This is a genomic window from Hungatella effluvii (genome assembly GCF_003201875.1).
Lineage (GTDB): Bacteria > Bacillota > Clostridia > Lachnospirales > Lachnospiraceae > Hungatella > Hungatella effluvii.
Window position 1 is genome coordinate 173,015 of the sequence record NZ_QJKD01000004.1, and the last position, 57,671, is coordinate 230,685.

The 57,671-nt window shown below is 48.3% G+C and carries 47 protein-coding genes, 1 tRNA gene and 1 pseudogene (2 of these 49 running past the window's edge); 27 read left to right on the forward strand and 22 right to left on the reverse strand.

The genetic code is table 11. The annotated features are described in order from the left end of the window. Both DFR60_RS09420 and DFR60_RS09425 read left to right on the forward strand, forming a co-directional pair. A protein-coding gene (locus tag DFR60_RS09420) for a CheR family methyltransferase (protein WP_110322676.1) crosses the window boundary here: on the forward strand, positions 1-326 show its end. 4,489 nt of this gene lie to the left of the window's left edge; only the last 326 of its 4,815 coding nucleotides appear in the window; its start codon lies beyond the left edge, outside the window; it ends in the stop codon at positions 324-326. Between the two features lie 30 nt (positions 327-356). Continuing rightward, positions 357-1,739: a diguanylate cyclase domain-containing protein gene (locus DFR60_RS09425; protein ID WP_110322677.1), complete on the forward strand. Its 1,383-nt coding sequence runs from the start codon at positions 357-359 to the stop codon at positions 1,737-1,739. An 81-nt stretch (positions 1,740-1,820) separates the two neighbouring features. On the opposite strand, the gene DFR60_RS09430 is transcribed toward DFR60_RS09425, so the two are convergent. Both DFR60_RS09430 and DFR60_RS09435 read right to left on the reverse strand, forming a co-directional pair. After that, on the reverse strand, positions 1,821-3,131 hold the full coding sequence (locus DFR60_RS09430; RefSeq protein ID WP_110322678.1) for an ABC transporter substrate-binding protein: 1,311 nt from the start codon (positions 3,129-3,131) through the stop codon (positions 1,821-1,823). Continuing rightward, a complete protein-coding gene (locus DFR60_RS09435; protein ID WP_110322679.1) occupies positions 3,128-6,034 on the reverse strand; it encodes a hybrid sensor histidine kinase/response regulator in 2,907 nt (968 codons plus the stop codon). The genes DFR60_RS09430 and DFR60_RS09435 overlap by 4 nt, the downstream gene beginning before the upstream one ends. A 624-nt stretch (positions 6,035-6,658) precedes the next feature. Here DFR60_RS09435 and DFR60_RS09445 point away from each other — a divergent pair. From DFR60_RS09445 to DFR60_RS09480, 8 genes and pseudogenes are all read left to right on the forward strand, one after another. After that, complete coding sequence (locus DFR60_RS09445; protein WP_110322681.1) at positions 6,659-7,360, forward strand: response regulator transcription factor; 702 nt, start codon at positions 6,659-6,661, stop codon at positions 7,358-7,360. Beyond that, positions 7,357-8,760: a sensor histidine kinase gene (locus tag DFR60_RS09450; RefSeq protein WP_110322682.1), complete on the forward strand. Its 1,404-nt coding sequence runs from the start codon at positions 7,357-7,359 to the stop codon at positions 8,758-8,760. Before DFR60_RS09445 ends, DFR60_RS09450 begins: the two co-directional genes overlap by 4 nt. Positions 8,761-9,170: 410 nt before the next feature. After that, positions 9,171-10,580, forward strand: coding sequence for a VanW family protein (locus DFR60_RS09455; RefSeq protein ID WP_167437565.1), 1,410 nt, complete (start codon positions 9,171-9,173; stop codon positions 10,578-10,580). A 27-nt stretch (positions 10,581-10,607) separates the two neighbouring features. Further along, positions 10,608-12,185, forward strand: a complete 1,578-nt coding sequence (locus DFR60_RS09460; RefSeq protein WP_110322684.1) for a C40 family peptidase — start codon at positions 10,608-10,610, stop codon at positions 12,183-12,185. A 116-nt stretch (positions 12,186-12,301) separates the two neighbouring features. Then, a complete protein-coding gene (locus tag DFR60_RS09465) occupies positions 12,302-15,199 on the forward strand; it encodes an EAL domain-containing protein (RefSeq protein ID WP_110322685.1) in 2,898 nt (965 codons plus the stop codon). Positions 15,200-15,311: 112 nt separating this feature from the next. Beyond that, positions 15,312-15,506: pseudogene (locus tag DFR60_RS31425) on the forward strand (hypothetical protein); the annotation flags it as partial. A gap of 242 nt (positions 15,507-15,748) precedes the next feature. Beyond that, on the forward strand, positions 15,749-16,702 hold the full coding sequence (locus tag DFR60_RS09475; RefSeq protein WP_110322686.1) for an N-acetylmuramoyl-L-alanine amidase family protein: 954 nt from the start codon (positions 15,749-15,751) through the stop codon (positions 16,700-16,702). A 52-nt stretch (positions 16,703-16,754) separates the two neighbouring features. Beyond that, positions 16,755-19,700, forward strand: coding sequence for an EAL domain-containing protein (locus tag DFR60_RS09480; protein ID WP_110322687.1), 2,946 nt, complete (start codon positions 16,755-16,757; stop codon positions 19,698-19,700). Positions 19,701-19,840: 140 nt separating this feature from the next. On the opposite strand, the gene DFR60_RS09485 is transcribed toward DFR60_RS09480, so the two are convergent. Next, entirely contained in the window at positions 19,841-20,269 is a 429-nt protein-coding gene (locus tag DFR60_RS09485; protein ID WP_110322688.1) for an Hsp20/alpha crystallin family protein, read from the reverse strand. Positions 20,270-20,584: 315 nt separating this feature from the next. Here DFR60_RS09485 and DFR60_RS09490 point away from each other — a divergent pair, with 315 nt between their 5' ends. Beyond that, a complete protein-coding gene (locus DFR60_RS09490; RefSeq protein WP_110322689.1) occupies positions 20,585-21,577 on the forward strand; it encodes a 3'-5' exonuclease in 993 nt (330 codons plus the stop codon). Here DFR60_RS09490 and DFR60_RS09495 read toward each other — a convergent pair. The 5 genes from DFR60_RS09495 to DFR60_RS09515 form a co-directional block, all read right to left on the reverse strand. After that, the gene (locus DFR60_RS09495) at positions 21,574-22,284 is read right to left on the reverse strand and encodes a response regulator (protein ID WP_110322690.1); all 711 of its coding nucleotides are present in this window, start codon (positions 22,282-22,284) and stop codon (positions 21,574-21,576) included. The two genes, DFR60_RS09490 and DFR60_RS09495, sit on opposite strands and share 4 nt — an antisense overlap. Further along, positions 22,277-23,311 (reverse strand): sensor histidine kinase, encoded by a 1,035-nt coding sequence (locus DFR60_RS09500; protein ID WP_243005025.1) that lies wholly within the window; start codon positions 23,309-23,311, stop codon positions 22,277-22,279. Before DFR60_RS09500 ends, DFR60_RS09495 begins: the two co-directional genes overlap by 8 nt. A 66-nt stretch (positions 23,312-23,377) precedes the next feature. Then, on the reverse strand, positions 23,378-25,051 hold the full coding sequence (locus DFR60_RS09505) for a serine hydrolase (protein WP_243005026.1): 1,674 nt from the start codon (positions 25,049-25,051) through the stop codon (positions 23,378-23,380). 85 nt (positions 25,052-25,136) lie between these two features. Continuing rightward, entirely contained in the window at positions 25,137-25,832 is a 696-nt protein-coding gene (locus tag DFR60_RS09510) for a TIGR01906 family membrane protein (protein ID WP_110322693.1), read from the reverse strand. A 29-nt stretch (positions 25,833-25,861) separates the two neighbouring features. Continuing rightward, complete coding sequence (locus tag DFR60_RS09515; protein WP_110322694.1) at positions 25,862-26,512, reverse strand: trimeric intracellular cation channel family protein; 651 nt, start codon at positions 26,510-26,512, stop codon at positions 25,862-25,864. A gap of 364 nt (positions 26,513-26,876) precedes the next feature. Between DFR60_RS09515 and DFR60_RS09520 the strand changes: the two genes are divergently transcribed. From DFR60_RS09520 to DFR60_RS09530, 3 genes are all read left to right on the forward strand, one after another. After that, on the forward strand, positions 26,877-28,235 hold the full coding sequence (locus DFR60_RS09520; RefSeq protein WP_110322695.1) for a citrate/2-methylcitrate synthase: 1,359 nt from the start codon (positions 26,877-26,879) through the stop codon (positions 28,233-28,235). Between the two features lie 278 nt (positions 28,236-28,513). Next, positions 28,514-28,903, forward strand: coding sequence for an Hpt domain-containing protein (locus tag DFR60_RS09525; RefSeq protein ID WP_243005027.1), 390 nt, complete (start codon positions 28,514-28,516; stop codon positions 28,901-28,903). Then, positions 28,900-32,676, forward strand: a complete 3,777-nt coding sequence (locus DFR60_RS09530) for a diguanylate cyclase domain-containing protein (RefSeq protein WP_110322696.1) — start codon at positions 28,900-28,902, stop codon at positions 32,674-32,676. Before DFR60_RS09525 ends, DFR60_RS09530 begins: the two co-directional genes overlap by 4 nt. Positions 32,677-32,745: 69 nt before the next feature. On the opposite strand, the gene DFR60_RS09535 is transcribed toward DFR60_RS09530, so the two are convergent. The 10 genes from DFR60_RS09535 to DFR60_RS09580 all read right to left on the reverse strand — a co-directional run bounded on the left by DFR60_RS09535 (position 32,746) and on the right by DFR60_RS09580 (position 42,567). Beyond that, positions 32,746-33,366, reverse strand: a complete 621-nt coding sequence (locus DFR60_RS09535) for a V-type ATP synthase subunit D (RefSeq protein WP_006773297.1) — start codon at positions 33,364-33,366, stop codon at positions 32,746-32,748. Positions 33,367-33,377: 11 nt separating this feature from the next. Beyond that, positions 33,378-34,781, reverse strand: coding sequence for a V-type ATP synthase subunit B (locus DFR60_RS09540; protein ID WP_110322697.1), 1,404 nt, complete (start codon positions 34,779-34,781; stop codon positions 33,378-33,380). Between the two features lie 14 nt (positions 34,782-34,795). Beyond that, complete coding sequence (locus tag DFR60_RS09545; protein WP_110322698.1) at positions 34,796-36,562, reverse strand: V-type ATP synthase subunit A; 1,767 nt, start codon at positions 36,560-36,562, stop codon at positions 34,796-34,798. Further along, complete coding sequence (locus DFR60_RS09550; RefSeq protein WP_110322699.1) at positions 36,555-37,157, reverse strand: V-type ATP synthase subunit E; 603 nt, start codon at positions 37,155-37,157, stop codon at positions 36,555-36,557. Before DFR60_RS09550 ends, DFR60_RS09545 begins: the two co-directional genes overlap by 8 nt. Before the next feature lie 16 nt (positions 37,158-37,173). Then, a complete protein-coding gene (locus DFR60_RS09555; protein ID WP_110322700.1) occupies positions 37,174-37,482 on the reverse strand; it encodes a V-type ATP synthase subunit F in 309 nt (102 codons plus the stop codon). Between the two features lie 3 nt (positions 37,483-37,485). After that, entirely contained in the window at positions 37,486-37,914 is a 429-nt protein-coding gene (locus DFR60_RS09560; protein ID WP_110322701.1) for an ATP synthase subunit C, read from the reverse strand. Between the two features lie 27 nt (positions 37,915-37,941). Beyond that, entirely contained in the window at positions 37,942-39,870 is a 1,929-nt protein-coding gene (locus tag DFR60_RS09565) for a V-type ATP synthase subunit I (protein WP_110322702.1), read from the reverse strand. Positions 39,871-39,885: 15 nt separating this feature from the next. Beyond that, a complete protein-coding gene (locus DFR60_RS09570; protein ID WP_110322703.1) occupies positions 39,886-40,935 on the reverse strand; it encodes a V0D/AC39 family V-type ATPase subunit in 1,050 nt (349 codons plus the stop codon). A 4-nt stretch (positions 40,936-40,939) separates the two neighbouring features. Continuing rightward, a complete protein-coding gene (locus DFR60_RS09575) occupies positions 40,940-41,251 on the reverse strand; it encodes an ATPase (protein ID WP_110322704.1) in 312 nt (103 codons plus the stop codon). Positions 41,252-41,586: 335 nt separating this feature from the next. Next, positions 41,587-42,567 carry an SH3 domain-containing protein gene (locus DFR60_RS09580; protein ID WP_110322705.1) on the reverse strand — a complete coding sequence of 327 codons (981 nt, stop codon included), beginning with the start codon at positions 42,565-42,567 and terminating at the stop codon, positions 41,587-41,589. Positions 42,568-42,795: 228 nt separating this feature from the next. Between DFR60_RS09580 and trmB the strand changes: the two genes are divergently transcribed. The 3 genes from trmB to DFR60_RS09590 all read left to right on the forward strand — a co-directional run bounded on the left by trmB (position 42,796) and on the right by DFR60_RS09590 (position 43,850). After that, positions 42,796-43,440 carry a tRNA (guanosine(46)-N7)-methyltransferase TrmB gene (trmB, locus tag DFR60_RS09585; RefSeq protein ID WP_110322706.1) on the forward strand — a complete coding sequence of 215 codons (645 nt, stop codon included), beginning with the start codon at positions 42,796-42,798 and terminating at the stop codon, positions 43,438-43,440. Positions 43,441-43,517: 77 nt separating this feature from the next. Beyond that, on the forward strand, positions 43,518-43,670 hold the full coding sequence (locus DFR60_RS30340) for a hypothetical protein (protein WP_002605347.1): 153 nt from the start codon (positions 43,518-43,520) through the stop codon (positions 43,668-43,670). Between the two features lie 107 nt (positions 43,671-43,777). Continuing rightward, positions 43,778-43,850, forward strand: a tRNA-Lys gene (locus DFR60_RS09590). 182 nt (positions 43,851-44,032) lie between these two features. Here the strand turns inward: DFR60_RS09590 and DFR60_RS09595 are convergent. Next, the gene (locus DFR60_RS09595; RefSeq protein ID WP_110322707.1) at positions 44,033-45,028 is read right to left on the reverse strand and encodes a LacI family DNA-binding transcriptional regulator; all 996 of its coding nucleotides are present in this window, start codon (positions 45,026-45,028) and stop codon (positions 44,033-44,035) included. Between the two features lie 515 nt (positions 45,029-45,543). Between DFR60_RS09595 and DFR60_RS09600 the strand changes: the two genes are divergently transcribed. Next, a complete protein-coding gene (locus DFR60_RS09600) occupies positions 45,544-46,515 on the forward strand; it encodes a dihydrodipicolinate synthase family protein (protein WP_110322708.1) in 972 nt (323 codons plus the stop codon). 127 nt (positions 46,516-46,642) lie between these two features. After that, positions 46,643-47,890, forward strand: coding sequence for an Nramp family divalent metal transporter (locus DFR60_RS09605; RefSeq protein WP_110322709.1), 1,248 nt, complete (start codon positions 46,643-46,645; stop codon positions 47,888-47,890). A 103-nt stretch (positions 47,891-47,993) separates the two neighbouring features. Here the strand turns inward: DFR60_RS09605 and DFR60_RS09610 are convergent, their stop codons facing one another. Then, positions 47,994-49,304, reverse strand: a complete 1,311-nt coding sequence (locus DFR60_RS09610) for a sensor histidine kinase (RefSeq protein ID WP_110322710.1) — start codon at positions 49,302-49,304, stop codon at positions 47,994-47,996. After that, positions 49,301-50,014 (reverse strand): LytR/AlgR family response regulator transcription factor, encoded by a 714-nt coding sequence (locus DFR60_RS09615; RefSeq protein WP_110322711.1) that lies wholly within the window; start codon positions 50,012-50,014, stop codon positions 49,301-49,303. The genes DFR60_RS09610 and DFR60_RS09615 overlap by 4 nt, the downstream gene beginning before the upstream one ends. 179 nt (positions 50,015-50,193) lie before the next feature. Here DFR60_RS09615 and DFR60_RS09620 point away from each other — a divergent pair, with 179 nt between their 5' ends. Both DFR60_RS09620 and DFR60_RS09625 read left to right on the forward strand, forming a co-directional pair. Continuing rightward, a complete protein-coding gene (locus DFR60_RS09620) occupies positions 50,194-51,618 on the forward strand; it encodes an APC family permease (protein WP_055660067.1) in 1,425 nt (474 codons plus the stop codon). A 29-nt stretch (positions 51,619-51,647) separates the two neighbouring features. Continuing rightward, complete coding sequence (locus DFR60_RS09625) at positions 51,648-52,904, forward strand: metal-dependent hydrolase family protein (protein WP_055660065.1); 1,257 nt, start codon at positions 51,648-51,650, stop codon at positions 52,902-52,904. 93 nt (positions 52,905-52,997) lie between these two features. On the opposite strand, the gene DFR60_RS09630 is transcribed toward DFR60_RS09625, so the two are convergent. Next, positions 52,998-53,801 carry an alpha/beta hydrolase gene (locus DFR60_RS09630; protein WP_110322712.1) on the reverse strand — a complete coding sequence of 268 codons (804 nt, stop codon included), beginning with the start codon at positions 53,799-53,801 and terminating at the stop codon, positions 52,998-53,000. A gap of 740 nt (positions 53,802-54,541) precedes the next feature. Here DFR60_RS09630 and DFR60_RS30345 point away from each other — a divergent pair. From DFR60_RS30345 to atpF, 6 genes are all read left to right on the forward strand, one after another. Further along, a complete protein-coding gene (locus tag DFR60_RS30345; protein WP_167437566.1) occupies positions 54,542-54,709 on the forward strand; it encodes a hypothetical protein in 168 nt (55 codons plus the stop codon). Positions 54,710-54,719: 10 nt separating this feature from the next. Next, positions 54,720-54,881, forward strand: coding sequence for a hypothetical protein (locus tag DFR60_RS31430; protein WP_432764107.1), 162 nt, complete (start codon positions 54,720-54,722; stop codon positions 54,879-54,881). Next, positions 54,806-55,822: an RtcB family protein gene (locus tag DFR60_RS09635; protein WP_432764108.1), complete on the forward strand. Its 1,017-nt coding sequence runs from the start codon at positions 54,806-54,808 to the stop codon at positions 55,820-55,822. The genes DFR60_RS31430 and DFR60_RS09635 overlap by 76 nt, the downstream gene beginning before the upstream one ends. A 512-nt stretch (positions 55,823-56,334) precedes the next feature. Next, complete coding sequence (locus tag DFR60_RS09640; protein ID WP_207659516.1) at positions 56,335-56,997, forward strand: F0F1 ATP synthase subunit A; 663 nt, start codon at positions 56,335-56,337, stop codon at positions 56,995-56,997. Positions 56,998-57,050: 53 nt separating this feature from the next. Next, positions 57,051-57,269, forward strand: a complete 219-nt coding sequence (gene atpE, locus DFR60_RS09645; protein ID WP_002605335.1) for an ATP synthase F0 subunit C — start codon at positions 57,051-57,053, stop codon at positions 57,267-57,269. Positions 57,270-57,320: 51 nt separating this feature from the next. Then, positions 57,321-57,671 carry the 5' portion of a F0F1 ATP synthase subunit B gene (gene atpF / locus DFR60_RS09650; protein ID WP_110322714.1) on the forward strand. It continues 150 nt past the right edge of the window, so only the first 351 of its 501 coding nucleotides appear in the window; it begins with the start codon at positions 57,321-57,323; its stop codon lies beyond the right edge, outside the window.

Here is a 57,671-nt window from a genome sequence, read left to right on the forward strand (position 1 = left end):
AAACCTTTCTGAACTCCTTTGGCTTTGATGTAGATTTGGTGCAGAACGGTCAGGAGGCGTTTGAAACGTTTGTTGAATCACCGGCGGGTACCTACAGTATTATATTAATGGATATTCAAATGCCTGTCATGAACGGATATGATGCTGCCCGCCAGATTCGGGCCTGCAAAAAAGAGGATGCAAAAACGATTCCTATTTTGGCCATGAGTGCAAATGCATTTCAGGAAGACGTGGCGCGTTCCCTGGACGCCGGTATGAATGAACATCTGTCTAAACCAATTGATATGGAGACGTTATTCCGCGTCATTGAAAAATATATGAAGTAAAACGGAATACTCCAATATGGGGGAAAACGAATGACTGAGGAAGAAAGAATTAAAGAGGTTCTTTATAGATTTGAAGACGGCGGCCTTATCTCAAAGGATCCGGATATCATTATGTCCTGTATTTCAGATACTATAGTGGGAATTGGGATTGGAGAACAGGGATTTGTAGCGTCTAAAGAGGACATTTTAAGAGTATTTAAGGCTGGACTTAAACAGGACCAGGATGTCTCCCATTTCCTTAATTATGGACGCATCGAAATACGGTTTTTGAGAGACGATATAGCTGTCCTTTGTGCTGATGTTATTGTCACAGCCAAGTGCCATGAGAATATTACGAAGAGCAGATTTTCCCAGTCGCTTACTCTTGCAAAGGAGGCGGATGAATGGAAGATCAGCTGTCTTCATGCCTCAGCGCCAGTCGTCACAGAAGAAAATATAGAAGCGTATCCCCTGAAGTTTGCTGAAAAAACATTAAAAAGCCTTAAGGAAAAATTTGGTGGGGAAGTGTATGCGATTGAAGAGCAATACCGTATGGCTGTACTCTCAGATACCATAGCGTTCTATATCATTAATTTTTCGAAAGACATTTATGAAAAATGCCAGCTGAACAGTGAACTGTGCGCCTATGTAGAAGAAGGAACCCGCTATGAGCAGTTTGCCAGGGAACACGTTGATGAATATGTCATGAAGGAGGACAGGGAATTATATCTGGAATGTTTTTCACTCAAAAATATTAATCAGGCTTTTCTGGATCATAAGCAGGAGGTTAAATGCGAATACCGGATGCTTGATGGTCAGCAAGGTGCATCTATCTGGGTGGTGACGATTATTCGCCTGATTACCGATATCGTTACCGGTGAAAAAAAGGGAATCATGTACGTTAAGAATATAGACGGCTCTATGCGGCAGCAACTTGCCATGCGGGAGCAGGCGGAATATGATTCTATGCTGAAAATTTATAATAAAAGTACGTTTATATCACATGTGGACAGTTATTTAAGGCAGGGAAACGGTACTTTTATAATGCTGGATATTGACAATTTTAAAGAAATAAATGATACTGGCGGTCATCCGTTTGGTGATAAAATTCTGATCAGCGTAGCAGAGCTGTTAAAAGGTACTTTTGCCCAAAATGCATTTATCGGCAGGCTTGGAGGCGATGAGTTTGGCATTTTTCTTAAAGAGGACTGTGACAGGAATCAGATTAAGAAGTATATGAACGCCTTATACGGTTATAAATCTGGTTCCATAATTGGAGAAAAAGAGAGGGAAAAGATCTCCTTCAGTATCGGTATCGCATTATCAGACGGAAAGAACAGCTTTCAAGATTTTTACCAGGAGGCAGATATAGCACTCTATCTTTCTAAACATGACGGGAAAAATAAATACTCCTTTTTTGAGGAGGATGTTTAAAAAACTGCAAAACTCTGCACAGTATAAAAACAGATGGGTCCATTTTCCGGCAGGAAAACAGATCCATCTGTTTTTGGTCATCTAACTGGGCTCCTTTACTCCGTACTTTGAAATTTCCTCCATTTGTATGGAGTCGTATTCTGCTGATACCTCCGCGGCGCTTCGTCCCCTACAGAGCTGCTGACTCAAGTCCCTCACATTTTCCCATACATTAAAATTCAGGCTGAAATCCTGATTAGGAATCTGTCTGCCTTCTGCTATACAGGCAATAAACGAATCTGTCTGGGGGATGTCAGGAGCAGTAGCATTTTTAGAAGAGGATATTCTTCCCTGGTTTTTGGCAAAGGTATCAAGTGTTTCAGTCTGTCCCAGCGCTTCCACGATGGCGATAGCCGAGTCTAAATGCTTTGAGCCCGGATTAACTGCCATTCTCTGATCTGCACCCACAACACAGATGGAACCATGTTCAAGTACCGGCAAAGGTGTCATTGCGATTTCAAACGGGTACCCTTCTAAAGCTTTGCCGCTATAGATGGCGCAAATAAAAGCACAGTTTCCACTGGAAAAAAACGATTTTTCCTCCTCTCTTTTTGGCAGTGTTTCAAGCGCCCGTTCCGGATTCATATACCCCTTATCAATCATCATCTGAAGAAAGTCAAAGCCTTTTTCCATATATTCACTGATTGCAACCGTACCATTCGACAGTGCTTCCAGCTTTTGATTACAATCGTCACTCTGGTAAACATCATAAAGGCCAGCACACATAACCGGGACCGTTAAGGCATAGTCCTTGTTTGCTCCATAGGGCATAATTCCATTTACTTTCAGCGTTTCGCATACATTGAGAAATTCCTCCAGGTTCTCTGGCAGCTCCAGACCATACTGTTTCAGCATATCCACATTCCATATAAAGCCGAAACCAGTATAAGAGAGTGGGATCGAAAATACTTTTCCGTTATAAGTACTCTGTGTCAGCGCATCATGCGACAGGTTCCCGGTAAAATTCAGAGCGGACATATCATATATATAGCCTTTTTCATCGAACTCCAGCACATCCTCTGCGTGAATCATATATAAGTCGTCCGCATTTCCTGAGGCCAGGCGTTTCAAAAGCAGCTCCCGGTATGACAGCCCATCCGCTGCATAATAATTGGCAGAATCACTGTAAACCGTAATATTCGTACTTCCGTCTTGATTCAACACTGCTTTGCAGCGTTCTTCTATCGCTCCTGAGACTTCAGCATTCTCTGTAAAAACAGTAACCCGTGTTTCACGGGGGGTATCATCCACATACAGCTCCGGAACCGTCTGCCCCGTATTGCAGCCGGTTCCCAAAAGGCCAGCGATTATAAGAATACCGAGTAACCCCCTTTTTGTCATAACCTTCTTCATTCCATCTCCCCCTGTGCCTCTTTATTTAGAAACTTCCGGACAGTACTGTATAACTTATCCAATTCCACCGGTTTTCCTATATGCGCGTTCATTCCGGCCTCCTGGCATCTGCGTATATCTTCCTTAAATACGTCCGCTGTCATGGCGATGATTGGAACCACCAGGGCATCCGCTCTGCCCGAATTCCGGATTTCTTTTGTTGCTTCCAGTCCGTTCATTTCCGGCATGTGCACATCCATCAGTATGATCTGGTAATAGTTCTGGCTGCTCTTCAAATAAGCGTCTAAAGCTTCTTTGCCATTATGGACACTATCCACCTCAGCTCCGCTGCTATTCAAAATCTCAAACATGATTTCCAGATTCAGTTCATTATCGTCCGCCACAAGAATTCGTAGGTCTTCCAGATTTTGTGATATCTGAGTCTGCTGCTCTTCCTGTTCCGGCTGCCCGCCATGGATGTAATGCTGTAACCGTTCCAGAATATCTGCTTTAAAAATCGGTTTTGTCAGAAAACCGTTAATTCCTGCCTGAATCGCCTCCTCTTTTACCGTTTCCCAATCATACGAGGATAACAGAAGTATCGGCATCTCGCTGCCCAGCCGTGCTCTGATCTGTCTGGCTGTCTCCACTCCATCCATCTCCGGCATTTTCCAGTCTACAATGACAATGCAGTAATCATCTTCCCGTGTATGGGCCTGCCAGGCTTTATCCACTGCCGCCATCCCGCTCATAACCCAATCTGCACGGATACCGGTCTCCTGCAGCATTAAGCTGATGCTTTCGCATGCGTCCTGATCGTCATCCACAATCAGAACGGAATAACCGGCCAGATCCGGAAGCTCCTGTACCTGCCGGTTTGGCAGTTTCAGCGGAATTTCCACCGTAAACCGCGATCCCTTGTCTTTCTCGCTTTCAACACATATCTCTCCCTCCATCATATCCACGATGCTCTTTGTAATAGCAAGCCCTAACCCGGTGCCGGCAGCCTGGCTCATTCTGCTGTCTTCCGCCCGTTCAAATGGTGTAAATACGCGCTCCAGAAATTCAGGGGTCATACCGATGCCATTGTCCTCTACCACGAAACACATCCGTATGGTATCTGACTCCACCTTAGTCTCTGCAATCTGCAGGCTGATAGTGCCGCCGGCCTGTGTATATTTCATGGCATTGGACAGGAGATTAAGCAGAATTTTCTGCAGGTGCAGCCCATCGCTGATAACCGTGTCATGTTCCAGAATCTGTGACTTCAGTTGAAATGACTGTCCCTTTTTATCCATATCCGGTCTGATGAATGAAATCAGATTTGCAATCATACTGGGCAAATGGACAAGTTCTTCCTTAAGACTGATTTTTCCGCTCTCGATCCGGGACATATCCAGCACTTCATTAATCAGCGCCAGCAGATGGCCGGAAGCTGCGGTAATCTTATTCAGACAGGACTCTACCTTTTCCCTGTTGTCCAGGCTGTTCAGTGCGACATTCGTCATTCCTATGATACCATTCATTGGAGTTCTGATATCGTGCGACATGGAGGAGAAAAATGCCGTCCTTGCCCGATTGCTGTTTTGGGCCTGCGTGAGGGCATCTGCCAGATGCTCACGCATGTTATGTTCTTTGGTCGTTTCATGAAGTACGGCAAGATACTGGCCGTAATCTGCCGGAATCATATGGACTGCAAACCAGCGCTTCACTTCATTGGGATCATCCCCGACCATAGCTTCCCTGGTCACCTGTTCCTTTAAGGTTCCGTCCAGGAAACTCATTTCGGCAGGATCATCCGGTGACAATCCGCTGGCACTGAATACCAGCTCCGGCCTTTCCTGTACCTGCTGTACCGTAACTCCAAGAAGCGCAGGCAGATTATCGGACACAAGCTCTACCTTATGCGTAAACGGTGTGTAGAGAAGGAACACAAAGTCTATATTTGCTGAAAGATTTCCGAACAGTTTTTCCCTGTATGCCTTTTGCCTTGCATCTTCTTTCATGGACTGTCTTCCGATTACAAGGTTAGCAATCGCAGCCACCGTAATCAGAAGAAATGCAAACATAGTATAAAGCATAATGATAATGAGGGCCGATTCACGCTGAAGAACCGTGCGTGGTATCATCGTAATCAGATAGCACCCCTCCGGTGCATCTATTGGAAGAAAGCCGAGAAGGGATTTCTGATTCCCGTTTGTTACAACAAGCGTCCCGCTTTTTCCTTCCTGGATTACCTCACGAAGCGTATTTTGTACAGCCTCACTGTTCCCCTGCATTGCCAGATAACTATATATATCCGGCTGTTCTGCCGTGCCTCTGGATTCTATAATATAATTTCCATCCCTGTCCACCACATAGGCATATCCATCCCCGTTATTAAAGGTAAATAAGGTTGGAAGGTTATAATCGTTGATAATCCGATCCGCATAGACGGCCCCTATCTGCTTTCCATCCTTTCTGACAGGAGACTGGTATGTAATCTGGAGCCGTCCGCTTGTACCATAATAAGGATCTGACAGTCCAGCCGTTCCACTGGAAAGCGCCAGATCGTCAAAGGGGAAATCAGATGCACGGACAGACTCCCCATCACTGTCTATTCCTTCACCTTCCATATCTACATAAGTAAAGTGAAAAAAATCAGTTGAATCTGTATAATCCCGCAGGGCTTCTCCGATTGCGCTTTCGGGCTCCGAAGCAAGCATATTTGCCAGGGTGAACAACAGTTCACGATCGAGGCTGATCTTATTATTCAGCCCCTCGCTGATAACCTTGCTGGAAGTCAGAAGATTCTGGTTGGCGCTGAGGTTCATTCTGCCAATAATCTGCATAAGAAAAAAAACGGATATTGATAAAGCAGCCACACATATTCCGGCAGGCAGCGCCAGCGTTGCAACTGATTTTTTTTTCGGCTTGGTTTTCATTATTATCTCCCTTAAAAATATAATGCTGCTTTACAAGTTCAAAAAAATATCGTTTATATTGTTTATCATGTTATGCTTCATAAACTTGGTACCTAAACCATATATCAAAAATAATTATATCACTACAAACTATATGAATCAATAATTAGAATGCATTTTTCCAGTATAAAAAAAGGCTGTCTCCCGGACGGCGGTAATCGCCATAGAATCCCCTCATTTCGGTATTATACTAATTACAGTTACAGATAAAAACTGGGATAGAAAAGGATACAGGTACAACATGAAGGCTCGTTATAAAATAGTTGGATTGGAACATGACGAATTGATTGATAAGATTTATAAGGAAATTTCGGCAATCCATGGCGTAGAGGAGGTATTCATCAACATACAGAAGCAAGAGATGGTAATTGAGACAGAAGAAGAAAATCTTTTGAGAATTGAACATGCAGCCATTATAATTCTCAGTTATATAACTCCGCAGATTTGCATAAAGAAATTTTAAATAAGCAGTTACAGAAGGTCAGGCGCCGTCCGGTGCCATTGAACCCCATATTGCCGGTACAGTGTGTTATGTAGTATAATAAACGGGTTAAAATAGTTAAATTATCACAGAAGGGGTCGATCATGAAGAGTCCAAGAACAGTTTTAATAGTGGATGACGAGGAAAAAATCGTAGAGGTGATGCAGACGTATTTGGAGAAAGACGGGTATCAGGTACTGGGGGCATACGATGGAACGACTGCGCTCAGGCTGTGGAAAGAGAACGATGTCTCATTGATCCTGCTGGACCTGATGCTTCCGGATATTATGGGGGAACAGATCTGTCAGATGATTCGCCTTAATTCCCGGGTCCCGATTATCATGCTGACGGCCAGGACAGAAGAAACCGACTTAATAAAAGGGCTTCAGATGGGCGCGGATGATTATATCTATAAACCGTTCAGCCCCAGGGCGGTGGTGGCCAAAGTGGGCGCCGTTTTAAGAAGAACCGAGAGCGATGAGTTGATCAGCATGCCGGTTTCCTATAAGCAGGGGAAACTGGTAATTGACTTTGATAATATGAGCGTTACGGTGCGTGGGGAGAAAGCCGGTTTAACTCCGACTGAGTTTAAGATTCTGATGACTATGGCGAAGGCGCCCAACCGTACTTTTACCAGAGAGCAGCTGATCACGTATGCGCTGGATGATGATTTTGACGGGTATGACCGCAGTATTGATACATATATTAAGGGAATACGGGCTAAAATCGAAGAAGACCGAAAGGATCCATCCTATATACTCACGGTTCACGGGCTGGGATATAAGTTTGCCGGAGAAAAAGAATGAAAAAAAGTCTGAAGAATATATTGATTATTTCCTACTCTTTGATGGCGCTTTTGATTATATTGAGTCTGAGCATATTCTTTCATATCAGGACAGACCAGCTGTTTGAAGAATACGCGAAAAAACAGCAGAAAACTCAGATTGACCAGATCATCAGCCAGATAAATCAACTGTATGATAAGGAAACCGGCACATTTGACAAAAGCGGAATCGGAACGATTGGATACGCGGCTCTTCAGAACGGATATATCATCCATATTCAGTCGATGAATGGAAAGATTGACTGGGATATGCGGACACACCGGTCAGAAGAGTGTCTTATGATTCTGGAACATGCAGAAGGCAATATGAAGGGACGATATCCCAACTTCAAGGGCAGCTATGCGGAAGATACCTACACTCTTGAACGGGAAGGAACGGTGATCGGCTCCTTAAGAATTGGGTATTACGGCCCGTATTCTCTGAGTGACCAGGAGCTGGAGCTTTTGGGAGCGCTGAACCGGTCACTTTTGCTGATTGAGGCATTTTCCCTTCTGGGTGTGATTATACTGGGGATTCTGATCGCACGGGCCGTTACCAGACCCATAGACAGCGTTATAGAGGTGGCCCAAAAGATTGCTGGCGGTGAATACGGGGTTCAGGCAGAAGCCGCCCGTGGAATGAGTGAAACCAGACATATGGTAGAGGCAGTCAATGAGATGTCCCAGGCGTTGGAGACAGAGGAACGGCAGAAGAAGCAGATTACGGCGGATGTGGCCCATGAATTACGGACGCCGCTGACGAATCTGCAGAGCCATATGGAGGCTATGATTGATGGAATCTGGGAGCCCACAACAGAACGTCTGGAAAGCTGTCACGGAGAGATTCTGCGCCTGGCAGGAATGGTAGGGCAGCTTCAGGAGCTGTATTCTCTTGAAAATCGCGGAAGGGAATTAAATCGGGCGGAATTTAATTTCAGGACACTGTGTGATAATATTTGTCATGATTTTGAACTATCCATAAAAGAAAAACAGATTAACCTTATAATGGATATTAAGTCGGAGGAAAACCTGTATGCGGATTATTCGCGGATCAAGCAGTGTATGGTTAATCTAATCTCCAATTCCCTGGCATACACCCCCGCGGGCGGAACCGTCGCCATCGTTTACAGCAGCGCGGGGAAAGGCAGGAAGGAAATCAGAGTGGAGGACAACGGTATTGGAGTGCCGAAAGAGGAGCTTCCCAATCTGTTTGAACGGTTTTACCGCGTGGACAAGTCCAGGAGCAAGAAGACCGGAGGTATGGGAATCGGATTATCCATCACCAGGGCAATCGTTGAGAAACACGGCGGAAGAATCTATGCGGAGAACCGGGAGGGCGGCGGTACACGGTTCGTCATGGTATTGCCGGATAAAGAAAAATGATCAGAGGACATAGAAAAGGGAGTGATCCGTTTTCCGTGTCCTTTTTTGTAACGGAAAGAAAGGCCTGTCACTGAGAATACGTCTGATTTTGGTAATCCATCAGACCCACCCTGGCTTTAATCATAAAATCACCACATCCGGACGATATGATGGAATCGATTTTATAACGAGTACAGGCTGTGGCGCAGAGGGAGGGTAATATGTTGCAGAATCATGACAGAAGAAGGCAAAGACGCCGGAGGGAGATACAGAAAGGCAGATTTGAAAGGAAAAAAACGGGAACGGGTTTAATAACTGGGGGTATCTGTTTTGGGATACTTATTCTAACCCTGGCCTTTATACTGTCTGCTTTCATACAAAGGGGAAAAAAGAGTCATGTTGAACCGATACAATCCAGAGCGGAACGTATAGTGGTAATAGATGAGATACCGGTCACCGGGTTATCTAAGGACGAGGCAAAAAGTAAAATCCTGGATATATACCAGTGGGATATGACGCTTTCTTACCAGAACTCAGCAGCAGAACTAAAAAATCCCCTGCCGGAGAGTCTGGACGTGCTTTTGGGAGAAATATACAGTCAGGACGAATCCCTATGGAGAGAGTATTATGAACTGACCCCGGCCTCTATGGAAAGCAGCATCAGAGAGCAGGTGGCGGTAGCGGCATCAAAGTGGAACCGCAGTCCATCCCGCACACAGCTCACCGGAAGAGATAAGGAAAGAGGAACCTGGATTTATACGGGCGGTGAAAAGGGGCTTTTGATCAATGAGGAAGCTGCGGTCCGGGAGATCATGGATCTGCTGGGGAAGAAGATATTTACAGCAGTTATCCCTGTTCAGGCAGAGGAGACAGCGCCGGAACTTACTGCTGATGAAGTAAAAAAGAAGTATCAGGTAATTGGTACCTTTTCTACTACAGCCACCAGCAACAGCAACAGAAATAATAATATCCGCCTTGCTGCCAATGCCCTTGACGGCCTGGTTATTTTCCCGGGAGAAGAATTTTCCTTTAACAGTACCACCGGAAACAGGACGACGGAGAGGGGATATCTGCCAGCCGGAGCTTATCGGAACGGCGAATTTGTGGAAGAGCCCGGAGGAGGCGTATGTCAGGTTTCATCAACTCTGTATAATGCCGTTATTTTTTCGGGAATCAAGACGACAGAGAGACATCCCCACAGCTTCGAGCCTTCTTATGTGATTCCCGGAGAGGATGCAATGGTCAGCTATGACGGATACAGCGGACCGGATTTACGTTTTATTAATAAACAAAGTACGTCTGTGGCAATACGGGCTGTGTTTGAAGACAGGAAGCTGACAATTTCCATGATAGGAATGCCTGTTCTGGAAGAGGGAGTGGAAATTTCCATGCGTTCCCAGAAGACAAAGGAATACGATCCTCCAGAGCCTGGCTATATAGAGGACCAGACGCTTCTGCCTGATCAGGAAATCGTGGTTCAGGAAGGCGTGAAGGGGACGACCTGGAAAACATGGCTGGTTACCTCCAAAGACGGAACGGTAATTAACGAGGAGTATTTCCACTCCAGTACATATAAGGGAAAGCCGGGAATCGTAAAAAGAAATACTTCCGGTGTTGTAATCCCTGAACCAACAGAACCGGAGACAGTTCCCGAAACCGGAGAAACGGCGCCTGGTGAGAGTGTGCCTTCTGAGAGTGTGCCTGCTGAGACAGTGCCGGGAGAGACAATGCCGGAGGAGACAATGCCGGAGGAGACAATGGCGGCAGAAGACGCGCCCGTGGAATCAGGCCGCTCTCCGAAAACTACAGAAGAGAGTCAATCGGGACCAGGGGTGCAATAAGAAAAAAAGGATTTAGGACACAGAACAATGAATAAACAAAAAAAACAACGTATGAAGTGGTATATAATGGCGGCAGCCCTTGCCGCGGTACTGATAATTTGTCTTGCTGCCGCTTTGAGCAAAGGAAAGCAGCCGGATTCAGAGGATACAGAAGAGACTCTGCCCATGAAAATACAGGCGGAGAATCAGCCGGAAATCGTGATAGAGGGGGAGGAGGGCAAAGCGGAAGACAGTCTGATGGGTGAAAACAGCGAAACGGCTGATGCAGAGGAAAGCGGGGAGGCAGAGCCGGAAGGGCCGGCTCCCGAAAACTTAAAGGAAGGCGTGGAGCACTCCGCCGTGTCGGAGCTCCAGGCGCGGCTGATGGAGCTGGGGTTCATGGAGAATGATGAGCCCACCAGGTTTTACGGACCGGTAACCGCTGCGTCCGTGAAGCGCTTTCAGCGCCAGAATAATCTGGAGCAGGATGGAATTGCCGGTCCCCGGACCAGGGAGATGATTTTGTCGCCGGATGCGAAATACTACGCTGTTTTTCTGGGAATTTCAGGAGATGATGTGAAGCAGATCCAGAACCGGCTTTATGAACTGGGGTATCTGGTATCCGCTGATAACGTGAATGGGACCTTCGACGAGCTGACGGAAAAGGCGGTAATCAAGCTGCAGGAGATAAATCTGCTGAATGCAGACGGCAAAGTAGGCAAACAGACGGTAAATCTGCTTTACAGCGAATCGGTAAAACCCAATTTCCTGTCGTATGGGGAAGAGAGCGATACGGTGCTGAAATTCCAGAAACGTCTGAAGGAACTGGGATATCTGACAACAAATCCGGATGGCAATTATGGAAAGGACACCGTTCAGGCGATCAAACAATTCCAGTCAAGAAACGGTCTGGTCGTAGACGGCTACTTAGGCCCCACTACCAGAAACGTCATGGAAGAGTCCGGAGCCAGGCCCAATGGACTGGTGCTTGGGGAGCAGGGAGACAGCGTAAAACGCGTCCAGGAGTTATTGAGTCAGTACGGCTATCTTCCTTCCGGAAACGTCACCGGATATTATGGAGAGATTACAGAAGCTGCAGTGGTTTCTTTTCAAAAAAATAACAGTCTGGCCGCGGACGGCTCTGTGGGAATTAATACCATGGCTAAGCTGACGGATTCTTCCAAAGCGGTGGCGAAGGGGAAAGCATCCGGCGAGTCCGGCTCCAGCGGCGGCAGGCAGCAGGAGGACGGCAAAAGATCCGTCAGCGGAAGTGTCCAGGCGTTGATTAATGCAGCGGCATCAAAAGTGGGATTACCTTATGTATGGGGATCAAAGGGCCCTAACTCATTTGACTGCTCCGGCTTTGTCTATTGGTGCTTAAACCAGGTTGGAGTGCGGCAGAGCTATCTGACCTCCAGCGGATGGAGAAATATAGGAAAGTATAAGAAAATAACGAATTACAATGATATTCAGCCCGGAGATATCATAGTGGAAAACGGTCATATGGGAATAGCGGCAGAAGATGGAAAAGTAATCGATGCGTCGTCCGGAAATGGAAAAGTCGTATACCGTAAGAGAACAAAATGGTGGAGGGATAATTTCATTGTGGCATGGAGAATTTTTTAACCTGGAAGGCCTTCAAATTGCATTTAACGAATTCCTGTGATAGTATTAGCTTGTAATTATTCAGAAAACATGCAAGTTAATACGAATGGAGCCATACCAGTCAGGAGGAACTTTTCATGCAGACTAAAACAAAGAATTTAAACTGGACAGCACTGATTGCAGCCCTATTTATTGCTTTTCTATTTCCTCTGAAGGTATCTGCGGCGGAAGGCGATTCTGTCGCACGAGTAGGCTACTATGAAGACGGCGACTACATGTATCACAATATGCAGGGGGAATATGAAGGCTATAACTTTGAATTCCTTCAGGAAGTCTCAAAGCTGAGCGGCCTGTCTTATGAGGTGGTGGACACTCCCAGCTGGCAGGAGGCATTCCGGCTTTTAGTTGATGGTAAGATCGATATTCTGCCTGCCGTGTACCGCACGGAAGAACGTACGGAACAGATGTTATTTACAGATGAGTCTATGTGTACCATTTATACGACTCTCAACGTACGTATGGATGATTCCCGCTATAATTATGAAGATTTCGATGCTTTTCAAGGGATGAGCGTAGGCATCATAAAGGGCGGTGAGGATGGAGAAAGTTTTAAGCGGTACTGCGAAGAACACGGTGTAACTCTTCATATCATCGAATACGACGAAACTCAGGAGTTGTTGGATGCACTTGAGGATGGTACGCTTGACGGCGTTGCCATTACCCATCTGGGCCGGAGCAGTGTCTTCCGCAGCGTTGCCCAGTTTGCGCCGACGCCCATGTATATTGCCGTATCCAGACAACGCCCGGATCTGCTGGCACAGATTAACCGGGCCATCAATGACATTCTGCTTCGGAATCCCGCTTACCGTACGGACCTTTATGATAAGTATCTTTCTCCTAGTGCGAATCAGATCCCTGCCTTAACCAGGGAAGAGGCTGCATTTGTTGAAGCCGCGGATAATCCGATCCATATCTCCTACGATCCCTCCTTAGCCCCACTTTCCTACAGCAATGAAAAAGGCGAATTTTGCGGTATCATGGCGGATATTTTCTCTCTGATTGGTGAGAAAAGCGGACTGAGCTTCCAGTTTGAAGCCCGTTCTGCTTTGGAATCTTTAAGTGCATTAAAACGGGGGGAAACCGATGTGATCGCTGTTGCAGACGGAGATTATCTCTGGGATGAGCGGAATCATATGAATACCACTCTTCGCTTTCTGCATACTCCCAGTGCCATGATTACCAAGGGCGAGCGGCCGGATGTGAAGGTATTGGCACTTCCGGAGGGATATCAGCTCTCTGAGCGCGTGGCTCAAAACAACACGGATAAGGAAATCCTTTATCTTGATACTGTCCAGGCGTGTTTTGATGCGGTTCTGGAAGGAAAAGCACAGGCAACCTATACCAACACACAGACAGCGAACTATATAATCAGTACCCCGGAATATGAAGAACTTCATATTACAACATTAACCCAGTATCCGAATGACCTCTGTATCGGCATATCAAAGTCTGCCGATTCCAGCCTGTTTTCCATATTGGATAAGTATAGTCAGTATATGTCCAACGAAGAGATCGACTCTTTGCTGTTAAAAAATTCCGTTTCCGCCCGTCCAATTACGGTAGAAGCGTTTGTCCGTCAGAATATCTGGCTGATAACCGGACTTGTGGCGGTTGTGTTCGGCTGTATCATTTTACTTTTATGCATCAATCTGTTTAATATGACACGCAGTAAGCGGCGCATACAAAATCTGCTTTATCGCGATGAACTGACGGGGTTAGATAATATTAACCGTTTTTATGTCCGGGCCAGAGAATTTCTCTCAGCGAAATCGAGTGAACACTATGCAGTCATCTACTGTGATATTGACCGTTTCAAGTTAATAAACGATACGTTTGGCTTTGAAGAGGGGGACAAAGTCCTGTGTGCATTTGGAGATATAACACAGCGGTTTGTTCAGGAAAAGGAGAGTTGTGCCCGGCTCTCGGCCGATAACTTTGTGATGCTTAAATATTACAAAGAGTGGGATATGCTTACCGCGCAATTGAAGAAAATCCAGACGGAATTGAATCAGTGGCGTAAAGACAGAGGGGTGATTCCTTACGAGATCGATATTTCCTTTGGCGCCTATCCTGCAGATATCGGAGAAAAGCAGGATATTAAACAGATGCTGGACCTTGCAAACTATGCCATGCACAGTGCAAAAACCGCGGCAGGGGGAAGCGTCGTTTTATACGATGAAGAGATGAGAAAGAAAGCGTTGATTGAACAGGAACTGGAGGGAAGACTGGCTGTTGCGATGGAACAGAGGGAATTTGAGGCGTATTACCAGCCCAAGGTGGACATGAACACAAGAGCGATTGTTGGCTGTGAGGCCTTGGTGCGCTGGAATCATCCGGAACTGGGACTCCTAATGCCGAACTCTTTCGTTCCGTTCTTTGAGAAAAAAGGAATCATTACGGACGTGGATCTTTATATGTTTGATCAGGTTTGCCGTACAATCCGTACATGGCTGGATAAGGGACTTCCGGTTGTCGCTGTCTCATGTAATTTTTCACAGCTGCATTTTGAACATACGGATTTAATCAAACAGATTTCTGAAATTGCCGACCGGTATCAAATCCCTCACCATCTGCTGGAGGTTGAGATTACAGAGAGCACGATTGCCAGCGTATCGGAAGGTGTAGCCTCTGTATTATTGATGCAGCTAAAGCAGCATGGGTTTCAGATTGCCATTGATGATTTCGGCTCCGGATACTCTTCGCTGGGGCAGCTCCAGAGTCTGAGAGCGGATGTTCTCAAACTGGACCGCAGCTTTGTATGCGCCGGGCTTCAGGGACCACGGGAGCAGATCGTCATTGAAAATCTGGTAAATATGGCCGTTGAGCTGGGAATGGAGGTCGTCTGTGAGGGGATGGAAACCGAAGCGCAGGTAAACGTACTTCGGGAGATTGGCTGTCGTATTGCCCAGGGCTATTACTTTTACCGCCCAATGCAGACAGATGCATTTGAGCGGCTGCTGACCCCGGAAGCTTAGCGCAGCTGATACGGGCAGCAGGAAATATCAAGAATTCCGAGACTCTGTCTGCTATAATGAAACAGACTGTGAAAACTCTGTTACAGTAGAATCGTAATCACAGGCAGGAAAGTCCCGTGGAAACAGCCTGATTGTTGTTGAACACAACCTTGATGTGATGAAGCAGGCGGACTGGATTATCGACATTGGGCCTGACGGCGGTAAAAATGGCGGTGAAGTGGTTTTCGAAGGAGTTCCGGCAGATATGATACAGTCGGCAGAAACATTGACGGCTCAGTGTCTCCGTGCGTCATGCCGTAAGAATTAAAATAATAGTCATGCAAATGCAGCCGCCAGGGGAATTTGAACCTGGCGGTTTCTTTTGCGGAAAAAGCATCCTGTGGAATATCCGTTTTTTAGATTCTTTATTCTTTATCAGACTCTGCAGGCTTGAATTATCACTTCAATTTATATATAATGAAACAATACGGAAATGCAGATTTTTATTAGAAATGTGAATAAAATGAGAAGTACATGGCGTTACGATAACCAATTAAAGGAGACAGAAAAATGAGAGTAAAAAAAATGGCTGCTGCGCTGATCTGTGCGGCACTGGTATCAGGTATGACGGGGATGACAGCGCTGGCTGTGGTAGAGACCAAAATTACTTCAGTATCCCTGGTGGTGGAGGCGGATATGGAGGTCGGACAGAGTATTCAGGACCAGGAAATAGAAGTTACCCCGAAAAGTGATAAATATTCGGCAGGAGAGTATGAGTTCCAGAATACGGGATTTTCCTGGATGGAGGAGGATATACCGGTTGTCAAGGTGAGCGTCTACGCGGAAGACGGATATAAGTTCGCAGTATCGAAGGATAAGATCACATTGAAGGGTGCGACTCTTGTCGACTACAACCGTGAGGATGAATCTCACACGCTGGTTATCACCATGCAGCTGCCGCCTCTGGCGGAGCAGACCTCTGCCATCGAACAGGCAGCCTGGACCTCTGTGACCGGAGTATCCTGGAGTCAGTCTGCAGGCGCGGGCAGCTATGAGGTAAAGCTATACCGGGATGGAAAGACTGTGGGTACAACGAAGACCATAGCAGGGACTTCCTACGACTTTTCCGCTGCCATGACTAAGGCAGGGACGTATTTCTATCGCGTTCGACCGGTTAACAGACTGAAACCGGAGAACAAGGGCGAATGGGTGGAATCTCCTTCCAGATATATTGACAGTGATGCGGCCGCAGCCATCTATCAGAATGGCAGCTCTGCAGGAGAATGGAAGCAGGATGAGGCCGGCTGGTGGTACAGAAACGGAGATGGAACCTACACGGTATCTAACTGGCAGCAGATTGACGGAGCGTGGTATTTCTTTAATGAACAGGGATATATGGCTACCGGCTGGGTGGAATGGAACGGTACCCGGTATTACTGTGACCCTGCCAGCGGAAAGATGCTGGTGAGTGCAGCAACGCCAGACGGTCATACCGTGGGAGCCGACGGAGCTCTGGTTCAGTAATGCAGATACAATAGAGAAAGAACGGATGCCTGTTCTTGGGAGGTAATGCGATATGCCGCAAAACAGCTTGCAGCCTGGCCTGCCATTGATTGTCATGGTGGCGGATTCAGCAAAAAAGGTTAGATATGTACATGATGAGATGCAGAATTTTCTGGATTATCCCGTGTCTCAGTGTTTCGGCAGGGATCTTTCAGAAATTATCTGGGATGTTGCAGAACACCGGCTGAATTTTACGACGGATGAGAGGGAGCGAGAGCTGTTTTTTTCCAGGGGGGGCGAAGAGTACCGCCTGACAGTTCAGAGGCTTGATTACGGCCGGGATAACTCCATGCCGGAAATTACCGTTATACTCCAAAAGAATGGGGACAGGGAAAAGAGGGAGCTGGAACTGCTCCGCCAGTCCAGAATTGATCCCCTGACCGGTCTTTTAAACCGCGCGTCATGTCTGCAGGAGATCAACGATCTTCTAAATGAAAACGGCCTGAAAGAAAGCGCGCTTCTCATCATCGATGTGGATAATTTTAAAAATATTAATGATACCTTCGGCCATATGTACGGCGATAAGGTGTTGGCGGGGATTGCGTACAAACTGAGAAGTATTTTCGAGGAGGAAGCCATAGTAGGCCGCCTGGGCGGAGACGAGTTCCTGGTTTTCCTGTTTCATATTTTGGATGAGACTGCGGTATACCAAAAGGCCGGGATTGTTGCCAGAGCGCTTCAGACCATTCAGGAGGAGGGCGATAACCGGGTTACGGTCAGCAATTCCATCGGTATAGCCTTCAGTCCGCGCCATGGCACCAGATTTCAGGAGCTGTATGTGAAGGCAGATACAGCCCTGCGGTATGCGAAACAGTCAGGGAGGTCCTGCTACAGCGTATTTGGAGATAAGATATCCAATGTCCTTCCCCTGCAGTATGTGAACCGGGAGTGGCTTCTCGATGAGCTGGAGGAAATTGTCTATATCAGCGATATTCAGGATTACACGCTGCTCTATGTAAATCGGGTGGGGCGGGAACAGTTCGGCATGAAGCTGGAAGACTTTGAAAAAAAGAAATGCTACCAGATGCTGCAGGGGAGAAATACTCCGTGTCCGTTCTGCAATAATGCAAAGCTGATGAAAGAGAAATTCACCACGTGGGAGTATGAGAATCCGTATCTGAAAAAGTACTTCATAGTAAAGGATAAGCTGGTGGAGTGGAATAGCCGGCCGGTGCGTATGGAGATCGCCGTGGATGTGGGAAACCGGCTGATCGGGGATCATGCTACAACCGCGAAATACCATATGGAGACAGTGATGCTCGAGAGTCTGAGAACGCTGAACAGTTCGGATGACCTGGAATCTGGTATTAACCATATTCTGGAACTGATCACGCGGTTTTACGATGGAGAACGGTCTTATATTGTTGAGATTGACCGTGAGCACGGATATGCCCACAATACCTATGAATGGTGCAGGGAAGGGGTGCCTGCTCAGAAGGCTTCTCTGCAGAATATTGCTCTCGATGCGATTCCTTATATCTTTGAGACCTTCAACAGGAAGCAGCATCTGATTATCTCGCAGGTGGAAGAGTTAAAATACACGTATCCCAGTGAGTACCAGTACCTGATGAGGCGGAGTGCTCACAGCCTGTTTGCCGTACCGTTTGAAGATGAGACTGCTTTTTCGGGATATATTGGAGTGGATAACCCGAATATTAATCAGGATACCATCCGCCTTTTGGATACCATTGCCTATAATATTGCAAATGAGATCAAAAAGAGACGTCTTTACGAACGGCTGGAGTTTGAGGCCGGGCACGATACCTTAAGCGGCCTGCTAAACAGGAGCAGCTTTGTCCGTTACCAGAACGATATACAGAAAAAATACGGAGAGTCATGTGGAATCATCACTGCGGATATCAATGGACTGAAACAGCTCAATCAGGATTTTGGTCATTCCAGGGGAGACGAAACTATCATTGCCGTAACCGGAATTATGCGTTCCTGCTTTCCGGAAGGCGAAATTTTCCGGCTGAGCGGGGATGAATTTGTAATTGTTGTCATGAATATGGCGTATAAGAGTTTTATGAAGCTTGTTAAGCATATGGGGCTGGAGCTGGACTCAAAGACTTCTAACGGGGTGTCATTAGGAACTACCTGGGTGGAACACTTAACCGATTTCGATATGCTCCTGCACCATGCAGAAGAACTGATGCTGGTGAATAAACAGCTTTACTATAAGAACAGCGATGAAGTTCGCAAACACTATTCCCCGGAGGGTCTTAAGCTATTGGTTCATGATGTGGAGCAGGGATATTACAGGCTCTATCTCCAGCCTAAGATTAATCCGGAGACGGGAACTGTACATTCCGTGGAAGCGTTATCGCGTTACCAGGCTCCGGGTCATGATCTGCAGTCTCCGGTTAAATTTGTATCGCTTCTGGAAAAAATGAAGCTTATCCGTTATCTGGATTTTTATATGCTGGAGGAGGTATTCCGGCTCCTGTCCAGATGGAAATCGGAAGGAAAACCATTGATTCCCGTGTCCGTTAATTTCTCCCGTATTACGCTTCTGGAGAGTGACTTATTCCAGATGCTTACGGAGATTAAGAGCAAATACGACGTTCCATGCGACATGGTTATGATAGAAATCACGGAAAGCATCGGAGATATGGAACATAAGGTGATTGAAGCCATCGGATCAAAGCTTCGGAAGGCGGGATTCCGCATTTCTCTGGACGACTTCGGTGCGGATTATGCCAACATGTCAATTCTTTCTATCATGCATTTTGACGAATTAAAGCTGGACAAGTCGCTGGTTGAAAATCTGGTAGAGAGTGAGAAGAATCAGATCATTGTCAGGTGTATCATCGAGATGTGCCGCAGCCTTCATGTGGACTGTGTGGCGGAAGGGGTCGAGTCCAGGGAACAGCTGGAGCTGTTAAAAGACTATGGCTGCACCACCATCCAGGGCTATTATTACAGCAAGCCCGTGGAGGCAGAGCAGTTTTCCATATAGGCTTAAAACCAGAACCAGTCGAAGGAATCCCATTCCTTCTCCAGCTCGGATATCAGTGTTGCGTTAAAACAGGGCGGGCCGTCTTTATACGGCCTGCCCTGTTCAGGAACGGAGGACTTTTTCGTTCCGGGATTTGCCTGTTATTCGATTAAGATGCGGTGAGATTCCTCTACCTGTTTCTGCGTGGCTTTTGGAAATTCCAGATGCAGGATACCGTCCTCGAAACGGGCCTTCATATCTTCCTGTTTCACACCCTCGCCGACATAGAAGCTTCTCTGGCATGAGCCGCTGTAACGTTCCTGGCGAACGTACTTACCGGTTTTTTCGTCCTTTTCGCATCGTTCCATACCGCGTTCGGCGGATATGGTTACATAGCCGTCACGAAGGTTAACGGTGATCTCTTCTTTTTTGAATCCGGGCAGATCCATATCGAGTTCATAACCGGTGTCACTCTCTCTAATATCGGTCTTCATCAGATTCTTTTCCCGTTTCCCGAAAATCGGGCTCTTGAAAGCATCTTCCATAAAGTCGTCAAATAAGTTCTCTCCAAAAATACTAGGCATCATCATAAGTCATTCCTCCTAACTTGAATTTCTTATATGTGTTGACACCTTGTCGGCAGCACATATATGGTTAAAAGTCGGCCACCTTTTTCCATGTGGTACTCCTTTTTGTTACAATTACGTTATAGCACCGATTGTTAGCACTGTCAATACGAGAGTGCTAATTTTATGCTTTTTTCACAGAAAATTCATATTGTAAATACAATTCAGAGAGACAACCTGATACTGACCGTTATTAACAGAAAAATAATTGTCTAAAATGGAAGGCATGAACTTGTATGAATGGATAAACTATCATATAATAGCACAAAGGAGAATTTTATGAAGAATTATATTGTACTGGATTTGGAATGGAATCAGAGCCCTGACGGAAAAGAGGGGACGATTGACCATTTTCCTTTTGAAATTATAGAAATCGGAGCAGTCCGCCTGGATGAAGAATTAATGGAGACCGGACAGTTCCGCCGCCTGATCCGGCCGCGGGTCTATCCCCAGATCCACTACAGGATCTCAGAGGTAACCCATATGGATACGGCCGAGCTGGAGCGAAACGGAGAGACTTTTGAGGCGGCCATCCGGGACTTTCTTGAATGGTGCGGAGACGACTGCGTGTTCTGTACCTGGGGGTCCATGGACTTGACGGAGCTGCAGCGAAACATGGCGTATTACGGCGTGGAGATTCCTTTCGATAAACCCCTTCTCTATTACGATGTCCAGAAGCTCTACAGCCTCCTTCAGGGAGACGGAAAGCAGAAGCAGTCGCTGGACATTACGGTAGAGGAACTGGGGATCAGGGAGGACCGTCCCTTTCACCGAGCGCTGGACGATGCCTATTACACGGGGCGTGTTATGGCAGCCATGGACTTTGAACGGGTGATGGAATACTGGTCCACCGATTATTACCGGCTGCCTGAGAGTAAGGAGGAGGAGGTCTATCTCGTATTTCCCGGATACTCTAAATACATTTCAAGGACCTTTGAGACGAAAGAGGAGGCTATTGCGGACAAGACCGTTACAGACCTGATCTGCTACCGCTGTAACCGTATGCTCAGAAAAAAGGTACGTTGGTTTTCCGTAAACCAGAAGTTTTACTTTGCCCTGGGCGTCTGTCCGGAGCATGGATACCTGAAAGGGAAGATCCGTATGAAGCGCAGTGACGACGGACGAGTCTACGCTGTAAAGACCATGAAACTGGTAGACGAGGAGGGCGCGCGGCAGATCGGCGAGAAGAAGGAAGAAGCTAAAAAAAAGCGCATTGAGAAAACAAAGCACAGAAAACAGAAGACGAATACAAAAATGCGGGGAAGCGATTAATTTTCGCTTTCCCGCATTCTGTATCCAACTCCGATTTCTGTATAAATGTATTGAGGCTCCGCCGGGTTAATCTCCAGCTTTCTGCGAATATGAGCCATGTTGACCCGCAGGATCTGATTATTGCTATCCGCAAACGGCCCCCAGATTCTGCTGATGATATAATCATAGGTGAGAACTTTCCCGGACTGTTCAGCCAGCAGGGAGACCAGCTTATATTCGATCTGTGTTAAGTGGACCTCCTTTTCCTTAAGAGAGACGAGGCGTTTGTCAAAATCAATGACCAGATCCCCGCTTCGGTACGGCGGCTGAACGAGCGTTCCATCCCCGGTGCTGACAGTCGGTTTGCCGTGGCGGAGCGCGGTGCGGATGCGGGCCAGAAGCTCACTGGTGCCGAAGGGCTTTGTGATATAGTCGTCCGCACCGAAATCCAGTGCTGCGACCTTTTCCTGCTCCTGGGTTCTTGCAGATATGACGATGATGGGAATATTGGACCAGCTGCGCACATTCTTGATAATGTCGATTCCATCCAGGTCAGGCAGACCCAGATCCAGAAGAATCATATCGGGGCAGCAGGCATTAATCAGAGATAACCCTTCTTTTCCGCTGACAGCGGTGAGAACCTTGTAATCATGGGTCTCCAGCGCCGCCTCGATAAAACTCAGTATGTTTTTCTCATCTTCTATAATAACGATCGTTAACTTACTCATATGTATCTTCTCCTAACGGTAAGGTAAATGTGAACCGGGCTCCCTGTTTTTCATTCGCGGCTGTTATGGTGCCGCCGTGGGCGGTAATGATGGTCTTGCAGATGGACAGCCCGATTCCCATTCCTTTGTGGGAATCTCCGCTGCTGTTCGGGGAGGGCGTATAGCCGTCAAACAGTGTATCCAGGCGCTCCGGAGCAATTCCGGTTCCGTGGTCGGTGATGTCGAACCAGGCCAGGCCGTCGTGAACCGTAATATTTAAATCAATGGGCTCCTCCGAATGCGAGTGGTAGACCGCATTCTCCAGCAGGTTTATGATGACCTGCTCGATCAGGGTGGCGTCCATGGGAACCATAATAAATTCATCCGGTACGGTAACATGAACGATAGCGTCGGGAAGACGCTTGTGGAAGCGCTGTACCGCCTCTGAGGCCACCTCTTCCAGCGGTTCGGAGGATTTCGTCACCTGGGTGTCGCTATCGCGTATCCTGGTGACGCTGAGCAGATTCTCTACCATGTTGAGGAGCCAGTTGGCATCCTCATTGATGTTGGATACCATGCCGGTCTTTTCGGCTTCTGTCATATGGTCCCTGTTTTCCAGATATGCACTGCTGGCGCCGATGATGCCCGTCAGCGGAGTCCGCAGGTCGTGTGAGACGGCCCTCAGTAAATTGGCGCGCATCGTCTCCTTTTCAGCCTCCATCAGAATGTGATTCTGCTCTTTTAGGTGGGTGGTGGTGGTACTTGTAATGCCGGAGATCAGAAGCATGGCAAAGAAGGTTACCGGATAGCCATCCAGCGTAAAGTCAAGCTGCATAAACGGATACGTAAATACATAGTTTACGCAGATAACACCGATAACAGAAGCTACGATTCCAGGTACGTAGCCATCCGTATAGCGGGCCGTCAGCATGACCGCCAGCATAAAGACGATTCCCACATTCGTCCTGTTTCCTCCGATAAAGAGAAACAGGGTGGAACAGATGGTGGCGGCAAGCAGGAAAACCGACGTGACCACGATATTCCTCATTAAATCTTCTTTTGGCATCTTACCTTGTCTTTTTATCCTCATTGTCTATAACAGCCTTTCCGCGGATTATTTGAATTTCAAATGCCGGTTTCCGCGGCCTTTCTTTCGCTTCGAGGTGTAGGAACTGCGCCGCTGTTCTATCAGGTTGTTGAATTCATCGGCGGATACGCCGGAATCCTGCAGACGTTTTAACCTCTGTTCGTGGCGGAAATGGTATTCCTGGGTCTCCCTGTTCTTTCTGATGATCAGGAAGGTGATGAGCGCGCCGAGGAGCGCCACACCGGCGACGCTGCCGAGAATAATCCAGGCAATGGCTGGTATCTCAAAGGGTCTTAACGCTTTTTCTCTGTAATCCTCAGTCTCTTTTGGAAGCTCTGTTTCGCCCTGAGGGACCGTTTCTTCCGGATACTGAGCCCCCTCCGGAGACTGCCCGGCTGCTGCATCGGGAACGGCTGCATCGTTTTCTCCGCTGTTGGCTGCATCGGGAACGGCTTCGTCGTTCTCCCCGCTGCTGGCTGCTTCCGAGGCGGCCTGATCAGTGTTCAATGCCGATTCGCCTTCACCGCCGGAGGCCGGAACCTGGTGGGAGGATGCGGCGCTTTCAAACAGCGCCTGGTTGGTCTCTAAATAGGTACAGCCGATCTGGCGTTCATTGTACCGGTAACAAATCTTGGCTACCGCATTAGCCGGGTCGCTGTCTGATATATCGTAACTGAGTGTTGCCTCGGCGTCAGAAAATTCAGCTGTTTTCGGAAGAATAATCCGTCCGTCGGGATCTAAAATGAGCGCTGCCGGTTTATCAAGCGTCAGGCCGCCAAAGGTTAAATCACTGCTGACAGGGCTGTATTTCGTCTCGTGATCCGCCGCGCGGACGGATACAAAGTTCTCAAATCCGAAGTCCAGCAAATTTTTTGTGTCGGTCCAGTACTGGGGAGTCGAGCCCTTGAGGATGACGGCAATCAGCTTTAAACCGTTCTTTTTAGCACAGGTGACCAGCGTGTTGCCCGCCAGTGTGGTGTAGCCGGTCTTGCCGCCCACGATGCCGGGATAGTAGTATGGCGTACTCTTCTTAAGCATCTTATGGCCCGGATAGATGGTCAGGCCTTCCGGGTTGATGGAATTCGGCGGAAGCTTGTAATAGGTGGTGGAGTCGATTTCCTCGAAGGTGGGATTTAAAAAGGCAGCTCTGGCGATTAACGCCATGTCGTATGTGGAGGTATAGTGTTCCGGGTCGTTTAGACCGCTGGGGTTGGCGAAATGGGTGTCGGTGCAGCCCAGTTCCTTCGCCCTTGCATTCATCATGTCAGCAAACGCTTCCGTACTTCCGGCCACATGCTCCGCAAGGGCGTTGGCCGATTCGTTGGCCGATTTTAACAGCAGGGCGTAGAGGCAGTCCTTGACAGACAGCTTGTCTCCCTCGTTGATCCCCGCGTTGCTGCTCCCTGCCTCCACGTTAAAGACTGCGTTGTGGGAGAAGGTAACGGTTTCATCGAGGCTGCATTTTTCAATGACGATCAGCGCCGTCATAATCTTCGTAATACTGGCCGGAAAATACTGGTTATGAATGTTTTGTCCCCAAAGTACGGTTCCGGTGTCCGCGTCTATGACGATACCGCTTTCCGCCTGAACGGAAACGCCGGAGGGCCAGTCAGGGGCCGCCAGTGCAGTTTCCGTAAATGCGCCCATAAGGAGCATCAGACATAAGAGGAACGCCGACATTCGTTTTATCAATTGCGTCATATCGTGTAATCTCTCCGTATTTTCATTCGGTTTCATAAAAAGGTCCACTTTACAGTATAGGTTATTTCCTGTAACAAGTAAAGGTTCAAACGTTATTTTTCTTTGATTTTCTAAGGAAAAAGAGGGCCAGACCGAAGACAATAACGACACAGAGAAAGAAGGTGATTCCAATATGAAGCACCGTGTCGCTGAAAAATCCCTCCGGAACGATATTGATCAGCATATCCGTAGCAGGGTCCAGAATCCATAAATCGTTGCTGAAAAAGATATGATGAAACATGATAAAGTATTTTGAGAAGTCTGTGGAGATGATGGCTGCAAGTATTGCGGTAACGCCGAAGAACAGACCGGTTCCCAGACAGACCGATTTTGGAAATACCCGCTTTAAGTCCGCTTTTAACAGGAAAAGGATGATGAGGCAGAGAGCCATGACAAGAAGGCAGCCCCGGCGGATGGCCAGCGCGTCTAAGAAGAGTCCGCGGACATCCTCCATATGGGCGATTTCCCGCTCATTGAAAAATTCCCGTGAAACTCCGCCCATGGTGGTGTTTACATGAAGATCGGCGCGTTTTCCCCGCAGATAGGCCATCATCTGGTCCGTCACATCGAGTAAGTCTTCCATGGTCATGTCCACCGCCTCTGTGACATTGTATTTGGCGTATTCTTTCTCAAAATAGCCGGGCGTCCAGTAGACGACTGCCTCCACGGAAGTGATTAAGAGCGTGACCATCAGACAGATTGAGAAAATAATGCCTGCGGCGTAATGGATGATTGTTTTCATAGTAAGTCCTCCTGTAAATGGTGTAACGGTTATTTTTTCGTGGCCGTCGGAAGATTCCAGCAGTATCGGGTTGCCAGAATACGGATCAGGATGACGGCGCCGGCGCCGATCAGCATGGCGGCGTCATTGTTCATGTAGTCCTGAAGATACGCGTAAAGAACGGCACCCGTGATGGAGGCGCAGGCGTAAACGTGTTTCTTCAGTATATAAGGCGTCTCTCCGGCCATAATGTCTCTTAAGAGCCCGCCTCCCACTCCGGTGATCACCCCGAGAAAGATAATCAGAAAATGGTAGCGGCCGTATCCGGCCAGCACCGCGGTGTCAATGCCTACCACAGTAAAGGCGCCGAGCCCGACGGCATCGAAGATGTTCATGACTTTCTCATACATTTCGATGGAACGGCTGGCCAAAATCTTCTGGTTGCGCCGCACAATAACAAAAAGTATCATGACCGTAATAAAGGCAAGTAATACATAAACCGGGTCCTTAAAAAGATTTGGCGGCACATTTCCGATGATGATGTCCCGCAGCATTCCGCCGCCAACGGCAGTGGTGACGCCGAGAACGATGACTCCCAGCAAATCCAGCTGCCTTTTGATTGCCACCATGGCGCCAGACGAGGCAAAGGCGATCGTACCAATCGCTTCCACGAAAAACAGTAACGAAAACTGCAGTTCCATATTCAAAAACCCCCGAATGTTCTATATTAAGCATTTTGTACGGTGAATCAACAAAAGTATACGTTTCCGTTCGAATTTTGTCAATAAATATGAAGGGAAGGAAAAAAGTATTTTCTTGTTTTTAACACGGTAAAGTGATATAGTGTTATTGGACTAAATGTAAAAAATTGATAATTTTAAAATATTTTGCTTGCATTTTTTCGGAAAATTATTTATTATTGAAAGTGAAACAGTTCAAAAGTGAACAATTGGAGGTGACCATATCTATCGAAGGCCCAAGGGGGCCGAAGGCATATGATCGTGCCTGAGGACTTCCGGGAAAGCAGCGGAACTTAATCATTAAATTTAAGAAAGAGGTGTTTGCATGATTGATCAGAAAGAGTTTGTAAAAAATGTTGATGAGTGGTCCAGTATCTGTTTAAATGATGAGAGGATCGACTTGGGGTTATATGAAAAATATGACGTAAAACGAGGGCTCAGAGATAAGAACGGCAACGGTGTTGTGGCAGGTCTTACGAAGGTATCAAAGATTTTGTCCAGCAAGACAGTGGATGGTGTGAAGATGCCGTGTGAGGGCCAGTTATTCTATCGCGGTTATAATATTTATGACCTGGTGGGCGGCGTAGTAAAAGACAGCCGTTTTGGTTATGAAGAGATCGCCTATCTGCTTCTGTTTGGCGAACTGCCGAATACGGAACAGCTGGGACGTTTTTCCCAGACGCTGGCCTACAGCCGCACCCTGCCTACAAACTTTGTCAGGGACGTGGTCATGAAGGCTCCCAGCAGGGATATGATGTCCTGTCTGGCTAGAAGCATCTTAACGCTTTCCTCCTACGATGATATGGCCAGTGATATTTCCGTTCCAAACGTGCTGCGTCAGAGCCTGATGTTAATCAGCGTCATGCCGATGTTAGCCGTATACAGCTACCACGCTTTCAACCATTATGAGTGTGACGAGAGTATGTATATCCACCGTCCGGATGAGAATCTGTCCACGGCGGAGAATCTGCTGCGTCTGCTCCGCCCGGATAAGAATTACTCCATGGTGGAGGCCCACGTGCTGGATCTGGCGCTGATTCTTCATATGGAACACGGCGGCGGCAACAACTCCACATTCACAACCCATGTCGTTACATCTTCCGGTACGGACACGTATTCGGTGGTAGCGGCGGCTCTTGCTTCCTTAAAGGGTCCGAAACACGGCGGAGCTAACATCAAGGTCGTAGAGATGATGGAAGACTTACGGAAGGAAGTCAATGACTTAAAGGACGAGGAAGAAGTAGAATTCTATTTAAGAAGGCTGTTACATAAAGAGGCATTTGATAAGAAGGGCTTAATCTACGGCATGGGTCACGCCGTTTATTCCAAATCTGATCCGCGTGCTGAGATATTCAAGGGATTTGTACACCAGCTGTCCGAAGAAAAGGGACGCATGGATGACTTTAACTTATATTCCATGATCGAACGCCTGGCACCGCAGGTAATTTCGGATGAGAGAAAGATTTACAAGGGCGTCAGCGCCAATGTGGACTTCTACAGCGGCTTTGTTTACAGCATGCTGGATATTCCGAAGGAGCTGTTCACCCCGATTTTCGCAATTGCCAGAATCGTGGGATGGAGCGCACACCGGATCGAGGAGCTGATCAACATGGATAAGATTATTCGTCCGGCCTATACCAGCGTGATGATGGAAGAAGAGTATACACGTCTCAATGAGAGATAGGAACTGAATACAGATGCGAAATAAGGCGGTTGTAAACAGCGGATCAGATCCGGCTGGTTTGCAGCCGTTTTTTTTCATAGGAAAGTTCGTCCTATGAAATAAAAACCCTCCGGTAGGATGCGCCCTCCGTGCTAAGGAAGTATGGCCGCTGAAGCGACCGCGCTCCGGCGCGAGAGTCCGGCGAGCCGGACTCTTTATTCTTGAGTTTTGTACCTGAAAGCGCTATAATAAAACTATTATTGCCCGGAGACTCAGGAGCTTCGGAAGGCGGAACGGACATGGAAAGAGAGGTACAGAGGATGACGGATAAAACATTGGCAGTTTTGCGTGCAGCATCGATTGACGTGGAGGGTACGCTGGCCCGTTTTTGCGGAAACAGCGCATTGTATGAAAAATTTCTGGTAAAATTTCTTCAGGATGACAATTTTGAAAAGATAGGGGAGGCAATCCGGGCATCGGACAGCCAGATGATGCAGATGGCAGCCCATACATTAAAGGGAGTTTCCGGAAATCTGGGCTTTACCGATTTGATGGCTGCCTGCGCCGAAATGGTCAGTCAGCTGAGACAGACGAATATGGAGGGAGCGCTGGCTGCGTATCCGCGTGTGAGGGAGACCTACGAGACGGTGTGCGAAGCAATTAACAGCATGGAGGGAATCGGTGGATGAAAAAGCGTGATACCCTTCTGATTGTCGATGACATGGAGGTAAACCGCGCAATCTTAAGAAGCCTGTTTGAGCGCCAGTATAATCTTCTGGAAGCGGAAAACGGCGAACAGGCTCTGCTTCTTCTTCAAGAGTATGAGGAGCACGTGGCAGCCATGCTGCTTGACCTTGTCATGCCGGTAAAAGACGGCTATGAGGTCATGGAGGAGATGGGGAAAAGCGGACTTGTGTCGCGCATACCGGTTATTGTTATAACTTCCGATGATACGGCGGAGAGCGAGGTCCGGGCCTTTGACCTGGGAGCGGCGGATATCATCATGAAGCCTTTCGAACCCCATGTGGTAAAAAGAAGGGTACAAAATGCGGTGGAGCTGTGCCGCCACAAACTCCATCTGGAGGAGCTGGTGGAAGAGCAGTCAGCCAGTTTGAGAGAGTCCAACGCCATCATGATTGACGCCCTTTCCTCTATCATCGAGTACCGGAGCGTGGAATCGGGACAGCATATACGCAGAATCCGTATGTTTACCAGGATTCTTCTGGAGGATGTGGCGAAGGCCTATCAGGAATATAATTTAGACAACAGGACAATCGAGATTATCGCGGATGCCTCCTCCATGCATGACATTGGCAAGATTGCCATTCCCGATTCTATTTTAAATAAGCCGGGGCCCCTGACGAGGGAGGAGTTTGAGGTGATGAAGACTCACACCACAAAGGGGTGTGAGATGCTGTCCGGCCTGGAGCGCATGAATGATAAAGAGTATATCGGCTACGCTTATAATATCTGCCGCTACCATCATGAGCGGTGGAACGGCAAAGGGTATCCGGATGGTTTGAAGGGAGATAATATTCCGATCTGCGCGCAGGTCGTGGCCATTGCCGACTGCTATGACGCGCTGACGACGGACCGGGTCTATAAAAAGGCGCTTCCGGCGGAGCAGGCCTTCAACATGATTCTCAACGGAGAATGCGGGGAGTTTTCGCCGCGGCTTCTGGAGTGCTTTAAGAATGTACGTGAGGATTTTGCAGCGCTGTCCAAGGCGTATGCAGATGGCGTCGGTCCTAAGTTAAAGCCGGAGAGAAAAGAACTGCCAAAGCCTGAGATGATTGACGCGGCCAGCACCATGGAGCAGGGGCAGATGAAGTATTTAACACTGCTGCGGTATGTGGATTCCACAGTCATGGAGGTGGATTTAAACACAGGAATCTACCATGTTGTCTACATGCCAGACCGCGATTTTGAACTGCTTCGTTCCGGGAGCAGGTTTGAAGAATCGGTGAAGGCGTTTGCACAGGGCTCCGTCCATCCGGACGACAGGGATACCGTGCTGGCGCTTCTGGGAGATTACATGGCGGAGTTTTTTTCGGAGGGCCTCATGAAGAGGACAAGAAAGTACCGGGTACTGGATCAGACGACAGGGGGATATTACTGGTGCCATGCCACCCTTCTGCGGGTGGACATCGGCAATCCAAACCAGAAAAAGGTAATGCTTGTCTGGCACCGGGCGTCTGATGAGCAGCCGGACGTTTCATTGCCAGGGGATGTGAAAGAAAGTCTGTACCGGGGAACGGTGGTCAGCCGTCTGGCCGGCGGTGTTATGAAATGCAGGAATGATAAATGGTATACTCTGGCGGACAACGGAAAGGGGTTGTGCGGCTTGATCCGTTGTACAGAGCAGGATATCCGTGACAAATATCATAACCACTATATGGAAATCATTCCCCCTGCAGACCGGGAGCGGGTAAACCAGGAGATGATTTCGCAGATGGAAGAGGGCCGCATCACAGAGCTGGAATACCGGCTGGTTACAGCGGAGGGAAAGCTGATCTGGGTGATGGACCGGAGTATTCTCGTAACGGAAGAGGATGGACTGGAGTATATCTACACACTTCTGGCGGACGTTACCCAGTCACATAAGACGATGGAAGCGCTGCAGCAGTCGGTGGAACGCTACAAGATCATATTGGACCAGACGAAAGACGTAATCTTTGAGTGGGAGATTGCAACGGATGAGATCTCGTATTCCAGCAACTGGGAACATAAATACGGGTATCAGCCGATCGTTGACGGTATCAGCCGCCGTCTGCCATTTGCCTCCCATATTAATCCGGACGATATACCTGATGTACTGAATTTTACGAATGATATGAGAACCGGCAGGCCGTTCGGTGAGGTGGAGTTCCGGCTGGCAAACTCCGAGGGGCGTTACTGCTGGTGCAGAGTACGGGCTACAGCTCAGTTTGACGCGGGCGGAAAACCGGAGAAGGTCGTGGGCCTCATCGCGGATATCGATGATGATAAACGGGCGACGGAGAAGTTAATAGACAGGGCGGAGCGCGATGTTCTTACAAAACTGTATAATAAACGGGCAGCCAGACATAAGATCAACCGCTTTTTAGAGCTCAGCCGGGGCAGAGAGTGCTCGGCCATGCTTATTATTGACATAGATAATTTTAAGCTGGTGAACGACCGGTACGGGCACATGTTTGGCGACGCCGTGCTGACGGAGATGGCTTCCAGGATATCTTCGCATTTCCGCGACAACGATATCGTATCCCGCATCGGCGGCGATGAATTTATGGTTTTTATGCCTGGAATTGGAAGGCGTGAGATAGCTATGGACCGGGCGGAACGGCTGATGACGTCGTTTCAGACCATGTTTAAAAATAATCTGAAGGACGTACCGTTTTCCTGCAGCATTGGTATCGCATACAGCCCGGAAGACGGAAGTGATTTTCACAGCCTCTTTCAGAACAGTGACGCGGCCTTATACCGGGCAAAGCTGGAGGGTAAAAACCGCTGTATGCAGTACTGCAGGTCTGTCGCAAATTCGGCGTTGGAACTCAAAGAGAAGGCATACAGACCGGAGGATGAGCGGGAGAACGCAGAGCAGAGAGGTCAGATTACCGTTGCAAAAGTAATCAGCATGACATTTCAGGAGTTGTACGATGCCGTGGATTTTGACCATGCCATGAATTCCATTCTTGAAATGACAGGAAGACTCTTCGACGTCAGCCGCGTCTGCATATTCGAAAACTGTACGGACAGTGAGGAGCGCTGCAGCAACACGTTTGAATGGTGCAGGGACGGGATCCGTCCGCAGAAGGATGAACTGCAGGACCTTGCCTATGCGGAAATGGGCGGAGACTACAGGGATAACTTTAATGAAGAGGGTGTGTTTTACTGTCTTGACATCACAGAGCTTACGCCGGAACTGCAGTGTCTGCTGGCAGACCAGGGGATATCTTCGCTGCTTCAGTGCTCGATTACTGCGGATGGCGTTTTTAAGGGGTTTGTGGGATTTGATGAGTGTGAAACCACGAGAATCTGGACGCAGGAGCAGGTTGACTGCCTCGTGTTCCTGTCAAAAATGCTGTCTACATTTCTCCTCAAGAGGAGAGCCGAGGACCGGGTGCGGGAATCCATGCAGAATCTGGAGCGCGTTTTAAACAACCAGAATTCCTGGATCTATGTGATCGACGGGGATACATATGAATTGCGGTATATTAATGAGAAGACACACCAGCTTGCGCCGGAATCCCGGCTGGGCATGTGCTGCTACAAAGCGTTTTTTTTCCGGGACGAGCCCTGCGAACGCTGTCCGGTCAGAGAATGCGCCGGAAAGGGCAGCAGCGCCATGGAAATCTACAACCCTGTGCTGAAGGTCTGGACGCTGACCGATTCCTCACGGATCCGGTGGGGGGACAGGGAGGCGTTCCTTCTGGCCTGTCATGATATCTCACGGTATAAACAGGGGGAGAAGGCGGAATTCTAAGTGAATAAATTAAAAAGCATCCGATTCCTTTTTGAGGCATCGGATGCTTTTTTTCGTGTTTTTGTTAAGTCAGGCGCTGGTCTTGTTTCGTTTTATAACCTTCAGCCTGGTGAATTCCTCACGGTCCTTTTCTTCCAGCGCGTTCGTAATGTTCCTGGTTAGGGCCTCGTAGCGTGGGATCGTGATATTCTTAAGCGCATTGGCGCGCTTCTGTGTCCGCTTGATGCTGTTTGCCAGGCGGTATGCGGAATTTTCCACCATGGACAGCTTTACCGTAAGCTCCTTCACCTTTTCAAAGTGGTATCTGGCTTCGTCTAAGGATTCCTTTGTGCTGTAGTAGGCATAGGTCAGATTCAAGGGTCTTTCCTCGTGCTGAACGAGAGGAATCTCCGTACCCATGATGCTGCGGGTCTTGATACGCACCGTATCGTCCACAGGAACGGCTGCGGCGATGTCCTGCACATAATTGATACCCAGCTCGATATTAGCCTTCTGAAGGGCCTTGTAGGCCGCTGTGAAGGTGGTGTCGATCTCGGACTGGATTCCCTTGGCCTCCTCGATCAGACCCATCAGCTCCTTAATTAAGATATTCCGCTTTTTGTCCATCAGCTCATATCCCTGGCGGGCCAGCGTGAGGGAACTCTTGGCGAGAATTAAATTACCCTTTGTGGGAAATGTATTCGGGTCCATACGCGTCCCTCCTATTCTTCGGAAGCTTCTGCGGTTGTCGGCTTATAGTACTGATCCAGTACTTTGGTGTCGATACGGTCGAGTTCTGCTCTCGGGAGAAGTCCTAAGAGCTCCCAGCCGATGGTCAGGGTTTCTATGATATTTCGGTTGGCGTGGTTTCCCTGGCCGACGAAGCGGCGTTCGAATTCCTTGCCGAATACCAGATATCTTTTATCGATGGGTGACAGCTCGTCTTCCCCGATAACGGAGGCAAGCGCTCTGGCATCGCCTACTTTGGCGTAACAGGAGAACAGCTGGTTTGCCACACCCTGATGGTCCGCTCTCGTAAAACCTTCGCCGATGCCATCCTTCATCAGACGGCTTAAGGATGGAAGTACATTGATCGGCGGATAGACGGACTGGCCGTATAAGTTACGGTCCAGAACAATCTGCCCTTCTGTAATATATCCCGTAAGGTCAGGGATCGGGTGGGTGATATCGTCGTTTGGCATGGTGAGAATCGGTATCTGGGTCACGGAGCCGTGACGTCCCTTTACGATGCCTGCGCGCTCATAGATGGCCGCCAGCTCGCTGTAGAGATAGCCGGGATAGCCTTTTCGGGAGGGAATCTCGCCCTTGGACGAGGACACCTCACGGAGCGCCTCCGCGTAGGCTGTCATATCCGTTAAGATAACCAGGATATGCATGCCCTTTTCAAAGGCCAGATACTCAGCCAGCGTCAGCGCCACCTTTGGGGTGATCAGACGCTCGACGACCGGGTCATTGGCCAGGTTGATGAACATGGCAACGTGGTCGGAAACTCCGCTTTCCTCGAAGGTACGGCGGAAGAAATCAGCCACGTCGTATTTAACGCCCATGGCGGCGAACACCACCGCGAATTTTTCGCTGGACTGCGCATCGTCCCCCAGCGACGCCTGTTTTACGATCTGGGCTGCCAGGTCGTCATGGGGAAGTCCGTTTCCGGAGAAGATCGGCAGCTTCTGGCCGCGGATCAGTGTCATAAGGCCGTCAATGGCCGAGATACCGGTACGGATATAGTCGCGGGGATATTCCCTCGTAACCGGGTTTAATGGTTTGCCGTTGACATCCAGGCGGATATCGGAGCTGATGTCGCCGAGTCCGTCGATGGGCTCTCCGACACCGTTAAAGGTCCGCCCCAGCATATCCTCAGACACCGCCAGTTCCATGGGACGGCCTGTCAGCCTGGTATGAACGTTTCTTAAGGCCAGCCCTTCCGTACCCTCAAAGACCTGAATAATAGCCTTGTCTTCGTAGACCTCGATGATACGGCCGATTTTTTTATCGCGTCCCTCTACCGTCATTTCCACAATCTCATCGAAAGCCGCATCCTGGACGCCCTCTAAAACGACCATGGGGCCGTTAATAGCACTTAAGCCTAAATATTCAATTGCCATTTTATGCCGCCTCCTTATGCGTTGCGCTCGATGACGGATTCATAGAAGGCATCAATCTGCTTCCTGTAGTCATCAAACATGTCGAGTCTGTCATTAGGTACATCGTATTTGATGGAGATGATCTTATCGAATATCGGGTCCTCCTTAAGCACGGACATTGGCATGCCCATGGAGACGAGAGAACGTGATTTCTTGTAGAGATAAAGGATTAAATCCATCATTTTAAACTGCTTTTCCATCGGAACGCACGTATCGTCTTTATGGAACGCGTTCTGCTGAAGGAATCCGATTCGGATGACCTTTGAGATCTCCAGAATCAGCTTCTGATCGTCGGGAAGCATATCTCCGCCGATCAGCTTAACGATCTCCATCAGGCTGCTTTCCTGCGTCAGTAAAAAGACGAGGCGGTTTCTGTAATCCACGAATTTTTTGTCTACATTTTCCACATACCATGGGGCTAAGTCAGTTAAATATTCGGAGTAGCTGCTCAGCCAGTGGATGGCGGGGAAATGCCTCTCGTTTGCCAGGTTTCTGTCCAGGCCCCAAAAGCAGCGCACGAAACGCTTGGTATTCTGGGTAACCGGTTCGGAGAAGTCGCCGCCCTGCGGGGATACGGCGCCGATGATGGTGACGGAGCCCTCTGTTCCATTCATGTTCTGCATCATACCGGCACGCTCGTAGAACGCGGATAAGCGGGATGCAAGGTAAGCCGGGAAACCTTCCTCGGCAGGCATCTCCTCCAGACGTCCGGACAGCTCCCTGAGAGCTTCCGCCCATCTCGATGTGGAGTCGGCCATGATGGCGACGTTGTAGCCCATGTCGCGGTAGTATTCCGCCAGCGTTAAGCCGGAGTAAAGGCTGGCCTCACGGGCTGCAACCGGCATGTTGGAGGTGTTGGCGATCAGTGTGGTACGGTCCATTAACGGATTGCCGGTACGCGGGTCAATCAGTTCGGAGAATTCCTCCAGAACCTGGGTCATCTCGTTGCCACGCTCGCCGCAGCCGATGTAGATGATGATATCGGCATCGGACCACTTGGCAATCTGATGCTGGGTCATGGTCTTTCCGGTACCGAAGCCGCCGGGAATACAGGCGGTACCGCCCTTTGCCAGCGGAAATAAGGTATCGATGATACGCTGGCCGGTGATCAGCGGCCGGGAGGCCGGGTATCTCTTTAACGTAGGCCTCGGAACACGGATGGGCCATTTCTGCGTCATGGTAAGCTTCCTCTCCGTACCGTCCGGAAGCTGAAGCGTTAAAAGTTCATCGTGGATCGTGTAGGAACCATCTGATACAACATCGAGGACGTAGCCTTCCATGTCCGGAGGAATCATGACCTTGTGTACGATGGCCGGGGTCTCCGGAACCTCCGCGATAATGGACCCCGGGAATAAACGGTCGCCCTTCCTGACTGTGATATGGGTTTCCCATTTTTTATCTCCATCCAGGGAGTCTACATGGACGCCGCGGTCGATATAGGCGCCGCCGGTCTTTGCGATCTCCGTTAAGGGCCGCTCGATACCGTCGAAAATGTTGTTTAAGATGCCGGGGGCCAGTGTAACGGAAACAGGTGAACCGGAGGATACAACGGTCTCTCCCGGTTTTAATCCGCTTGTTTCCTCGTACACCTGGACGATGGTACGCCCGGAGGTGAGGCCTATGACCTCGCCAACTAAATTGTCGCTGCCGACGTAAACCATTTCATTCATTTTGAATCCGGGGTCGCCCTTTAAATAGATAACAGGGCCGTTGATACCGGAAATAGTGCCAGTATTAGTCATTGGTGATACCTCCCTCCAGATCCTTTAGGTTAAAACGGAAATCCCGTTTTGCCTCCTCCAGCTTTGTCTGGAAGGAGTTGTCGATCAGGATATGCCGGGATGGGATGACGGCCCGGGTGCCGCCGCCGAAGGAGTATTCGCTCACGCGGATGTCGGCGCTGTTGTGGAGCGCCAGCCGGTTAAGCCTAGTCTCGTCCGCCGGATCGATGTAAATGGTAAAGAATTCGTTTCCGGCGAATTCTCTGGCGTGGCGGATCTGCTTCTCCAAAAGCTGTGTATATTCGGGAGTTTCCATGTACTGTTCCAGCACATCCTTTAGCTCCACGAAAATTTTGTCTTTCAGTTCTTCCTGTTTATGTCCGAGCTCCCGTTTGATGCCAATCTGCTCCAGGGAAAGCTTTTTGTTCGTCTCGTGTTCGATCCGTTCGCTTTCCAGTTCCACCTGCTGTTCGGCTCTCCGCCTCGCATCTGCCTGATGCTCCGCAAAGGTCTGTTCCAGGGCGGCGGTATATTCATCGAGCATCTTTGCACTGCGGCTTCTCGCATCTTCCATACAGAAATCCAGGAAATGCTGTAATTTTTCCTCAGTTGTCAAGATGACCACCTCTTTCCTATAGTTTTAATCCGATGGCTTCGTTTACATAATCTGTGATAAAGTTCGGCTTGCGGCCGGTACCATGGCGGTCGGGAATCTCTATGATGAGGGGCAGCTTCCGGTTCAATTTCACATCGTCGATGATGTCCGGAAATTCACGCCCGAATTTCTCTGTCAGCAGAATGATTCCAATCTCCTTATCGGCCAGGACCTTATCCAGCTCCTGTTTTAACTCAGCCTTTTCATGGACGACAGCACCTTCCACCCCGGCCAGCCTCATGCCGGTCCAGGTGTCGATGTTGTCGCTGATTAAATACATTTTCATAGATTATAACTTACCTAAGATCATGAAAGAAATGATCAGACCGTACAGACAAACACCTTCGGCAAGACCTACGAAGATCAGTGATTTACCAAGGATGGAACCATCTTCACTAATGGCGCCAAGCGCTGCGGATGCAGCTGCGGATACGGCGATACCACCGCCGATACAAGCCAGACCTGTGGAAAGTGCGGCAGCTAAATATCCCATGCCAGCCACGCCGGATGCAGCGGCGGCCGGTTCTGCAGCGACTGCATTGCCGGAGAACATGAAGACTGCGGATACCATCAGGGTGCCGAAGAATAAGAATGCATTAACGCCCAGTGCCTTTTTGTAACGGCCTTTGGACTTTTCACCCATGGCAAATGCGCCGAAAGGAACTGCGATGCTTAAGATTAAAGCTGCTGCTAAGGTTATTTTTACTAAAGTTGACATAATAAGATACCTCCTGATCGATTTAATTTAATTTGTCTTTCCGTATGGTTTAAATGCACGGCCTGTTCCGCGGTAGAAACGGCTGAACAGCTCGTAATATTCAAGACGGAGCACCTGAATGCCCACGATTAACCCTTCCATGCCGCACACGAACAGATTGCCGAGAACGACAATCGCCCAGTTGGGATTACCGGCTTCCGCGCCGGACAGCATGAGGACAACCTCCATCATGGCCGCATGGCTCACGGCGAAAGCTCCCACTCGGACGAAGGAAAGCGTGTTGGAGAAGTAGCTGAGCAGTACTTCAAACAGTTCGAAAAATCCCTGAACCACGAACATGCCCTTGCCTGCCGGCATGATCTGGGCTTTCTTTTCCAGAATATGGGTAAGTGGTTCCTTGAAAAACATGACGAGGAGCGGAATCCCGAACATAATGACTAACAGAACCGTTGCCGGTACCGGATTGCCTGTCATATATAAAACGATTGTGAGGACCAGGCTCGCATAGAAGACGAGGCCGGCCACGCCGTTGGTGTCAAACCATGTTTTTTCCGGATCGTGATCCCGGAGGCTGTTAATGATGTTAAGCACCATGGTCAGCAGGATGATACCCATGCCTATGGAGACAGCCACGATAAATACCGTGTTCAGCTTGCCGATAAACGGCAGATTCGTCATGTGTTCCATGGGGCGCAGCCATACGGCGTCGATAATATCCTCGAAACCGAACACGCTTCCGAACATGAAACCGAATATGGTGGAGAAGAAGCCGCAGCAGGAGATGATAGCCGCCAGATTCATCTTCTTGAACCGGTAAAGCAAAAAGCCGCCGAGAAGGAGGCAGAGTCCCTGTCCTACGTCACCGAACATGAAGCCGAAGAGGAAGGAGTAGGTGATGCCGATCAGCATGGTCGGATCAATCTCATTATAGGCCGGAAGGCCATACATCTGGATAAACATTTCAAACGGCTTAAACAGCTTCGGGTTATGAAGCTTTGTCGGCGGTCTGCTTATGATGTTGTTGTGGTCATCCTCCACGATGCAGAAGGTCTTTTCATCATTTGAAATTTCCTTCTGGAAGGCCTTGGCGTCCTTTTCGCTCATCCAGCCGCACAGAATATAGAAGGTATTGACGTTCTGCTTCGTGCACGCCGCCAGCTTTCGGACATTGAAGTTGGTGGAGAAGGTGGAGAGCTTATCGTGGGAGGCCAGAAGCTTATCGCGCTGTCTGTCCAGTACATCGGCCATCTGACGGTGAATCGCGTCGATATCCGCCTGAAGCGAGGATATCTTGTCCTCCAGGGTGTGAATGGCATCTAACGGTGTGCCTTCGTACTCATCCGGAAGGAAGAAACGTTCGAAATGCATGGAAGAGTAGATGGCGTCGATCTGATTGGAGATGGTCTCAGGTACGAAATAAACGACCCAGACGTATTCCTCATCCTCACGGCACTTGTAAAGCACGGTGTCGATGGAGTCGTAAACGTAGCTCTCAAACTTCTTATAGTATTCATGGGAGATGCGTCCAAACCTGAATTTAATGTATTTGAAATGCAGGATTGAACTCAAATCGTAGTTAAGCCCCGTAAAAGGAACTACCTTGTCCAGGGATTCCTGTAAGGAATCGCGTTCACCGGTGAGCACAGTCTCCTTTTCCATGAGTTCCTTCATCGTCGTGTCCAGTTTATCAATGGTGTCGATGGCCTCTTCAATGGAAACGGCAGCGGCAGTGGTCTTTGGCGCAGTGGCCGGAAGCAGTCCCACCAGCTCGGCGGCACGCTGGTATGTGTCCCTGTACGGGTTAATCTCAATATATGGTCTTAAGTCTTTTACCGTCTTTAATTCTGACAGCGCATTTTCCAAATGGATCTCGTATTTGGACAAATACGTGTCAATGACCCGGTCGATGTCTTCTTTGGGCCCGGTGATACTTAAGAACTTCATCTTTTCTATCACGGATAATAACCCCCTTTATTGGTTCTTTACCACATAGGAGAGAATTTCATCCGGGCTGATGCCGTAACGGATACTCTCTATGACGGTAATGATTTTCTGAATTTCCTCCTCCTTGAAATAGAGGTATGAATTCAGTGTGGCGATGGAATATGGATTCTTGCGGCTGGTGGCGCTGTAGATCTTGCCCAGCACTTCCTCGGCCAGCATTTCCAGCTCGGTATTATCCGATGAGTCCATGTCTTCCAGTCTGCCATAGTACGTCGTCTGCAATGCATGGAAAAATTCATCCAGCGTCCCGGCTTCCACAAGCTTTGTGATCTGCTCCTTCTTTAAATGGAACTCGATGGGAATGAGCAGTGCGTAGATGTCTGCCGGCTGCAGGTTATAATATTTTTTTGAACGGTATATCCACTGAATATTTAAAAGGTCCAGCTTGCTGCCGAAGCAGTCGGTGAGGAGCTTCTGTTCTTTTCGGGAAAGATATTTTCCCTTGACCTTCCAGATGGTTTTGAAATACAAAAGATCCAGATGGATCTCGTAATCAAACAGGGAAGGATGTTCCACGTCATCCAAATGGGTCAGCAAATCGTAATAGATGGACCCGTCTAAATTGGAGATAAATTCCTGTACGCTTCCCGACGAGGAAAGCCTTATTAAATCAAGCTTTGAATGCTTCTCGAAAAAGTCCTGGAATACCGATAAGTCTATTTCAGGCTTCTGGTGGCCCAGTGCATTGCGGAAGCATTTCTTCAGGATATCGATCTCGTAGTGCATGAAATACAAATCCAGGAATTTGCGCTGCGAAAGGTTTGCAAAACGATAAAGCTTTGCAAAATCCTGGTATTGAGACAGAATCAGACGCTGTTCGATGGCGCCGCGGTGCAGCTCGACTCCCTCCAGGTTGGAAAAAATCATGCCGTAAGCGGGCAGCCGCCGTAAATATTCCACGGCGTCGGATACTGATTCAAGCGTGGACATCTCGCCGAACTGGCGGTCGGTGATCAGATGGCTCTCCATGGCCCGGACCTTGGTAGTGATGCCGCTGTAGGATAGCAGGCCTCCCATATGATCACTCCTTTGTCATTTTTTTAAATAGTTCCTCCACATATTCTGTGTGATGTTCCTGATAACGTTGTTCCATTGCGCGAAGGACGTTCTGGGAATCGTTCCGCTGTTTTTCAAGACGTTCGTTCATCTCGATCTCCATTCTGGCACGTAGTTTTTCAATCCGTTTATTCGTCTCGGCTTCCAGCTGAGCGTCAAAAGCTGCCGTCCGTTCTTCCATCTCTTTGGCAAATGCTTTCTTGCGTTCATTGGCATCCTCCATGATGGCGGTAGCAGCAGATTCGATCTCGGATATCTTTTCAATAACAGTATCCATATATTGCCCTCCTCTAATTATTATAAAACTCGTAAATGCACAAGTTTCAACTTATAATCATACTACAAATTTAAAAATTTTCCATAGTAATTTTAGAAATAGGACATTAAAAATTATGGAAATTCAATATTTTTTAACTTTCTTGATCAAAAATTATCAATTTCTTGCTTTTATGAAAAAAAATGGTGCACAAAAAACGGCGGCGATAGTACTTTTTAAAATATAAAAGACCGCGGTGCGGACAGTGCCGTCATAAGACGTCTGTCCGCATCGCGGTTCTAAACATTCGTTTTTCGCGGAGTGATTGATCGTACCGTGAATCTGTGATTAAAATATTACTGGGCTGCAGTTGTCGCTTCTGTCCCGGCATCTGACTGCTGAGGCGCTTCCTCTGCGGCCAGATACTTACTGGATACATAGGCCTGCCTGCCCTCGAACATAATGACCGCCCAATCCTGATCATGGGCCTGGACGTATTCGACCACTGTCCCGGGAACCAGTGTTCCTAATACTGCGCCGGTCTGTGAAGGTTCCGCTCTGACGTTCAGTCTGGGGCTGGCCGTGGTCTTATAAATCTTCGGAGTTTCCGTCGATGGCTCCGGTTCTGTCGCCGGTTCCGGCGCTACAGTCGCTTCGGTGGTAACTTCCGGAGAAGTGGACGGAGCGCTTGTCTCCTTCTTATCATCCTTGCCGCCGAAAAGCTTGAAGAGTCCCATGGCTGCCAGAACGATAACGAGAATAATCAGAAAAATCACTGCCGGTCTCAACAGATCGTAGGGATCAAATCCTTTTTTCTTTGAGCGCCGCCTGCTCCGGTTTGCCGAAGACGGTCTCTGGCTGCTTCGCTGACCGCTTCTCTGGGGAGATGAACTCCTCTGGCCGGTGCTTCTCTGAGCCGGCTGTGCGGATCTTGCCGCAGGCCGCTGCTGTGGCTTGGTGGGTGTGGTACTGCGGCGTCTGCCGCTATAGATATTTGCAAAGGCAGCAGCTTCCTGGGAAAGAAGCTGATACGCTTCATTCGCATCATAAGGGCTGTCATTACCATCATGAACAGCTTTGTTGCCAAGTACCCGAATTCTGTGATAGTGGTCTTTTGTGGCCTGGGATATCCAGTGGCCTTCAAACAACTGATCGATGCTGTCCGCCAGATCCCCATCTACAATCAAAGCCTTCTCTCCAAGGCAGTTTACCATAAATTCCAGTGCCTGGCGGGATTTGATCATGGCCAGATTATACTGCTTCTGGCCGATGAGACGTTCTGCCTCCCGGACACTTTGCTGGACCCTTGTCCAGTTGTTGTTGTCTGTAGTTCCCATATGCTTCCTCCTTTGCAAAAAACGATCGTATACCAATATACAGATATTATACTAGATTATCTGTAATTGTGCACCTATTATTTTGAAGTTTTTTATTTGTAAGAGAAAAGTAAAAAATAACCCAAAGCCATAATAAATCCCCTTCAAAAGAGACCGCACTTGCGTTCGAATCGTATTCTATGGTACAATCAGAACGAAAAAATTAAACAGGTACTGGAGGATATGAATATGAGATTACGCCATATTCCAGGCTCGGAGGAAGAGATCGCAAACAGCCCTTACGTGGTTTCAAACCCGGAAGAGAAGAAGGGGCGCTGGAGCGAGGTCTTTGGTAATGAAAATCCAATTGAAATAGAAGTAGGCATGGGAAAAGGACGGTTTATTATGGAACTGGCGTCCAAAAATCCCGGGATCAATTATGTGGGCATTGAGCGGTACTGCAGCGTCCTGCTGAGAGGAATCCAGAAACGCCAGGAGATGGAGCTTTCCAATATCTTCTTTATGTGTGTGGATGCGAGAGAGCTTTCTGATATTTTCGCTCCGGGCGAGGTAAAGAAGATTTATCTTAATTTTTCCGATCCATGGCCCAAGGACCGCCACGCGAAGAGGCGTCTGACATCGGAACCGTTTATGGAAGTGTATGATAAGATTCTGGCCCCGGATGGTGTCGTGGAGTTTAAGACGGACAACCGCGGACTGTTTGACTATTCCCTGGAATCCGTGCCTGCGGCCGGATGGGACATCAGAGAGTATACGTACGACTTACACCATTCCGACATGGCAGAGGGAAATATCATGACGGAATATGAAGAAAAGTTTTCTTCCATGGGGAACGCCATATTCAAGCTGGTTGCGGAACGAAAAAGGAAGTAACCGGGAAAAAGGGACTGGCACGCCGGAGACCGCCTGTCATATAATGGAGTTAACAGGATATGACAGGAGCGGTCCATATGGGAATGAAAGACAAGGTAACCGTAAAACTTCTCCAGGCGACAAGCGATAAGACGGAGCTCAACAAGAAGGCACTGCAATGGAAGAAATCCTTCGTGGAAGTGAACAAAACTCTCGGTACTTCCTCCCCTAAAAAGAAGAAAAATAAATAATTATGAAAGAGTTGTAAATTTTTTGTAAAAAAGGGGTTGACTTTTGTCAAACGCAGTTATATAATAACACACGTGTCACCGAGACAGGCACACAAAACTGAAGAGAAGCGCCTTTAGCTCAGTTGGTAGAGCAGTAGACTCTTAATCTATTTGTCCAGGGTTCGAGTCCCTGAAGGCGCACGAAAAAGTTCCGATTTTGCAGACAGAGAGTTGCGGGGTTGGGGCTTTTATTTCGATTTAAAGATGAATGCCGGCAGCGTTATGGAGTATTGCAAAACGTGCCGGCTGTTTTTATGCAATAGAAAGTGTCCTGTTACAAAAAAGCCCTTCGGGCAGGAAGCGGGACTCTTATTTTCCAAAAATCAGCTGCTTTCCCTCTCCACCAGCGATGCAGAGAACACCAGATGCTGCACGCTCGGTTTATTATCGGAAGGCGCTTCAATCTCATCGATGACCATATGTGTCGCTTTTTCGCCCATCTCGTGGGCGGGAATCTCCAGCGATGTCATGGTCGTCTCTAAGAGTCCGCCAATGGAGTGACCGGTTAGGCTTACCAGCCGGATCTGCTCCGGAACGCGGATTTTTCTGTCTTTTAAGGCGCGGATCGCCGCCATCCCCTGAATATCCACGGCCGCCATGATGGCGTCCAGATCCGGATTCTGATTCAGAAGATCTTCTGTACACTGATACCCGTATTCAAAATTATTGCCCGGCATCGGAGAAGTGGCGCAGGTTTCTGTCAGCCCCAGCTCTTCCATGGCCCGGTGATAGCCGTTATAGCGCTCCCGGTAGGGCGCAAGGCTTGTGGTGCCGTTGATCAGGCCGATTTCCCGGCAGCCCCTGGAATAGAGGTATCTGACGGTGTCGTAGCCGCAGGCGTCGTAATCGGCAATGACGCTGCTGATGGTGCCTTCTTGCTTCCGGACGATCTGGGTCACTGCAATGCCTCCGGCGTGGATATCCCGCAGGAGGTGGCCGTTACGCCCTGTACCGGCTATGATAATGCCATCTACGAAACCATTGCGCAGGCGGTTTAAACACTCTTTCTCGATGACCGGGTCATCCTCCGTGTGACAGATGAGCGTCGCATATCCCAGCTTTCGGGATTCCGATTCGATACTCTGGGTAATATCGGCGAACAGCGTTAAATGAAGGCGGGGAACGACGACGCCTATGGTATGGCGTTTTCCCTGACGCAGTCCCTGGGCGAGAACGTTGGGCTGATAGCTTAATTCCTTCACGGCCGCGAAGATCCGGGCCTTTGTATCCGGATGGACATAGGAAGTATTGTTCAGCGCCCGGGAAACCGTGCTTACATCGACACATGCCAGTCTTGCAACATCTTTTAAAGTAGCCATAAGATCAATCCTTTTCCGTTTGTTTTTGCAGAATATTATATACAATCGTTTGCCTATAATAACAATATAGTACAGATTAAAGCGGAATACAAGCGAAATGCAGGAGAAATACGAAAGAATTACGGGGGAAGAACTAAATCTCCTTCCTTTAAGCGTAGCGTGGCCTGTTTTATAAAAAAGGCAGTAATTATGCACAAAAAATGTGAACATAAACAAAATATACTATGCTTTATGCAAATATTTGTAGGCCGTATGCAATAAATTGCAGGTCAGACCATATCTATTGACCACCGCATTGCGGTATGGTATAAAGGAGCTACAGACATACAAACGATTGCATAAACGAAGCTGAAACACCAGCGCGCGATGGTGAAGTAGATTTCGGGGCAGACCGCTGTGTCAGATGACATTCAAATTGAATAAACAGATTGAATAAGCAGATTGGAAAAACAGATTAAAAAAGGCAGATTGAATAAAACAGATCAGGCTTATAAAATGAGAAGGAGATTAGAATTATGGCAAAAGTAAAAAATTTTAAAACAGTTTTCCCGGCAGTATCCGTACCTTTAAATGACGACTATACAATCAATGAACCGGAGTTCCGTGCTTACCTCCGTTGGATGAAGACTTTCTATAATAAAGGAATCCAGGGGCTGGTGTGTAACGGCCATACAGGCGAGATCACAGGCCTTTCCCGTGCGGAGCGGAAGCGTGTGGTTGAAATATGCAGCGAGGAATGCGGCGATATTATGACCATCATCTCCGGAATCAACTGCGAGAACACCATAGAATCCATTGAGATGGCAAAGGAAGCGAAGGAAGCCGGAGCGGACGGAATCCTGTTGATGCCCCCTCACATGTGGCTGCGCTTTGGTATGAATGCGGACGCACCGTTTGAGTATGTGAAGGACGTGGCAGAGGGCGCGGATATCGATATCATTATTCACCTCTATCCGGCCACCAGCAAGGCATTCTATCCGGTCGAGACACTGATTAAAATGTGTAAGGAAATCGATCACGTAAAATGCATCAAGATGGGAACCCGTGTTACCTCTATCTATGAGCACGACGTTCGCCTCCTTCGTCAGGAGTGCCCGGATATCTCTCTGATTACATGTCATGATGAGACGCTCTGTGTCAGCTGGTTCCCGGGAATGGACGGCGCATTAATCGGCTTTGCAGGCTGTGTGCCGGAGATCATCTGCCCGGCCCGCGAGGTATTCGCCAATCCGGAAAAGCACACATTAAAAGAGGCCCAGGACTGGTCCGACCGGATCTATCACATTTCACAGGCCATTTACGGCGGCGGCCAGCCATCCGGCGAGGCTCATGCACGGCTGAAAGAGGCACTCGTACAGCGCGGCATATTCTCCAGCGGCTTAATGCGTAAGCCGGTGCTCCCGCTGAACCAGGAAGAGAAGGACTGGATCGCGCTGGGACTTAAGAACAGCGGCATGGAAAAAGTGGACATGAGCCAGTTTCAGTAATCAGTAATGAAATCCAGTAATAAAATCCAGTAATAAAATCCGGTTGTAAAATCAGAGAAGCGAAAGGATTATAAAAAGGCGGCACCGGAAGCAGCCGGCGCCGCCCTTTATCAGGAGAGGTGAAAATATGGGGGAAGAATTTGACCAGACAAAAGTCAAAAAAGCATCAATTCTGGAACTGTTAAAACGTATTGGTCCGGGTATCATTCTGGCGGGGGTTGTAATCGGACCCGGCAATATAACGACATCTGCAATGCTGGGCTCCAACTATGGGTATTCCATGATATGGCTGGTGGTTCCCATCGCATTTATGGGAATCACATTTATGCTCACGACATACCGGATCTCCATGCTTACAGGAATGCCGGTAATCCATGCAATCCGCCATTACTATGGAAAAGGGGCGGCGGTTATCGTCGGCATGGCCACATTTTTTGCGTGCCTGTTCTTTACGATGGGAAATATCACAGGATCGGGAGCCGGTATGAACCTCATCTTCGGAATGAACTGGAAGCTGGGCTCTCTTATTATGATAGCCATTATTCTGGTGTGTTATTTCACCAAAGGGGTTTATTCCAAAGTGGAAAAGCTGATCACGCTGTGTATTCTGGGAATGATTATCTGCTTTTATGCCACGCTGACGGCCACGGGCGGACCGGCATGGGGAGAGCTTGGCAGGGGGCTTACCCACTGGAAGATCGCGGAGGGCAGCCTCACTACGGCGCTGGCCTACATAAGCACCAACGCGGCCATCACAGCGGGCATTTACGGAACGTATCTGGGCGTTGAAAAGAAGTGGAAAAAAGAAGATTTGTTCAACGGAATCATGCTCGCTGACGCCATCGCCCATGTGGCCGCCGTCATCCTGATATCAGGGGCAATCGTTTTAGTCGGCGCGATTGTACTGCATCCGACAGGAACGGCAATCAAGGCTCCGGCCCAGCTTGGCGATCTGCTCATTCCATTTTTAGGCAAAGCCGCGCCGGTCGTCATGGGGATTGCGCTGCTGGCAGCAGGATTTTCCTCACTGCTTGGTAATACGCAGCGCGGCATGGTGCTGCTTGCCGCCGGGATCGATAAGCCGGTGGGGCTGGAGACGAAGTTTATCCGCTGGGGCTGCCTCCTTTGCATCGCTTTTGCGGCAGTCATCTGTTACAGCTACGGCGGTTCCCCCACTCAGCTGATCTTTATTGCCAATATTGCAACCGCGGTCGCTACGCCGTTTGGCGGATTCTTCGTCTGCCGGCTGATTTTCCGCAAAGACGTTAATGCCGGATTAAAGACTCCGCGGGTACTTCAGATCTGTATGGTGATCAGCTACGCTTTCGCCCTGATCATGACAGGCTCCGCTCTCTGGAAGATGTTCTTTTTGTAGTCATGAGAGACAGTCTGTGGGATGACGGGAATCTATAATAGAAAACCAGGGCAGAGAAAACAATTCTTGTTTCAGGAAAATTGTTTTCTCTGCCCTGGTTTTTTCAGTTACCCAGCAGCATTAACATAACTGTAACGACAAACTCCTTTTCGTTCGGGGTGACCTTCATCTCTCCGTCGTACTTTTCTACCGTCGTGCGAACGTTGGAGAGTCCGATCCCACAGAAATGCTGGCCTTTTTTAACACTTTCATACTGGTTTTCCTTCAGAATGTACTGGCCGTTATAAGAGTTTGTGACCTTAATAATAAGAAAGGACTTCTTAAACAGGATCTCCACGTCAATAAAGCGGTCCTCCGTGTCTCCCTCCATGCGGCAGCAGGCTTCCTGGGCGTTGTCCAGTAAGTTTCCCAGAATAATGCATAAATCCACGTTGTCAATCGGTAAGTCCGGCGGAACCATGACATTTACTGTCATGCGGATGTTGTTCAGGGAGGCCCGCTCTTTGGCATCGTTCAGCAGGATGCTGATCAAATTGTTACCAATATTGACCGTGGAAGACAGGTGCCTGGAATCGGTGTAAATCTCATCGATGTAATGAAGCGCATCCTGATACTGCTCCAGTTCGATGAAGGATGCGATGCAGTGCAGATGGTTTTTCAGATCGTGGCGCATGGCCGCGACCTCGTGCTGAGACTTTTCCACACTCTTGTAATAATCTTTCTGATGTTCCAGAAGCTTGGACGCCATCAGACTCCGCTCGCTGGCCTCGTCGATCATCTCTGTTTTGTCAATCAGATAGAACAGCGCGAAGGACGTACACATGAGAATCCCGGATTCCGATAAATAAAACGGCGCGGTCTGGTTGATGGTCCGCAGATAAAACTGATGTATGACGATAAAGAGGATTCCGGCCGGTGCTAAGTAGGTGATGGCGGAATACAGGTTATATTTATTGTGGCGGCGCATGCTTCGGAAGTAGATGAACAGCCAGGTAAACAGGATAAAGACCACGCAGGCCGCAATCTGTGACAGAGGGCTCTGAATCAGATTGGAAGGGACCGACGGCAGATCTGCGTGCTTTAGCGCCATGAAAAATGTGGAGCAGGCCAGCTTGCACGAGTAATGCAGGGTGACAAAGAGGTACGTCACGAGGATCTTAATCTGAAGCGCATCCGCGAAAAAGAGGCAGGCCAGCAGAAGCGTAAATAAAAGATAGTAGGTCCACGCGGAAAACAGCGGCCAGCGGCCGGCATACGTGACAAGCTGAAAAACGAAATACGAAAAAAGCCCCAGGTAATAGTATTGATTGGGGCGGGAGTTGCGCCTTAAGAAGGCGCGGTACATCTGAAACAGAATCAGTGTCTCGGCACATGACAGAATCGTGTCCAGAAGCAGCTGGTAATAGACCGTCATATGATCTGCTCCTCCATATAATCTAAAAATTTCTGGTTTACTTCCCTGTGACGGTGGCGGCTCAAGGGAATCACTTCTCCGTTATCCAGCGTTATGGAATCCTTAAAAATGTTGTGAACGTGCTTCAGGTTCACGATGAAGCTCTTATGGACCCTTAGAAAGCCATGGCCTTCCGTCTGCTCCTCAACGGCGCTGATGCGTCCGGTAAAGGTATAGCCGCCCTGTCTGGAGGAGATGTGGATAGACCGGATATCCGATTCAAAATAGAAGATATCTTCCATGGATATGACGGTAGTCCCGCTCTTGCTGGGAAAACGGTAATAAGCCCCCCTCTTTTTATCGATGGAGGCGAAGATGTTCTTTGTGATTTTCTGAAATTCCGGCTTTGATACCGGTTTGACGATGTAACGGGCCGCATTGATCTTATAGCCCTCGATGGCGTATTCCACAGTTGCCGTAACGATGAGAATGGCCACATTCTGATCTACTTTTCGTATCTTCAAGGCAGTTTCGATCCCATTTAACCGGTCCATCATCATATCGAGGATGATTAAGTCGAACTGTCCTTCCTTTTTATATGCCTGCGCCAGCCCTACTCCGTCGTGGAAGGAGGACAGCTCCAGCGGATAGTGAAATTCAGGTTCTGTCAGATAATCCGTTATTAACTGCAGGTCTGCCGGATTGTCATCACATATTGCAACTTTATACATAAGGCTTCCCCTTTCCTAATCCGTCCACCGGTGCGAACAGATTAAAAATAGCTAAATCAGGTGCCGTTTCTGACATGGAAAATGTCTTTTCTGCACAGATAATTGACTATAAAATCATAAGAGTTAAAATGGCATTTGTCAAGTGACACATATACCAAATAAAAGGGGGAATTAATTCTATGGCTGGTTCCAAACAGACAGCTCCGGAAGGAACGGGTATGCAGAAAACCCTATCCATCTGGAACTACTTCACAATAGGTTTCGGCGCGATCATCGGGACGGGCTGGGTGCTCTTGGTTGGTGACTGGATGATTATCGGCGGCGGTCCGATCGCTGCAATGATTGCATTTTTCATTGGTGCGTTATTTCTGCTTCCGATTGGCGCGGTGTTCGGAGAACTGACGGCGGCAATACCGATATCCGGAGGTATTGTCGAGTACGTGGACAGAACCTTCGGCAAAAACGTTTCATACATAACGGGCTGGTTCCTGGCACTTGGAAACGGAATCCTGTGTCCGTGGGAGGCAATCGCAATCTCCACACTGGTTTCTGATATGTTCGGCGATATGCTGCCGTTTCTTCGCTCCGTAAAGCTCTATACGATTATGGGGGCCGATGTGTATCTGTTCCCGACAATCATCGCTCTGGGCTTTGCGTGCTACGTAATCTTTTTAAACTTTAAGGGTGCAAGCTCCGCGGCCAAGCTGCAGGCGTTCTTAACAAAGGCGCTGCTGGGCGGCATGCTTCTGGCCATGGCCATTTCCTTTGTAAAAGGCGGCCCGCACAATATTTTACCTGCTTTCGGACAGGTGGATGGTGCCGGTTCCTCTACGAGCGCAACAAACATGTTTGCCGGAATTGTATCCGTCCTTGTTATGACACCGTTCTTCTATGCGGGATTTGATACGATTCCGCAGCAGGCGGAGGAAGCGGCGGAAGGCCTTGACTGGAATAAATTCGGCAAGGTAATCAGCATGGCGCTTTTGGCTGCCGGCGGCTTCTATATGATCTGTATCTATTCCTTCGGAACCATTATTCCGTGGTCCGATTTTGTAAAGAGTTCCGTGCCGGCTCTGGCCTGCTTAAGAGACATCAACATGTTCCTGTATGTCATCATGCTGGTAATCGCAACCCTGGGGCCGATGGGACCAATGAACTCCTTCTATGGCGCCACCAGCCGAATCATGCTGGCTATGGGACGAAAGGGTCAGCTCCCGGAGAAATTTGCTGAAATTGATCCGAAAAGCGGTGCACCGAAAATGGCCAACATACTTCTTGCATGCTTAACTATAGTCGGACCGTTTCTGGGCAAGAAAATGCTGGTCCCGCTGACCAATGTATCCGCGCTGGCATTTATTTTCTCCTGCACCATGGTAAGCTTCGCCTGTCTGCGTATGAGAACGACGGAACCGGATCTTCCGAGACCGTATAAAGTACCCGGCGGCAAGCTGGGAATCGGGGCCGCCTGCCTGGCCGGTTCCATCATTATTGCATTAATGGTTATCCCGATGAGCCCGGCGGCTTTAAAGCCGGTAGAGTGGCTGATCGTAGCAGGCTGGCTGGTAGTTGGCCTCATCTTAAAAATGTTTTCACAGAAAAAATAATATATCTAAAAATTAAAGGAGGTTTTATCATGAAGAAAGAATTAAAAGATACCGCATTTGTCGGCGGACTGCTGATCGATGGTACCGGTGCAGAGCCAATTAAGGATTCCCTGGTTCTGGTAAAAGACGGAAAAGTCGCCTATGCGGGTGCTGGAAAAGAATTTGGTACGGAGTATGAAATCGTAGATGTTTCAGGAAAGACAATTATGCCTGGTTTAATCGATACACATCTGCATTTCTCCGGTAACTTAACGGATGATGACAGTGACTGGGTACTGGAGAGCGTTGAGCAGAAGGCAGTTGTAGCTGTTCAGCAGGCGCATGAATGTCTGGAAACAGGTCTTACCACAGTTGGTGAGATCGGACGGAACGGCCTTGCAATCCGTGATATGGTGGAAGCCGGAATCATGGAAGGACCGCGTGTTGTCGGTACAGGACTTGGATTCTGCCGTACAGCAGGCCATGGCGATTCCCATAAGCTCTTAAAAGAGCATAACGATTTAGGCCATCCGTGGGCTGAGCGTATCGACGGACCGTGGGATTTAAGAAAAGCAGTGAGAAGAAGACTGCGTGACAACCCGGACGCCATCAAGATCTGGGCAACCGGCGGCGGAATCTGGCGCTGGGATCAGAAGCTGGATCAGCATTACTGCATGGAAGAAATCCAGGCAGTCGTAGACGAGTGCAATATGGTAGGAATCCCGGTATGGGCTCACTGTGAAGGCTTCGGCGGCGCATTAGACTGTGCAAAGGCCGGCGTTCATCTGATCATCCATGGCCAGGCTTTAAATGACGAGTGTCTCGATATCATGGCGGAAAAAGGCATCTACTTCTGCCCGACGATTCAGTTCTTACATGAGTGGTTCAAGACGTATCCGCCGACATACGTACCGGAAATCCATGACAAGTTCCCGGGCAAGGATGTGGTTGAGAAGGAACTAAACCGTGTTTACGCAAACCTTAGAAGAGCAAAAGATAAAGGCATCGGCTTAACCATCGGTTCCGACTCCTTCTGCTCCAGCCTGACACCATACGGCTATACCGCAATGGGTGAGATGTACTCCTTCGTAGAGTGCGCAGGCATCAGCGAGATGGATACCATCGTTGCAGCTACCAAGGTGGGCGCAGAGATGCTGAAGGTTGCAGACGTAACGGGTACTCTGGAAGAAGGCAAGAGCGCTGATTTACTGGTTATCGACGGCAACCCGCTGGAAAATATCAGAAATATCTGCGTGGAGAACATGAAGGTTATCATGAAAGAAGGACGTTTCGTAAAACGCCACTAAATACAGAAACAGAGAGCCCGCAGAATACGGCAGCCGCGTGTGCGGCACCATATTCTGCGGGCTTTTGCTGTTAGAGGGCCGCCCTGCCCTGTCTTAAATTCTCTTCTCCATCCAGTGGACCGCATCTCCGATTACTTCATCCCGGCAGTATTCATTAAATATCTCATGGAAGAGTCCGCCGTAAATTTTCATCTGTTTATCCTTGGACGGTGCCTCAGCAAAGAAATCATAAGTATCTTTTACACTTACGAGTCCGTCTTTTTCTCCGTGAAGCATGAGAACCGGATAGGTAAAGTCCTTGACAGCGCCGTTAAACCAGTCGAGACCGCCGCAGATGGCGTAGCACAGGCCTGTGGTAAAGGTCTTTGTGTTATAGGGATCCTTTCCGTACCAGTCTACGACCTCGGCTACAGAGCAGACGCCTGCGCCCAGCTCATTGGGAAGCAGGGTATGCGGATCTAAGTCCTTCGGAACGCTGGTAATCAGGCCGCCGTTGTCCTTCGTCAGAGCGCCGCTGGTGATCAGGCCGCGCAGCTTTTTATCCGGATACTTTGCGCCGTATAGCGCAACGGTGAACCCACCCATACTGTGACCAATTAAGAAGACCGGCAGATCGGGATTTTCTGCAATAGCCAGGTCCACGATTACATTAGTATCATCCAGAAGCTCGTTAAAATCTTCATAATACGTGCGCTCCCCTTCAGAACGGCCATGCCCCCTGTGGTCGAACCTGTATGTAGCGATGCCTGCCTGATGGAAAAGAGCTGCGAGATAATCGTACCGCCCCTGGTGCTCGCAGAGTCCATGTACAATGACGGCAGCAGCTCTTGCCTGTTCCGGCACTTCTCTGTTAAAGTAAAGCTTTGTTCCGTCAAATGAAGAAATCATTTCTCCCATAAGAAACCTCCTTAATATTAGTTGAATATTCTGTTTTTGCCATGCATCCATCATACCATAAACGGCAGGCTCGTGAAAGACCTCATTCCAATTCCGGGCGTATCTTTATCAATTCGCCTCGGCGAATTGGTGCGAGCGCCTGCCATGCCCTGCATGACATAATACACTGGGGCGCTCTGCTTATGAATGTTGAACTGTAATAGGAATCCTTACATAATCCTTACACTTCCAGTCATACCCTTGCATTCCATAACCTTCCATGATAGAGTATTCGAAGAGCCATAATGGTGAGGAATACTGTAATCGAAAGAAAAGAGAAAGGAGGACCTGCGATGAGACGCGGCTATTCATTCTTTATACAAAACCAGTTTATACAGTCACAAAATATAATACAGCTGCATACAGATGATATCATACGGTTTCAACCGACAGCCGACAGGCTTAGTCTTAAAATGGTCCATCCTGATCGTTCGCCAATAGGAGGCGAAGAAATCACCTGATGTCCAACCGGAGGAATGTGAAGAGTCCTAAGTAAACTCTACAGAAATCCAGGCGGGAGCACAGGGAATACAGGAAGTATTTGATATCCGGCTGCCTAAAATAACTGGATTTTAGCGGCAGGATCAGAGAACGAGATAAGGACAGAAAAATTTAAAGACGTTGGGAGAGCCGGAAGGCTCTTTTTTTGTTTCAATATTCATAAAAACCAGATTAATATATAAATTTCAGGAGGGATTACAATGAGACAGGTCAAAGAAGAAGTATGTCTTCACTATATGGGATTTGGCATATGCGCCAAAGGGCTTCATGCAGATAAAAAAGGCTGCTGTACCGGGTGCAGCCAGTATAAAGCAGCTGGTGTCAAAATCGGTAAAAAAAGCAAGGTTGTGACTGGAAAAAGAGCATAGAGGTAACGGTATGAAAACAGTAAGAGGAAAGTACAATGAGGCCATTGTCTATACCGATGTGGTAGAAGACATGGCGCTCCAGCAGATTAAACAGTTATGCGACATGGAATTTGCGGCGGACGCCAGAATCCGGATTATGCCGGATGTCCACGCGGGCGCCGGCTCGACCTAAAGAGGCTGGACACGCTGATTCATGAGCGGATTCCGGCCGGATTTCTGGTGAGAGAGAAGACCCATCCCTATTACGGTGAGGTTGACTTAACGGAGCTTAAATGCCTGGAGCAAGGCGCTGTCAATCTGGAACGCGCGGAGAAAAGCATGGGCACCCTTGGGGGCGGCAATCACTTTATAGAGGCGGATCAGGATGAGGACGGCAGTATTTATCTTGTTATCCATTCGGGAAGCCGTCATCTGGGGCTGGAGACGGCCGGCTTTTATCAGAATCTGGCGTATAAGAGCTTAAAGGAGCCGTCACGTAAAACCATTAATCAGATGATCGAATCGTACAAAGCCCAGGGGCGGCAGGGAGAGATTGAGGCGGCTGTCAAGGCGCTGCATGCGTCCGGTGAGGCCACGGTTCCCAGGGAGCTGGCATACGTAAGCGGTCAGCAGATGGAGGACTACATTCACGATATGAAGCTTGTCCAGCACTTCGCCCTTTTAAACAGAAAGGCCATGATGGATGAGATTGTAAGCGGAATGGGTCTGACCGTGGAGGAAAGCTTTACTACGATTCATAACTACATCGATACGAAAGCCATGATCCTGAGAAAAGGAGCCGTATCCGCACGGAATGGAGAAAAACTTCTTATCCCTATCAACATGAAGGAAGGGAGTCTGATCTGTGTGGGAAAGGGCAATGAGGAGTGGAACTGGTCTGCGCCTCACGGTGCCGGCCGTCTGATGAGCCGGAGAGCGGCAAAAAAGGCGTTCACAGTGGCCGAGTTCGAACAGGAGATGAAGGGAATCTATACGACGTCGGTAGGCGCAGAAACTCTGGACGAGTGTCCCATGGCTTACAAGGCCATGGATGATATTGTGAAGTACATCGATTCCACGGTAAAAATTCTTCAGGTGATAAAACCAATTTATAACTTTAAGGCAGGAGAATAAGCCATTTAATAGGAAGAGTTTTTCGGAAATAATATAAAAAACATAGATGAGCCATTTGTAAGTTTTGATGGTCAAAATAAAAGGCTGTCCCATGGGGATAGCCTTTTTATCTATCATTTGCAGAATATTAACTTAACGTTTAGGTAGTAATGACGATGGAAATAAAAAACATAAAAAAAACACGGTCAAATTTCACAAAATACTGAAATGATTTTTGGTATAAAATTAAGAAAATTGGGGTTCAAATTAATAAAGTTCATAATTCCTTCATATTTTCCTTAAAAATTTAATAAGAATTTCAGAAATAACTCCGGGAAAATTGTTCCAAATGTTCAAACAATTAGTCTCATTAACGATTTGTTAAGAAGCGGCGGAAAAGTTGACAATTGTTGCAGATGCAAGTATGATACACGGTATACTTAATGTACAAATATCAGTACAAGTATTATAATAGTATTAGAGAGTCTTGAAGAAAGGAAGTGAGCATTACGGAGGATTTAGCAGAGAGGTTAATGGAAGAACTTAACTGCGAAACGGTATTTACCATTCCGGTATTTGGTGGAATTCCTATCGCTGAATCCGTAGTGGTGTCGTGGATTATCATGGCGGTGCTGACCATACTTTCCATCTGCCTGGTGAGAAATTTAAAGGTGGAGAATCCTGGGAAGAAGCAGCTGGTGCTGGAAGTGGCAATCGGCGGCATTTACAAATTCTTTGATGATCTGGTTGGAGAAGAAGGGCGTAGATATATCCCGTATCTGATATCCATAGCCATCTACATCGGCGTTGCGAATCTGATCGGTTTAATCGGCTTCAAACCACCAACCAAGGACTTGAATGCGACTGCGGCACTTGCCCTTATGAGCATCGTATTAATTGAATATGCGGGCTTCCATAAGAAGGGACTTAAGGGATGGGTAAAAAGCTTTGCAGAGCCGGTAGCGATTATCGCTCCGATCAATATTCTGGAAATCTTTATTAAACCGTTGTCTTTATGTATGCGTCTTTTTGGCAACGTGCTTGGTTCGTTTGTAGTCATGGAGCTGATTAAGCAGCTCGTAGCGCCAATCATACCGATTCCGTTCAGCATGTATTTTGACATCTTTGACGGACTCATTCAGGCGTATGTATTCGTATTCTTAACTGCCCTCTTTATCAAAGAAGCAGTGGAGTAACCAAAGTGTTGGAGTAATCAAAACAATTAAAAAGAGAAAAGGAGATATTTATTATGTTAACAGCTATTGGTGCAGGTATTGCAGTTTTAACAGGTGTAGGTGCAGGTGTAGGTATTGGTCTGGCAACTTCAAAGGCAGTAGACGCAATCGCAAGACAGCCTGAGGCAGAAGGCAAGATCAGCAAGGCTTTATTACTTGGTTGTGCTCTTGCAGAGGCAACTGCTATTTACGGTTTCGTTATCGCTCTGTTAATCATCTTATTCTTAAAATAATGCCTGACAGACAAAACGTTAAGAATATAGATAGAAAGGCAGGCGAATTCGATGTTACGTTTGGATTTTAACCTTGTGTGGAACATCGTCAATGTCATCGTCCTGTATCTTCTGCTCAAGCATTTCCTGATTAAGCCGGTGATGGATATCATGAACAAACGCCAGACTATGGTGGATCAAAGCATCACAAATGCAAGGGCATCCGAGTCTCAGGCGTCCGAGCTTAAAAGCCAGTATGAAGAGAAGCTGGCGGCGTCGGCGGAAGAAGGAAAGAAGCTTGTGGAAGAGGCAAAGGCAGAGGCGAAGACCGTACAGGAACGCATGATAAAAGAAGCCGGAGAGCAGGCGGACAGAATTATCGAAAATGCCCACAAGACGGCGAATGCGGACCAGGAAAAGGCA

Bases quoted from the DNA above. Each gene is read 5' to 3' on its own strand.
- DFR60_RS09425 (WP_110322677.1), top strand. From the start codon at position 357: ATGACTGAGGAAGAAAGAATTAAAGAGGTTCTTTATAGATTTGAAGAC.
- DFR60_RS09430 (WP_110322678.1), bottom strand. From the start codon at position 3,131: ATGAAGAAGGTTATGACAAAAAGGGGGTTACTCGGTATTCTTATAATC.
- DFR60_RS09435 (WP_110322679.1), bottom strand. From the start codon at position 6,034: ATGAAAACCAAGCCGAAAAAAAAATCAGTTGCAACGCTGGCGCTGCCT.
- DFR60_RS09445 (WP_110322681.1), top strand. From the start codon at position 6,659: ATGAAGAGTCCAAGAACAGTTTTAATAGTGGATGACGAGGAAAAAATC.
- DFR60_RS09450 (WP_110322682.1), top strand. From the start codon at position 7,357: ATGAAAAAAAGTCTGAAGAATATATTGATTATTTCCTACTCTTTGATG.
- DFR60_RS09460 (WP_110322684.1), top strand. From the start codon at position 10,608: ATGAATAAACAAAAAAAACAACGTATGAAGTGGTATATAATGGCGGCA.
- DFR60_RS09465 (WP_110322685.1), top strand. From the start codon at position 12,302: ATGCAGACTAAAACAAAGAATTTAAACTGGACAGCACTGATTGCAGCC.
- DFR60_RS09475 (WP_110322686.1), top strand. From the start codon at position 15,749: ATGAGAGTAAAAAAAATGGCTGCTGCGCTGATCTGTGCGGCACTGGTA.
- DFR60_RS09480 (WP_110322687.1), top strand. From the start codon at position 16,755: ATGCCGCAAAACAGCTTGCAGCCTGGCCTGCCATTGATTGTCATGGTG.
- DFR60_RS09485 (WP_110322688.1), bottom strand. From the start codon at position 20,269: ATGATGATGCCTAGTATTTTTGGAGAGAACTTATTTGACGACTTTATG.
- DFR60_RS09490 (WP_110322689.1), top strand. From the start codon at position 20,585: ATGAAGAATTATATTGTACTGGATTTGGAATGGAATCAGAGCCCTGAC.
- DFR60_RS09495 (WP_110322690.1), bottom strand. From the start codon at position 22,284: ATGAGTAAGTTAACGATCGTTATTATAGAAGATGAGAAAAACATACTG.
- DFR60_RS09500 (WP_243005025.1), bottom strand. From the start codon at position 23,311: ATGAGGAATATCGTGGTCACGTCGGTTTTCCTGCTTGCCGCCACCATC.
- DFR60_RS09505 (WP_243005026.1), bottom strand. From the start codon at position 25,051: ATGACGCAATTGATAAAACGAATGTCGGCGTTCCTCTTATGTCTGATG.
- DFR60_RS09510 (WP_110322693.1), bottom strand. From the start codon at position 25,832: ATGAAAACAATCATCCATTACGCCGCAGGCATTATTTTCTCAATCTGT.
- DFR60_RS09515 (WP_110322694.1), bottom strand. From the start codon at position 26,512: ATGGAACTGCAGTTTTCGTTACTGTTTTTCGTGGAAGCGATTGGTACG.
- DFR60_RS09520 (WP_110322695.1), top strand. From the start codon at position 26,877: ATGATTGATCAGAAAGAGTTTGTAAAAAATGTTGATGAGTGGTCCAGT.
- DFR60_RS09525 (WP_243005027.1), top strand. From the start codon at position 28,514: ATGGAAAGAGAGGTACAGAGGATGACGGATAAAACATTGGCAGTTTTG.
- DFR60_RS09530 (WP_110322696.1), top strand. From the start codon at position 28,900: ATGAAAAAGCGTGATACCCTTCTGATTGTCGATGACATGGAGGTAAAC.
- DFR60_RS09535 (WP_006773297.1), bottom strand. From the start codon at position 33,366: ATGGACCCGAATACATTTCCCACAAAGGGTAATTTAATTCTCGCCAAG.
- DFR60_RS09540 (WP_110322697.1), bottom strand. From the start codon at position 34,781: ATGGCAATTGAATATTTAGGCTTAAGTGCTATTAACGGCCCCATGGTC.
- DFR60_RS09545 (WP_110322698.1), bottom strand. From the start codon at position 36,562: ATGACTAATACTGGCACTATTTCCGGTATCAACGGCCCTGTTATCTAT.
- DFR60_RS09555 (WP_110322700.1), bottom strand. From the start codon at position 37,482: ATGAAAATGTATTTAATCAGCGACAACATCGACACCTGGACCGGCATG.
- DFR60_RS09560 (WP_110322701.1), bottom strand. From the start codon at position 37,914: ATGTCAACTTTAGTAAAAATAACCTTAGCAGCAGCTTTAATCTTAAGC.
- DFR60_RS09570 (WP_110322703.1), bottom strand. From the start codon at position 40,935: ATGGGAGGCCTGCTATCCTACAGCGGCATCACTACCAAGGTCCGGGCC.
- DFR60_RS09575 (WP_110322704.1), bottom strand. From the start codon at position 41,251: ATGGATACTGTTATTGAAAAGATATCCGAGATCGAATCTGCTGCTACC.
- DFR60_RS09580 (WP_110322705.1), bottom strand. From the start codon at position 42,567: ATGGGAACTACAGACAACAACAACTGGACAAGGGTCCAGCAAAGTGTC.
- trmB (WP_110322706.1), top strand. From the start codon at position 42,796: ATGAGATTACGCCATATTCCAGGCTCGGAGGAAGAGATCGCAAACAGC.
- DFR60_RS30340 (WP_002605347.1), top strand. From the start codon at position 43,518: ATGGGAATGAAAGACAAGGTAACCGTAAAACTTCTCCAGGCGACAAGC.
- DFR60_RS09595 (WP_110322707.1), bottom strand. From the start codon at position 45,028: ATGGCTACTTTAAAAGATGTTGCAAGACTGGCATGTGTCGATGTAAGC.
- DFR60_RS09600 (WP_110322708.1), top strand. From the start codon at position 45,544: ATGGCAAAAGTAAAAAATTTTAAAACAGTTTTCCCGGCAGTATCCGTA.
- DFR60_RS09605 (WP_110322709.1), top strand. From the start codon at position 46,643: ATGGGGGAAGAATTTGACCAGACAAAAGTCAAAAAAGCATCAATTCTG.
- DFR60_RS09610 (WP_110322710.1), bottom strand. From the start codon at position 49,304: ATGACGGTCTATTACCAGCTGCTTCTGGACACGATTCTGTCATGTGCC.
- DFR60_RS09615 (WP_110322711.1), bottom strand. From the start codon at position 50,014: ATGTATAAAGTTGCAATATGTGATGACAATCCGGCAGACCTGCAGTTA.
- DFR60_RS09620 (WP_055660067.1), top strand. From the start codon at position 50,194: ATGGCTGGTTCCAAACAGACAGCTCCGGAAGGAACGGGTATGCAGAAA.
- DFR60_RS09625 (WP_055660065.1), top strand. From the start codon at position 51,648: ATGAAGAAAGAATTAAAAGATACCGCATTTGTCGGCGGACTGCTGATC.
- DFR60_RS09630 (WP_110322712.1), bottom strand. From the start codon at position 53,801: ATGGGAGAAATGATTTCTTCATTTGACGGAACAAAGCTTTACTTTAAC.
- DFR60_RS30345 (WP_167437566.1), top strand. From the start codon at position 54,542: ATGAGACAGGTCAAAGAAGAAGTATGTCTTCACTATATGGGATTTGGC.
- DFR60_RS31430 (WP_432764107.1), top strand. From the start codon at position 54,720: ATGAAAACAGTAAGAGGAAAGTACAATGAGGCCATTGTCTATACCGAT.
- DFR60_RS09635 (WP_432764108.1), top strand. From the start codon at position 54,806: ATGCGACATGGAATTTGCGGCGGACGCCAGAATCCGGATTATGCCGGA.
- DFR60_RS09640 (WP_207659516.1), top strand. From the start codon at position 56,335: ATGGAAGAACTTAACTGCGAAACGGTATTTACCATTCCGGTATTTGGT.
- atpE (WP_002605335.1), top strand. From the start codon at position 57,051: ATGTTAACAGCTATTGGTGCAGGTATTGCAGTTTTAACAGGTGTAGGT.